The organism is Phycisphaeraceae bacterium (genome assembly GCA_015709595.1).
Taxonomy (GTDB): Bacteria; Planctomycetota; Phycisphaerae; order Phycisphaerales; family SM1A02; genus CAADGA01.
Window position 1 is genome coordinate 3,629,136 of record CP054178.1, and the last position, 57,671, is coordinate 3,686,806.

Here is a 57,671-nt window from a genome sequence, read left to right on the forward strand (position 1 = left end):
CGTCGAATGATGCGGCGGGTTGCGATGGACATGTCTGGCTCCTTCCGACTGAGAGGCGCGCGGCCTCGAACTTCTCGAACGGGCGACACGGGCCGCCCGGGGTTACTGACCGATGGAACTGCTCAACTGCATCATGGGCATGAACAGCGCCATGAAGATGAACACGACCACGCCCGCCAGCAGCATGAGCAGAATCGGCTCCATGAGGCGCAGCATGGTGGAAAGAATGCGGTCGATGCGTTTCTCGATGGTGTCCGCGATGGTCGTGAGCACATCCGGCAGGTTGTTGGCGGCCTCCCCCACCGCGATCATCTCGATCACGTCGTCGCCCAGCATGCCCGACTGGCCCAGCGGCGCAGTCAGCGATTCGCCCTGGCGCACGGACTCGGTCGCCTCGTCGATCGCCTCCGCCAGCACCAGATGCCCGGCGGCGTCGCGGCTGATCTTCATCGCCGCCAGCATGGGAATGCCGTTGCCCAGCATGGTGCCGAGGATGCGGGTGAAGCGCGCCACCGAAAGGGCGCTGATGAACGCGCCCAGCCCCGGCGTCCGCAGTTGCCACTGCGCCAGGCGCCGGCCCATGCCCGGACGCCTGAGCGTCCACGCCGCACCGAACGCCGCCGCGGTCAATCCGACCAGCACCCAGGCCCAGTGATCCGTCAGCGCCGCCGAGGCGCCAAGCAGCAGCTGCGTGCTCAGCGGCAACTCGATGCGCTCAAACATCGGTCGGAACTTGGGGACGAAGAACACCAGCGCGCCCACCACCACCAGAACCGCCATCGACAGCAGGATGACCGGGTAGATCAGATTGCCCGTCACCTTGGCTTTCATGTCGGCCTGATGCTCGAGGAAGTCGCCCAGACGGGCCAGCACCTGCTCGAGGAAGCCGCCCATCTCGCCCGCCCGCACCATGGCGATATGCACCGCGGGGAAGACGTCGGCCCGCGCCTCCATCGCATCCGCCAGTCGCGCACCGTCCGCCACCGCGTCCGCGATTTCATTCATGACCTTGGAGAGATGCGGCGTGGCCTTACTGCGACCCAGCAGCCGCAGCGCCCGCAGCAGCGGCACCCCGGCGCGCAACAGATCAGCCAACTGTCGATAGACCCCCGCCAGCCGGCGCGTCGAGACGCCTCGTCGCAGGGATCGTCGTTCGCGCACTTCACGCACCGCGATCGGCGCCAGCGCGCGGGCCGACAACTCGGCCAGCACCACCTGTTCACTGGCGCCGACCAGCCGGCCCGTGATTCGCTGCCCGGCGGCATCACGTGCTGTGTAGGTGAATAGACCCATGCAACCGGTCGCTCTCTCCTGAAACCGGACGATGACGCTCCGTGTCACGCTCAAGTCCAGTCTTATCAATCCCTTACGAACATCAGGCGCGCGGTCACCGCACTCGCCTCAAGGTCTTGGACACCAAGCAGAGGACTTCATTCCCACATTTCCTCCCACGTGCTTTCCGCATGGGCGGCGTCCAACCCGTCCGACTTGCCCTTGCATCGGCCTTCCAAGAGTGAATCCTCGATGGAACCTCTGGGAACCGGGAACTTTGGTCGGTTGCAGGCAGGGTTGCTCGCCCCTCGCATCAGCTTCGAACCGTGGACCTGCCCATTCACTCCAGCCACGGTCAACCGGGAAAACTGGGAAAACAAGGATGCCGCGGCCCTTCCCCCCTTGCCAGCGATGGCGTCCCCGCTCACAATGCCGCCCACGTGAACAGGGAGTGTTCACCACCGCACCCGGCAGGGTGCGACGTCACGGAGGCACGAACATGCAGGGCAAGGATGCCACGTTCGTTCGGCGTTTCGCCGGCACGCTGACCCGGTTTGAGCGACTCGTCTTGGCGCTCCACTACGTGGATGAGTTATCCATCCACGAGGTTGGCGCTGTGCTCAACGCGCCCACCCACGAGGTGGAGGAGACCTTGCGCATCTTGCGGGAGCGAACCGCTCAGGCCGCCGCCCAATGGCAGGCCGTCCCGAGCGTCTGACCCGGTTCTTCGTTTCAACGCATCACGCGCCAGTCATCCGGCCGGTATCCTGCCGCCATGTCGATGCGCCTCGCCATGTGGTCCGGACCGCGCAACATTTCCACCGCCATGATGCGCGCCTGGGGGAACCGACCGGACACCGTGGTCTGCGACGAACCGCTGTACGCCCATTACCTGAAGATCACCGGGCTCCCCCACCCCGGCGCGGTGGAAGTCATCGCCCACCACGAGACGGACTGGCGAAAGGTGGTCGCGTGGCTCACCGGCCCGGTCCCCGACGGCCGCGCCATCTTCTATCAGAAGCACATGACGCACCACCTGCTGCCGACCATCGACCGGGAATGGCTGGATGAGTTGACGCACACATTTCTCATCCGCGACCCGCGCGAGATGCTCACGTCGTACATCCGCACCATCCCCGACCCGCGGCTGGAAGACACCGGCCTGCCTCAGCAGGTTGAAATCTTCGATCGCGTGAAGCAGCGAATGGGGCGCACACCCCCGGTCATCGACGCACGGGACGTGCTGGAGAATCCCCGCCGCACGCTCGGGCTGCTGTGCGACGCCCTCGGAGTGCCGTTCGCTGACGCCATGCTCCACTGGCCGCCCGGGCCGCGCGATACCGATGGCGTCTGGGCGAAGCACTGGTATCACAACGTGGAACGATCCACCGGCTTCGAGCCGTATCGGCCGAAGTCGGAGGATGTGCCGGATGCGTTGCATCCCCTGCTGGAGCAGTGCATGGCGTTGTATCAACGACTCCATCGAGACCGGCTGACCTGAGCATACCGACTGCGGCGCCCCCGCGCCCACTATCATCGGTGCGTCGCAATGGCTCGCCGCGCCGATTCGATCCACACCCATGCTGCAGACCTTCAACGACAAGAACCGCGACATCGTCTACAACGTGAACGGGCGGCTGATCCCCCGCGACCAGCCGGGGATCAGCCCATTCGACTCCGCCGTGCAGGGCGGCGACGCGGTGTGGGAAGGGCTGCGACTCTACAACGGACGCATCTTCAAACTGGTCGAGCACCTGGACCGACTTCGCTCCAGCGCCAAGGCCCTGGCGTTCGCGTCGATTCCGAGCCATGAGGCGATCATCAACGAGATCCGCCGCACGCTTGAGGCCAACCGCATGACCGACGGCGTCCACATCCGCCTGACGCTCACGCGCGGCATCAAGATCACCAGCGGCATGGACCCGCGGCTCAACCAGTCCGGCCCCACGCTCATCGTGCTGGCGGAGCACAAACCGCCCGTCTACAGCAAGGGCGGGCTGACGCTGGTGACGGCCTCCATCCGCCGCTTCGCGCCGGACATGCTGGACCCCAAGATCCACCACTGCAATCTCATTCAGTCGATCCTCGCCAAGATCGAAGCCAACACCGCCGGGGCGGATGATGCGCTCATGCTCGACCGCGACGGCTTCATCGCCGAGACCAACGCGACCCATGTGTTCATCGTCCAACGTGGCACGGTGCTCACCTCGCACGAGGACGCCTGCCCGGAGGGCATCACGCGGGCCACGGTGATCGAACTCTGTCGGACGCATGCCATCCCACTCATCGAGAAGCGGCTCTCGCTCACCGAGGTCTACCGCGCCGATGAGTGCTTCTGCACCGGCACCATGGGCGAACTGGCGGGTGTGGTGAAGGTGGACGGACGCACGGTCGGCGATGGCAAGGTCGGCCCGGTGACGCGGCGGCTGAGCGAACTGTACGCGGGATTGACGGCGCGCGAAGGCATGCCTGTCGTGTAAGCCGCAACACGTCTCGAAGGAACCCCCATGTCCCCCCTTCTCCAACTGTTCCTCGCCGTCGCCCTCGGGCTGCTCGCGCTGGCTGGTGTGCTGCATTTCATCGGATGGCTGGGCGCCTCCGGCGGACTGTTTCGGCGCGTGAGCGACGTCCTCTGCCGCGCTCCGCTGGTGGATGTGGTGCTGTTCGCCTTCACCGCCGTGCCGTGGATCGTTGGCGCCATCACCCACGGCTGGCTGGGCGTCGCGATGAGCGTTGGCGCGCAGGTCGGCGCCCTGTGGGCGTGGATCATTCTGCACGAGATCACGCACCCCGCGGCCCGCAAAGGCCCGCGCATCTACCGCACGCTGGATGGCATCGTGGGCCGCTTTCGCAACCACTTCGGCATGTGGTGGACGGCGTGGGTGGTGCCCGTCTTCTGGGGCGTGCGATTCGGCCAGTACTTCGTCTACCCCGTCATCACGTGGACCACGCGCCTGCCGAAGTACCGCCAGGGCGACTGGGTCAACATGTCGAGGCAGAAGTTCAGCGGGCTGGTCGGCTACGACCTCATCTGGTGCCTCTACTGCGACTGGATGACCGGCGTCTGGTCGCTCGGCTCGGAGATGCTGCGCAACGTCGAGTCGTTCTGGTGCCCGATCCGCTTTTACAGCGAGAAGAAGTGCGAGAACTGCAAGGTGGACTTTCCCGACGTGGCGGGCGGCTGGGTGGCGGCGGATGGAACCATGCAGGATGTGACAAAGGTGCTTCAGGAGCAGTACGGCACGATCGGCCCCGTGAAGCCGTGGTTTGGCCACCCGGCGCGGCTGACGATCGATGGGGCCGACCCCGCACCACGACGATGAGGGCATGTGTCGAACCGACCCGTCGAATGAAGAGATGCAACCACAGAGACACGGAGCCACAGAGTGCGGAAGTGCCAGAAGTCAACAAGCCAGTGCGCGATTCGAGACCCCTTGGAACCACGCATGAACACCGAGGAACACAGATCCGAGCGATGCGCTTTTCACCGACTCGACTTCATCGTCATCAGTGCTCATCCGTGTTCATCCGTGGTTCCGACCTGATTGGCTCTGTGACTCTGCGGTTGCCTTCTCATTCACCGCCGGGCCAGTCGCCGTGGGCAGCTTGTCCGCCGCGCCCGGCTCGGAGAGGTCGTTTCCGATGAACGCGGCGAGCGTGTGCCGCCCGCACTCCGGGCAGCGGATCTCGCCGTGCACGATGGGCAGGCCCTTGAGCGGGTAGCCGCACTGGTAGCACACGTCGATGGGCCTCGCGGGGTCGATCGGCTCCAGCCGCGCCCGCTCCACGCCATCGACGCGCACCGTGACGCGGTACTTGCCCAGCCCCAGTTTGGAGACATCGATCCACTGCACTTCGACGTGCCGCGCCCGTCCCTGCTCATCGGTGACATCGAAGAAGTGCGACCCGCGCGTCCACCCCGCCAACGGACGGTAGGAGATGACCCGTCCGTTGAGCAGCACGGTCTCACCGCCCAGCGGCCCGCGCCGGGCTTCGATCAAATGGCCGTGAACCTGGGTGCGGTAGACGAGCATGAAGATCGTGCGTGTTCACCCCTCCTCCTGCTCCCTCAGTTTCGCCAGCACAGAGAAATCCTCCAGCGTGGTCGTATCCTGCGTCAGTTTCTCCTCGCCGGCGGCGATGGAGCGCAGCAGACGCCGCATGATCTTGCCGCTGCGGGTCTTGGGCAGGGCGTCGGTGAAGCGGATCATGTCCGGCTTGGCGATGGCCCCGATCTCCTTCGCCACGTGGTCGCAGAGCCGCTTCTTGAGATCCTCGCTGGGCTTGAAGTTGGGGTCGAGCGTGCAGAAGGCCGCGATGCCCGTGCCCTTGATCTCGTGCGGCATGCCCACCACCGCCGCCTCGACGACCGCGTCGTGGCTGACCAGGGCGCTTTCGACCTCCATCGTCCCCAGCCGGTGGCCGGAGACGTTGATGACATCATCGACGCGGCCCATGATCCAGAAGTAGCCGCGAGGGTCGCGGCGGGCGCCGTCGCCGGTGAAATAGTAAGGAACCGCAGGCGTCACGCCCGCGCCACCGACCTGCGGGGCGCGACGCTCCGCATCGCGCGGGTCCGGCCCCTTGACGCGCGTGAAATACGTATCGATGAACCGCTGCCGGTCGCCGTAGATGCCCCGCAGCATGCCGGGCCACGGGCGGCGGATGACCAGCAGCCCGCCGGTGTTGGGCGGCTGCTCCTCGCCGCGCTCGTTGACGACCGCCGCATCCACGCCGAAGAAGGGCAGCGTGCAGCTGCCGGGGGTGGTCGGCGTGCAGCCGGGCAGCGGCGTGATCATGTGTCCGCCCGTCTCGGTCTGCCACCAGGTATCGACGATGGGACAGCGCGAGCCGCCGATGGTTTCGCGGTACCACATCCACGCCTCGGGGTTGATCGGCTCACCCACGCTCCCCAGCACCTGCAGCGAGGAGAGATCGTGCTTCTTCGGATGCTCATCGCCCCACTTCATGAACGCGCGGATCGCCGTGGGCGCGGTGTAGAACTGCGTGACCTTGTGCCGCTCGACGATGCTCCAGAAGCGATCCGGCTGGGGGAAGTTGGGCGCGCCCTCGTACATCAGCGTCGGCACACGGTTGGGAAGGACGCCGTACAGGATGTACGAGTGTCCCGTGACCCAGCCGATGTCGGCGGTGCACCAGTAGACCTGCTCGTGATCGGGCCGCAGATTGAAGACGTACCTGGCGGTGAGGTACGTATGCACCATGTACCCGCCGGTGGTGTGCAGAATGCCCTTGGGCTTGCCGGTTGAGCCGCTGGTGTAGAGAAGGAAGAGCATGGCCTCCGAGTCCATCGGCTCGCAGGGACATTCCGTGGGCGCGGCCAGCGTGAGATCGTGCCACCAGTGATCGCGCCCGCCGTGCCAGGCGAGTTCGTTGCCGCACCGGCGCAGCACGACGACGGCGCCGACCGCGTCCTTTCCGCCCGCCAGCTGCGCGCAGGCGGCGTCGACGTTCTCCTTGAGCGGGACGACATGGCCGCGCCGCCACGCGCCGTCGCAGGTGATGATGATCCTGCTGCCGGCGTCATGCACGCGGTCCACGATGGCCTGCGCGCTGAATCCGCCGAAGATCACGCTGTGGGCCGCTCCGATGCGGGCGCAGGCGAGCATGGCGATCGCCAGCTCGGGCACCATGCCCATGTAGATCGTGACCACGTCGCCCTTCTTCACGCCCAGCGACTTGAGCGCATTGGCGAAGCGGCAGACCTCGTCCTTAAGGTCGTTGTACGTGAGCCGCCGAATCTCCGGCACGCCGTCGGGCATCGGCTCCCCTTCCCAGATGATCGCCACCTGATCGCCCAGCCCCGCCTTGATCTGCCTGTCGATGCAGTTGTGGCAGATGTTGGTCGTTCCGCCCACGAACCACTTCGCGTCCGGCGGATTCCACTCCAGCACCTTGCCGGGCGTCCAGGGATCGAACCAGTCCAGTTCGCGCGCCGCCTCGCCCCAGAAGCCCTCGGGATCATCCAGCGAGCGGCGGTGCATCGCTCGATACTCGTCCATCGAGTTGACGTACAACCCGCCCAGACGCTGCGCCAGGTCCGCGGGCGGCGGAAACAGCCGCTCCTCGTGCAGGACGGACTCGATGCTGGCGGATTCGGATCGCGCGATCGTGCTCATGGCGGATTCCCTCGTCTGGCGACGTTCGTGCATGATACCGTTCGGCGACCGGTCGCGCCGGGGCCGAACGGCTCGCAGCATCAGCGTCCGCGCCGTGCCCGCTAACGCGGTGGCCGCTCCGTGCGCCCGAAGGTGATGGGGGTGATCTTCCTCGCCGCCGAGGCGCTCCCGTGCGGGTCTTTCCAGGAAATGCCCATCATGTCGAGCGCCAGCCGCGCATCCTCGGTCATGCGCTCGCCCGTCCAGGGCGGCTCCCAGGTCAGCGTCACGATCGCGTCGCGCACGTCCTCCACCCCCTCCACTGCCTCGCGCACCTTCCCGGGCATCGACTCAGCCACCGGGCAGTTGGGCGTGGTGAGGGTCATGGTGACGCGCACGTCGCCGGTGGGGTCGATGTCGAGCGCGTAGATCAGCCCCAGATCGTAGAGATTGACGGGAATCTCGGGGTCGTAGACGGTGCGCAGCGACTCGATGATGCGGCGGCGGAGATCATCCACGTCGAAGGCGGGCGGGTTCGCGTCGCTCATGCGGTCACTCCGTTGAGACGGGCGTGCGTTCGATGCCGGCCGGCGCCGCGGCGTCGCCTGAATCGAGCGCGGCGAGCAGCGTGTGCCACGGCAGGGTGGCGCACTTCACGCGCATGGGAAACTTGCGGACGCCGGCGAGGGCAAGGAGCGGGCTGTCGGCGAGCGCCTCCTCACCGCCCCCTCCGCCTACCAGCATCCGCCGGAAGTCCTCGGCCGTGCGGCGGGTCTCGCACGTGCTCAGTCCCTTGACGTGCTCAGTCATCATCGAGGCGGAGGCGAGGCAGATGGCGCACGCCGCGCCGGTAAAGGCGATGTCGTCGATGGTTGCTCCACCATTCTTTCCGCGCAGGATCAGTTCCACGTGAACACGGTCGCCGCAGAGGGGGTTGGAGCCCTCGGCATGGTGAGAGGCGCCGGGCAGCGCGTAGAAGTTGCGCGGCGAGCGGCCGTGATCGAGGATGACTTCCTGGTAAAGGTCGTCGAGATCGGACATCACGCGAACACCTCGATCACCTTCCGCAGCCCCGCCGCCAACGCGTCAATCTCCTGCCGCGTGGTGTAGACGCCGAAGGAGGCCCGTGCGGTGGCGGGCACGCCGAAGCGCTGCATGAGCGGCTGCGTGCAGTGGTGGCCGGTGCGGATGGCGATGCCCTCGTTGTCGAGAATGGTGCCGATGTCGTGCGGATGAACGCCTTCGAGCGTGAAGGACACGACGCCCGCCCGGTGGGGCGGCCTGACGGCGCCGATGAAGCGCAGACCGGGAACGTCGGCGAGCGCGGAGGCGGCGTGCGTCACCAGATCGTGCTCGTGGACGGCGATGGCGTCGAGCGTGAGGGAATCGAGATAGTCCGCCGCAGCGGCCAGACCGATGGCGCCGGCGATGTTGGGCGTGCCCGCCTCGTACTTGTCGGGCAGGTCGGCGTAAGTGGTCCTCTCGAAAGTGACGGAGCGAATCATGGAGCCGCCGCCGTGCCACGGGGGCATGGCTTCGAGCAGGGCGCGCCGACCGTAGAGAAGACCGATGCCGGTGGGGCCGTACATCTTGTGCCCGGCGACGGCGTAGAAGTCGGCGTCGAGGTCGCGCACATCCACGCGCAGGTGCGGTGCGCCTTGCGCTCCATCGACCACGACGACCGCGTGCGGTGCGTTCCTGCGGGCGGCGGCGATGAGGGCCTTGAGCGGGTGAACCGTGCCCAGCGTGTTCGAGACGTGCTGGATGGCGATGAGCTTCACGCGCTCTTCGAGCAGGTGCTGGTATGCGGCGACGTCGAGTTCGCCCGCGTCCGTGACGGGAATCACGCGGATCTCAGCCCCGGTCCACTCGCGCACCATCTGCCACGGCACGATGTTGGAGTGGTGCTCGCTCTGGCCGATGAGGATGATGTCGCCGGGCTTCAGACGCGGCCGGGCCCAGCACTGGGCCACGAGGTTGATGGCTTCGGTGGCGCCGCGGGTGAAGATGATCTCGCGGACCTCGGCGGCGTTGATGAAGCGCTGCAGCCGCGCGCGGGCTTGCTCGAAGGCGTCGGTGGCCTCGATGCTGAGGGTGTGGACGCCGCGGTGGACGTTGGCGTTGCAGGTGGTCCAGAAGCGGTCGACGGCGTCGATGACGGCGCGCGGCCGCTGGGCCGTGGCCGCGGTGTCGAGGTACACGAGCGGCTTGCCGTGAATCCGGCGTGCGAGGATGGGAAAGTCGCGCCGGACGGCTTCCACGTCGTACGCGCGAGGCCTCGCGTCGGACTGATGGGGTGCGATGGTCATCGGACGACCAATCGTAGGAGCGAGCGGCCCGCGGTGCGATTCAATTCGCGCGATCCATGCGCAGCCGCATGCGGCGGATTGACCGCTCCCTCACAGTCGCGGCTCACTCATCATTCGCTGACGGCTGATGTCTTCCTGGCGCCTCATCCCACCGCCACCTCACGCTTGATCCGAGCGAGCACCGCAGCCAGCCCAACCGCCCGGTTCATGCGCAGCAGGTCGGCCAGCCCGAGCCGATCGACCAGATCATTGGGCGTCGCAGCCACCTCGGCGGGCGTCGCGCCATCGAGCCCCTGCACGAGAATGGAGACGAACCCCTTCACGGTCGGGGCCTCGTCCGCCACGTCGGCGTGAAGGTGAACCCGGCCATTCCCACGCTCGATGAAGAGGAACACCGGCGTCATGCACTCGTGGACGCGGTTGAGTCCCGCATCCCGCGCGGCCCGGTGCTCGGGCGGAAGCGGCGGCAGTTTCTTCGAGAAATCCAGCAGCAGTTCCAGGCGCGTGTCGCGATCGACGCTCTGGAACGTGTCGATGATGTCATCCAGCGCGGCGGGCATGAAGCATCGTACGCGATGATGACCAGATGGTGCGTACAACCGCTCCCTCACGGCGGCGGTTCACTTCGGCACGTGCGTCTTTTCGATCGGCAGCCCGACGCTGTTGCCCCATTCGGTCCAGGAGCCGTCGTAATTGCGGACCTTCTGGAAGCCGAGCAGGTACGTGAGCACGAACCACGTGTGGCTGGAGCGCTCGCCGATGCGGCAGTAGGCGACCACATCATCGGTGGGCTTGAGTTCGATCTCGCGCAGGTAGATGGCTTCGAGGTCCTCGCGCTTCTTGAAGGTTCCGTCCTCGGCCACGGCGCGGGCCCAGGGGACGTTCTTCGCACCTGGAATGTGGCCGCCGCGCAGCACGCCTTCCTGCGGGTACTCCGCCATGTGGGTGCGCTCGCCGGAGAACTCCTGCGGGCTGCGCACATCCACCATGGGCTTCCTGGCCTTCATGTGGGCCAGCACCTCGTCGCGGAAGGCGCGGATGGAGTAGTCCGGTTTGGCCGGCGGCGTGTAGGACGCCCTGGGGTACGAGGGCGTCGTGGTGGACATGGGGCGCCTTTCGGCCTCCCACTTCTTGCGCCCGCCGTCCATCACCATGCACTTGGGGTGCCCCATCAGTTTGAACACCCAGAAGGCGTAGCACGCCCACCAGTTGTTCTTGTCGCCGTAGAACACGACGGTGGTATCGTTGGAGATGCCGTGCCTGGCGCACAGCGCGGCGAAGCGAGCGGGATCGATGTAGTCGCGCACCACGGGGTCGTTGAGGTCATTGATCCAGTCGATCTTGATGGCCTCGGGAACGTGGCCCGTGGCGTAGAGCAGCACATCCTCATCGCTTTCGACGATGCGGATGTTCTTCGTGTCTGAACGGTGCTTCTCTACCCAGTCGGTGGAGACCAGGACTTCGGGATGCGCGTAGGCGGCGGACATGGCGTTCTCCTTTCGGGCCCTGAACTGTCACGCAGGGGTTGGCGGTCATTCCCCCGGCAATTGCGCGAAGGGTCGAGAGCGTGCCGACCAGACTTCAGCCCACCGTCTCATGCAGGTTGCCGCTGTCCGGCAGCCGGTCGATGACCAGGTGCGTGACAGCGCGGCGGAGGGCGTCGTGCTCGATGCGGCCAAGCATTTCGCCCGCGAAGGCGTAGACCAGCAGCGCGTTGGCGTCGACGCGGCTGACGCCCCGCGAAAGCAGGTAGAACAGGGCGTCCTCATCGAGCCGGCCGATGGTCGCGCCGTGCGTGCATTTCACGTCGTCGGCGTAGATCTCCAGTTGCGGGCGCGTCTGGGCCTGGGCGGCGTCGGAGAGCAGCAGGTTCTGGCTGCTCTGCACGGCGTCGGTCTTCTGCGCGCCGGGAGAGACGATGATCCGCCCGGTGAACACCCCGTGCGACTGGTCCGCCAGAATGCCGCGGTAGTACTGGCGGCTGTCGCAGTGCGGCTTGCGGTGCTCGACGCGCATGTGGTTGTCCAGGTGCTGCGCGCCGCGTCCGACGTACAGCCCATTGAGCAGGCCGTGGCCGTTCTCTCCATCGAGAATGGGGTTGACGTTGTTGCGCACGATCGCCCCGCCCAGAAGCATGGAGTGCGAGGCGAAGCGGCTGTTACGCCCCTGCACGGCGGTGAGCGTGGAGATGTCGAACGCCGCGCCGTTCTCCCGCGCCAGGTAGCAGTGCGAGATGTCAGCATCCGGGCCGACGTTGACCTCGGTGACGGCGTTGGTCAGGTGCGGTCCGTCGCCGAGCGAAACCTGATCCTCGATCACGAGTCCGCGACTGGACTCCTCGGCGACGATGAGCAGGCGCGGGTGTGTGACGAAGCCGGCTCCTTCCGCCACGGAGGAGACGTTGAGCAGCGTGATCGGCTCGCTGGCGATCACGTCGCGGGCGAAATGGATGACCGTAGCGTCGTCGAACAGCGCCGTGTTGAGCGCCGAAAAGGCGTCCTGCTCGAAGGCGTTGTGCCGCGCGAGATGCTTCGTGACCAGTTCAGGCGCGCGCTGCAGGGCTTCGGCGAGCGTCATCACGCTCACGCCCGGTTCGAGCCGCTCGACGGTCGAAAGGTCGCGTCGAAGGCGCCCATTGATGAAGACGAGTCGCACGCCGCACACGTCGGGCAGCGCGAAGCGGCGGATGTCCTGTTCGGTGACGGACTTCGCCTCGGGGGCGCGCAACGACAGACCGGCCTTCAGGAGCGGTTTGAGGGAGGTGTACTTCCAGTTCTCATCGCGCGTCGTGGGGATGCCCAGCCGGTTGAACGCCTCCATCGCCTGCCGGCGGATGGACGTGAGCATCGCGGGTCCGGCGGGGAGCAGCGAAGCGTCAAGCCCCGCATCGTCCAGCACGGCGGAGGTTCTGGTCGGGGCGTTCATGGTGGCGGCGGTCGTCATGGAAGGCACCAGGCAGTTCGTGAGAATCGGACCATGTGAGCGGCGGGTGTCGCGGACTCGGCCCACCCCATGCCCGAAGGAATGCGACGGCAGAGTCAGGCGGCGGCTGGCTCCTTCTCCAGCCACGTGTATCCCTTCTCCTCCAGTTCGTAGGCGAGTTCCTTGCCGCCCGAGTGGACGATGCGGCCCTCCACCAGCACGTGGACGAAGTCGGGCACGATGAAGTTGAGCAACCGCTGGTAGTGCGTGATGACGAGGAAGCCGCGATCCTTGCTCCGCATGGCGTTGACGCCGTCGGCCACCACGCGCAGGGCGTCGATATCCAGGCCGGAGTCGGTCTCGTCCAGCACGCACAGAGCGGGCTCGAGCACGGCCATCTGGAAGATCTCCGCCCGCTTCTTCTCGCCGCCCGAGAAGCCCTCGTTGACGTTGCGCTTGAGCAGGTCGTCGTCGATGTGAATGAGCTTCATCTTCTCACGGAAGAGCTTGAGCATCTGCATGGCGTCCAGTTCAGGCAGTCCGCGGTGCTTGCGCGTGGCGTTGACCGCCGCTTTGAGGAACTGGGTGGTCTTGACGCCCGGAATTTCCACGGGGTACTGGAAGGCCATGAAGACGCCTTCGCGGGCGCGCTCGTCCGGCTCCATCTCAAGCAGATCCCTGCCGCGGAAGAGGATGGTCCCCTCCGTCACTTCGTACGCCTCGTGCCCGGCGATGACGCGGGCGAGCGTGGACTTGCCCGAGCCGTTCGGGCCCATGATGGAGTGAACTTCGCCGGGATTGATGGTCAGGTCCAGCCCGCGCAGGATTGGCTGGCCTTCGACGGAGACATGCAGGTTAGTGATCTCAAGCAGCGACATTCGTGTTTCCTGTCCGTTCTGAGAAGACAAACCACAGAGGCACAGAGGGCACAGAGAATGAAGAGGTCAGAGATCAGAGGTCAGAAGCATCAGAACCGGAAACCAGAATCTTGAACCACGGATGCATACGGATGAACACAGATTCGATCCCGGCACTTCTCTGTCCTGGTCAGTCAGTGTCATCCGTGTTGATCCGAGTTCATCGGTGGTTTCATCGTGTTTTCCCTCCGTGTCCTCTGTGTCTCTGTGGTGAACTGAATCGAGTTCACCCGACCGATCCTTCGAGCGAAATCGACAGCAGCTTGTCCGCCTCCACCGCGAACTCCATGGGCAGTTCCTTGAGCACTTCCTTGCAGAAGCCGTTGACGATGAGCGACACGGCGTCCTCCTCCGAGATGCCGCGCTGGGTGCAGTAGAAGATCTGGTCCTCGCCGATCTTGCTGGTGGTGGCCTCGTGCTCCACGCTGGCGGTGGGGTTGCGCACGTCGATGTACGGGAAGGTGTGCGCTCCGCACTGGTCGCCCATGAGCATCGAATCGCACTGGGTGTAGTTGCGGGCGTTGGCCGCGCCCTTGTTGATCTGCACCAGGCCCCGGTAGGTGTTCTGTCCGCGCCCCGCGCTGATGCCCTTGGAGATGATGGTCGAGCGCGTGTTGCGCCCGAGGTGGATCATCTTGGTGCCGGTGTCGGCCTGCTGGCGGTGGTTGGTCAGCGCCACGGAGTAGAACTCGCCCACCGAATCGTCCCCCTGCAGGATGCACGAAGGGTACTTCCACGTGATGGCCGAGCCGGTCTCCACCTGCGTCCAGGAGATGCGGCTGCGAGCCCCCAGGCACTTGCCCCGCTTGGTGACGAAGTTGTAGATGCCGCCCTGACCGTGTTCGTCGCCGGGGTACCAGTTCTGAATGGTGGAGTACTTGATGGTGGCGTCATCGAGGGCCACGAGTTCCACCACCGCCGCGTGCAGCTGGTTCTCGTCGCGCATAGGGGCGGTGCAGCCCTCCAGGTAACTGACGCTCGCGCGTTCATCGGCGATGATCAGCGTGCGCTCGAACTGCCCCGTCTTTGACGCGTTGATGCGGAAATACGTGGACAACTCCATCGGACAGGTCACGCCCTTCGGGACGTAGACGAACGAACCGTCGCTGAAGACCGCGCTGTTGAGGGCGGCGAAGAAGTTGTCTCCCGGCGGCACCACCGAGCCGAGGTACTTGCGAACCAGGTCCGGGTGCTCACGAACCGCCTCGGACATGGGACAGAAGATCACGCCCGCCTTCGCCAGGGTCTCCTTGAACGTCGTGGCCACCGACACGCTGTCGAATACCGCATCCACCGCCACGCCCGCCAGGGCCAGCTGCTCCTCCAGCGGAATGCCCAGTTTGCGGTATGTCTCCAGCAACTTGGGGTCCACCTCGTCGAGTGAGGCGGGCCCCTTCTTCACCTTCGGCGCGGAGTAGTACGACACCGCCTGGTAGTCGATGGGGGGATAGTGAATGAACGCCCAGCGCGGCTCCGACATCGCCTTCCAGCGACGGAACGCATCCAGGCGCCACTGAAGCATCCACTCCGGCTCACCCTTGACGGCGGACAGCCGGCGGACCACGTCCTCATCCAGTCCCGGTTCGAAGGTGTCGGCCTCGATATCCGTGACAAACCCGGCCGTATAGCCCTTCTTCGTGAACTCGTGAATGGTGGACTCGGTGGTGGTCATCTTCACGTCCCAGAACGTGCGGGGCGATTGAAACTCAGTTGCATCTTTGAATCATTCTAGGAACATGGGAACCATCAGACCAATCCCATGACCCGCAACCCCCGCGAACTCGTGGCGCATCACCCACGGTTCCATGCGCCGTTTTCCTGTTGGCCTCACGCTGCGTCCGGCGGACTGTCCGCTATCCGGAGTGAGAGTTTGCCTCTCCGGCGCAGCCCATCGTCTCGGTTTCCCGGGTGACGCCTGGGGTGAATCCTGCCCACCGGGCGTTCGATCCATCCACCTGCCCCCAGTTACGGACGGGCGAAGGAGCGGGCGGATGGCGATGATTGGACGATTGGCGGTCTGTGTCGGGTTCGCGGCCGGCGTGGTCGCCAGCCACGGGATGGGCGTGGAATACACGGAGCCGGTTCCGGTCGGCTTCCCCCCCGCGGCGGAACGAATCGCGTTTGACCGACTGAGTCACGAAACAACGGCTATCGAGTCAGACCGCGTTTCGCGGACGCCCTGCGTCACACAGAAAGATGAGGCGGAACACCCCTGCCCCCGCCCCTGCCCCGCCACACCCGATTGATGCTCCCAACAGGTGAACCATGAAAAAGCCCGCTCGAACCACCCGGTGCTTGGGGGTGCGAGCGGGCCAGGTCCGGCTGTCCGAGAGCGGGCTTATTTGTCCTGTTCGGTGATGCCCATGCCGCTGCGGTCCGGATAGGCCGGACGGGCGGGCTTCACGTACTTCCTGGTCTTGAGTTCTTCGAGCATGTGGGCGATCGCGGCGTCCAGTTGCGGGTCGGCCCCGTTGAGCATGCGTGACGGGTCATCGATGACCTCGATGTCCGGATCGACGCCGTGACCTTCGACGCCCCAGGTGCCGTCCGTCTCGTAGAAGGCGAACGTGGGCGCGGTGACGCCGCCTCCATCCACCAGCCCGGGCGTGCCGGAGATGCCGACCAGTCCGCCCCACGTGCGGCGGCCGATGAGCTTGCCCAGCCCCGCCTGGCGGAAGTAGTAGGGAAAGGCGTCGCCGCCCGAGCCGGACGGGCCGTTGATGAGCATGCACTTGGGGCCCTGATGCGAGTCCGGCGGCCACATCCAGTCGCCCTGATCGCGCCGCGCCCAGTAGTTGGTCACTGGCCGGTTGAGCATTTCGATGAACCGCGTGGGGATCTGTCCGCCGCCGTTCCAGCGCTCATCGATGATGAGGGCTTCCTTGGCCCGCTGGCCGAGGAACTGGCGCACCAGGTTGGTCTGGCCGTTGATGCCGGTGTCGGGCACGTGGATGTAGCCGACGCGGCCGCCTGTCTTCTCCTCCACGTAGGCGCGGTTCTGCTCCACCCAGGCGCGGTAGCGCAAGCCGGCCTCGCTGGAGGTGGTCGTCACCAGCACGTCGCGGGCCGATTCGTCCTTCGTCGGCTTCTCGCTGATCGTGAGCAGCACGGTGCGATTGGCCTTGCCGACGAACGGCGCCCACGGATCCCTCGATATGTCCATGGGCACGCCGTCCACGGCGAGCAGGTAGTCGCCCACCTTCACGTTGACGCCGTGCTGGCTGAGCGGACCGCGGGCATCGCTGTCCCACGGACCGCCCTGATGAATGCGGGTGATGCGGTACGCGCCGTTCTCCAGCGCGAAGTCGCAGCCGAGCATGCCCACGTTCTCGCTGGGCTGACTCTCCACATCGCCGCCGGAGTAGTAGGCGTGCCCGACGTTGAGTTCCGAGATCATCTCGCTGATCACGTAGGCCACGTCCTCGCGGTTCACGCAGTCGGCCAGCATGGCCTCGTACTGCCTGCGGATCGCCGGCCAGTCCACGCCGTGCATCGTGGGGTCATAGAAGTAGATGCGCTCGAGCCGCCAGGCGTCGGCGAGGATCTGCGCCCACTCGGCCCGGGGATCAATCTCCGCCTTGAGGGCTGAGAGGTTGACCGGCTTGCCCGCCGCCCCGGCGGCGGCGTTGTGGACGGTCAAATTGCCGCCGCGCCCGACGAGAATCTTCTTGCCGTCGGCGGAAAGGTCGAACCCGAAACCGGGGGCGACGGTCTTCTCGCTCTTGTCGTCGGCGTGGATATCGATGATCTTGATCTCCGCGCCGCCGCCACCCGGACCGCCACCGCCCGAGCCCGTGCGCACGTAGAGCAGTTGGTTCTTGTCGTTGACCGCCAGGTTTGAGAACCCGCCCGGCGCCACCTGAATCTGGATGGCCCGCTGCTCGAACCCTTCAAGGTCGATCTTCAGTTCCCTGGAATCATCCTTCTTCGCCTCGGTCCTGGGCTCCTCGCCCGAGTCCTGCGCTCCGCCGCCTGCCGGCGCGGTGCGCGAGCCGGTCATGGTGGCGGAGAAGCCCTCAGCGGAGAGGGATGCCTCAATGGAGCCGTTCTTGATGGTTCCGGCGATTGTGGCGGTCTGTCCCTGATCGGTTGTCACCGTCCCGGAGAACGAACCAGTGGCCTTGTCGAGCTTGCCCGATAGCGTGGCCGTGCCCATCGGAGAGGTCATCGACCCCGACATCGACCCGTCCGCCGCCACCGTGAGCGAGAGCGTGACGGAAACCGGCGCTCCGCCCATCTGCGGGCTGGTCAGCGTGCAACTCCACGAGCCGGAGACGCCGTCATCCGCCGCGATCGCCGCAGGCGCCGCTCCGTTGGACGGCTTGGCGTCGCCGCCTTCCCTGGCCTCGGGCTTTGCGTTGTCGGCCTTGAACGACTCCTCATCATTCTTCGGCGCCCACGGGTTCTTCACGTCGGCGCGCAACGGCACGGCCAGCAGCACCCGCGAGTTGTGGTAGATCCACGTGGTGTCGAGGTCGCTGTACGTTGCGGCGAAGTTGCGCGAACTGGTGAAATACAGCCACTCGCCCTTGCGGTCGAAGGTGGGAAAGGAATCGATGAACATCCCGCTCGTCACCTGGTGCAGTTCACCGGTCGGCACATGGTAGAGATGCACCGCGCTGGTGCGGCCCTCCGTGGACAGCGCGAAGGCGATCCACCGGCTGTCGTGGCTCCATGATGTGCGGTTGCTGGAGAAGTCGAAGGCGAAGGGGTCGGTGGCGATGATCTTCCGTTCACCCGTCTCGACGGTGACAAGGTGCAGGTTGCCCGCCTTGTCGCCGATCAGCACGTGCTTCGAGTCCGGCGACCAGTGCATCGACGTGTAGAACGTCGTGGAGCCGGTGGTCAGCTGCTTCGTTTCTCCCTGTCCATCGGACTGGGTGACGTACAACTCGTACTCATCCGACTTGTCTGAAAAGTACGCGATCCAGCGTCCATCCGGGCTCCAGGCGGGGGAGCGTTCGAACACGCCGCTCGTCCCGGAGAGATTTCGCGTGATGCCGTTCTCGGCGGGGACCGAGAACACCTCGCCCCGCGCCCCCACCGCCACGCGCTTGCCGGTGGGTGAGATGCCCGCCGACTGCACCTGGCCGCTCACATCCACGAGTCTCGGGCGCAGTGTGGGACGATCGCCGGGGATGATCACGTTGACCTGTCGTGACTGCTCATCCCCCAGGTCGAGCAGCCGCAACTGCGAACCGTACTGGTAGACGATCTCGCCACGGTTGTTGCGGCCCGGTCCGATGGAAGGAAACTTCACGTCGAAGTCGGCGTGGCGCGTGACCTGCTTGCGCTGCCCGCTGTCGATGTCGTACACCCAGATGTTCTGGCGATGCTCCGGTCCGTTGTCGCTCAGGTAGTAGACCTTCCGCCCGTGCCACATGGGGATGGTGTCGGTGCCCTCCCAGTCGGTGATCTGCCTGGCCGTGTTGTTCTGCAGGTTGAAGAGCCAGATGTCCGACGCCCAGCCGCCGCGGTAGCGCTTCCAGGTGCGGAAGTCGGTGTTGAAGGGCGTGTACGCAAGGAAGACGCCATCCGGGCTGATCGCCCCCGCCGAGCCGTACGGAATGGGCAGCCGCGTCGGCATGCCGCCCGAGGCGGATACGGTGAAGATCTCCGCGTTGCGCTGATTGCCCGCCAGCCCGTTGCTGGCGAAGAGAATCCTGCCATCGGGCGTCCAGTCTGGCCAGGCCTCGCCAGCCGGGTGATAGGTCACCCGTGTCGGCACGCCGCCCGTGACGGGAATGGTGTACAGGTCGCGCCCCCCGTCGTAGTTGCCCACAAAGACGATGGTCTTTCCATCCGGTGAGAACTTGGGGAACATCTCCGGCCCCGGCGGGCTGGCGAGCGGCGTCGCCATGCCGCCATCGCGCGACACGACCCACAGGTCGTTGGCGTAGACGAAGACGATGTGATCCCCGCTCACATCCGGGTGCCGCAGCATGCCCGCATGGGGCTGAACCTGCCCCAGCGTGGCCGGAGCGGCGAACAGGCCAAGCACCCACGCGGCGGCAACGCAGCCGGTGGAACGACGTCGGACAGCCATCTTCATTCGAGGTCTCTCCAGGGAACAGGGATCACCCCGTTCGGACAGCGTCCGGGCGGGGAGACAGGTTATACCGGCTCGCCCTACGCGGTTTTCAGGGGATGTGGATGATCGCCGAACCGCCCGCGATTACAGAATCCCCGCGAACTCATCAAACCCGCACGCCAGGTTCATGTTCTGGATCGCCTGCGTCGCCGCTCCCTTGAGCAGGTTGTCGATGGTCGCCACCACCACCGCGTCGCGGCCGCTTTCGCTCACCGTCAGCCCGCCGATCTCCACGTGGTGATGCCCGGCGATGTCGCGCACCAGGGGGATGTCGGTGACGAACCGCACCAGCGGCTCGCCGTCGTACGCCGCGTGGTAGCGGGCGGCGAGCGACTCAAACGTCTGCGGCGACACAAGGCGCATCGACACCGTCAGCGTGATGCCGCGGAAGAACGGCGCCACGTGCGGGTGGAAGATCACCGGGCGGCCGAGGTGTCTCGTGACTTCCTTCTCGTGCGTGTGGCCGCTCAGCGAGTAGGGCATCAGGTTGTCGCGCAGCCGCTCCGGGTCGTTGCGCGGCGAGGGTGTGGTGCCCGCACCGGAATACCCCGACACGCCGAATACGTGGGGCGGGCCGTCCAGCAGGTCGATCACGGGCCGCAGGGCCATTTGCATGCCCGTGGCGTAGCAGCCGGGGTTGGCGATGCGTTTCGCGCCGCGGATGCGATCACGAAAGTGCTCGGGCAGCCCGTACACCCAGCGGCCTGTCTCATCGAACCGCCAGTCGGCGGAGAGATCGACGATGACGGGGTCCGGTGGCACAGGCGTCAGTGGCACAGGCGTCTCGCCCGTGATCCTTTGCGCGGCGTCAATTGCCTCCACATACGGCCCCGATTTGCCATTGGGCAGCGCCAGCACGACCACATCAAAACCGCCCGCCGCGATCTGCTGGGGCGAGGCGTCGCCGAACACCAGGTCGCCGACGAAGCCGGGCACGTGGTCCGCCACGCGCCGGCCCAGCAGTTCGCGCGACGTCGCGGCAGCCAAAGAAAAGTGCGGGTGCCCGGCGATGAGGCGAATGAGTTCCGCGCCGGTGTGGCCGCGCGCGCCCACGAGGGCGACGGTGCGGGTGGCGGCGGCGGTCGTCGAACGGGTGAGCATGGCGGTTGATCGTATGTCGCCGGGTAGGATCATCCTCCGCATGCTCCGACTCGCCCCCATCACCCTCGAATCCCACCAAGTCCGCCTCGAACCCCTCTCGCACGGCCACGCGGACGGTCTGCGCGCCGCCGCGTTCGACGGGCGGCTGTGGGAACTGCGATTCACCTGGGTGCCCGAGCCGGAAAACGTGGAGCAGTACATCGACGCCGCGCTCGAAGGCCAGCGGCTCGCCCTGTCCGGCCACACAACCGGCGGCATGCTGCCGTGGGCCGTGCGCGAACTCACCACCGGCGACATCATCGGCTCCACGCGCTACCACGACATCATCCCCGCGGCGCGGCGGGTGGAGATCGGCTACACCTGGTACGCCAGGCGCTGGCAGCGCACGCATGTCAACACCTCGTGCAAACTGCTGCTCCTCACCCACGCGTTCGACACCCTCGGCTGCGGTGTGGTCGGGCTGCGGACCGACATCCTCAACACCACCAGCCAGCGGGCCATCGAGCGGCTGGGCGCGAAGAAGGACGGCGTCATCCGCCACCACGCCGCCCGCAAGGACGGCACCATCCGCGACACCGTGATGTACAGTGTGCTGGCGTCGGAATGGCCGCAGGTGTGTGAGCGGTTGGAGGCGAGAATCGCTCGGCCAGCGGTGTAAAGCGGGCTGATTCCGCGAGCCGAACCGCGCGCTGGCGTGCCGGGAGTGTTCCGGGGGTGTTCCGGGGGTGTTCCGGGTTCCGAGAGCCGACAACGCTACCGCACCACAAACCGCACGTGATCGACCCAGGTGTCGAACGTGAAGGCGAACACCGGCACCACCACGATGTGGCGGATCTGCAGGCGCACGCGGCCGTCGCTGGTCCGCACGTACTTCGCCGCGTCCAGCCCGTTCACGTTGGTGATGACATCCGTCTGACCCACGGCGTAGCTGCCCACCTGCTCGAACAGGCTGGTGTTCCAGTTCTGCAGCATCACCCGCCCGATCCCCGTCTGGTGGCTGATGCGGGTCTCGATGCGCACATCCACCGTGGTGGGGTTCACCGCACTGGTCTGCCCTTCCACGCGCAGGAACATGCTGTGCAGATCGGTGAAGGTCTGCCCGAAGCCGCTCTTCACCCGCATGGCCGCATCATCCGAGGCGTGCAGATCCTCGAACGAGCCGGAGATCAGCGTGCCCCGCGACACCACCGCGTTGATGACCGTGGTGTTGGCGCAGGCGAAGGTCTCCACGGTCACGGCGTCGATGGCCGCCTCCGTCACCGAGTCGTTGGGGTTGTCGGTGGCGCTGAAGCGGATTCGCATCTGGCTGGTGGGCGAAAGGAAGTCCTGCACCCGGAAGCGGTGCGCCTGCCAGCCGTCGAAGTGGCCCACGCTGTCGATGAGCGTCCAGGTCTGGCCGTCATCGTTGGACAGGTGCGTGTCCAGCCGGTCGATGTCGCGGTCATCGTTGGTGAACCAGCGGGCGTAGGAGATGAAGTGGTCGCCCTCGCCCGAGAGGTCGAAGCGCGGCGAGATGAGCCGCGTGGGCCCGCCATCCACGTCGCTGTTGCCGGCCCGGTTGCCGGTGAGGTAGCAGGCGCCGGAGCCGTCGAAGTCGGAGACCGGGTCGCCGCGGCTGCCGTCGCCGGCGGGCACGCCGCGCTCCCAGGCGCCGTCGGTCAGGTTCTCGTTGACCACGGTCCAGCCCTGGTCGGTCTGGAAGTCGTCGCTGAAGACCAGCCCCACCACGGCCCAGGCGTCGGCGGAGAAGAAGGAGCCGGGGGCGTTGAGGGGCGCGAAGTCGAAATCGCCCGCCACGGTGCGCCCGCGGAAGTAGTACTCCACCCTCTGGCCGCAGGGGACGGGCGGCAGAACGGCCTCGAAGCGGTCGCCGCCCAGGTGGGTCATCTGCGTGGACTGGAACTCGCCGCTCCCGATGCGCGAGAAGACGCGCACCCGCGCCGGGTCAAGAACGGCCCCGTTGACGGCCTTGACCTCCACCTCGATGGGCGTGGGCGTGTCGGAGGCGATGATGTCGGGAAGCCCGTTGGGATACGTAAACTCGATTCGGCGCGCCAGCCGCTCGGCAAGCACATCAATGGCGGGCACGATCTCCTCGCCGTTGGGGATGATCTGGTCGGGTGGGAGCACGAAGCCAAACTGCCCGGTGTCACGCAGCTCGAAGGTGAAGCCGATGATGCCGCGCTCGCCGTAGGCGTAGTCGGGCGCGATGCCGGACGCGATGTACAGCGTGCTGGCGGCGGGACCGTGGACGTACGTCCGTCCATGCACGGCCCGGATGGCCTCCTGCATCTGCGCCCCGAGTTGCTGGAACAGGGCGTGATCGGGCGGCAGCTCGGTCTTGTACCCCCACGGCGCCAGCAGGAGCTGGCTGTAGGAGTGGATGTCGAGGTGGGTCTTGAGATGGGGGTTGGCCAGGATGAAATCACGCATCGCGGTGGATTCCGGCTCGGAGAAGGGCGCCGGGCCGCGGTAGGTGTCGCTGCCGGGGTTGCCGGAGGAACCATCATTCCCGCCCCAGCCGAAGCTCCAGTTGCGGTTCAGGTCCACGCCGAACGTCCCGCCCCCGTTGTCGCGACGGTTCTTGCGCCACATGCGGTTGGTGGTCCAGGTGTAGACGTAGCCGTCCGGGTTGACGATGGGCACGATGACGAACTCGACCCGATCGACGAGTCGTTGCACGACGGCGTCGGTCTGATAGGTGCGGATGAGCCGGTCGGCGAGGTACATGGGCACCATCACCGCGATCCACTCGCGGGCGTGCTGGCAGCCCTGGATCAGGAAGCCGGGCTTGTTCTGCCCGGCGCCCGCGATGCGGAGGCCGCGAATGGGCCGACCCTCAAGCGAGGTGCCGACCTGAAAGGTCTGCGCGATACCCGGTTCGAGAGCCGCCAGTTCATCGAGGTAGGCGTTCACCTCGTCGTAGGTCTTGTAGGCGGTGAACCAGCCGCCATCGGGGTTGAGAGGGTTGGCCCCCCCGCCCCCTCTGTTCCCCCCGAGGCCGCCTCGCTCCAGGTCGATGAGAACCTGTACGTCATCAATGAGAATCTGGTAGGGGATGCCGCTGCGCTGGAGGTCATCCATCCGCTCGGGCGGGATACGGAAGTCCACCGTGCCCAGCCCGATGGCTTCGCTCCACACGTCCGGGCTGATCTCGAGCATGCGGTCGAGTTGGCGGCGACTGGTGAGCGTGGTGCGGACGACCTTGTGCCCGTCGAAACGCTGCGGCTCATCCTGGGCGAATGCCGGCGCCGGAGCGCCTGCTGACACAACCAGCAGCACGAAAGCGGCAAGACAGCCGATCAGACGGTTCATGGAGTGCTCCACGCAATGGGATGGCGCGCAGGTGACGCGGCTTGCCCAGTGTACCTCAAGTCCACGGAATCGTGCGTGGTGAATTGGAAGAGGCCGAATCACGACCCGCCCTGTGAAGACGGGCAAGATGGCCGGATGTTCTGTAACCAATCCCGCAAAGCGCGCAAAGAAGGGGGCGCACCGGGTGCGGATTCCGAGTATGGTGTCGTGGAGGGACGCGGGGTTGTGGGTGGGGCGTTGGGACAGGGGCGTGCGGGGGTCGGGGGCGGGGGAGCGGTTCATTCCTGGCCCACCAGATGAGAGAGAGACCGGAGGCGTTTCATGCATCGACGACGATCCCTGACCGTCGCGGCGACCCTGCTGGCGATGGTTCCCGCGTTCACCTTCTCCGCCCAGATGATCGGCTCGGACTCCCGTCTGACCGACCTGATGAACGAGGCCCCGGGGGTGCGGTTCTATCACCACGAGGACGGCAAGCTCGGCCTGGTGTACGGGGTGCCTCTCGCAACCGGACGGAACCCGCTGGAAAGCGCTGATCGCTTCGTGGCGCGGCATGGCGCCCTGCCTGGCTTTGACATCGGTGATCTCGTCATGGCGCCGAAGGCGGATGGGATCGACCCCATTCAACCGGTCATGTTCGAGCATGATCGCGGCACGTTCAAGTTCACCGCGATCAACTACGGCCAGTTTCGACGGGGGATTCCCGTCTTCCGCAGCGGGCTGGTCGTACTGGTTCGCAACGAGGCCGACTACCCGGTCGTCATGGGCAACTATGGTCTGCGCGATCTGCGCGGATTCGACCCAGGCAATCAGGTCGGCGGCATGGCCGGTGACGAAGGCAACGGCCAGGTCAACGCGCAGCGCGTGACGCAGCGGATGCTCCGCAACGCCAGGCGCGTGCTGGGCTTCGAGGGTCAGGTCGTGGGCGCGCCTCAGACGGTCATCTGGGCGGGACTGGACGGCATGGTGGTGGAGCCCGCGGTCGCGGTGGTGTTCTCACTGGAGTTCGACAGCGGCGACCCCGCGACCTACCGCAAGCGGCTCTTTGTGGCCCACGCGGGAACGGGCGAGATCCTCTACTCCGAGAGCGAGGTCCACGAAGTGACCGATATCGTGGGCAGCGTGCAGGGCAACGCCACGCAGGGCAACGGGGCGGACATCTGCGGGCCGGAAGTGCCCATGGGCATGCCCTACGCCCGGGTGGTGCTGAACGGCCAGAACTACTTCGCCGACGTGAACGGCGACTTCGTCATTCCTCACTCGGGTACAACCGAAGTCACGCTGACGACGGAAGTGCGAGGACGGTGGTTCCGGGTCTTCAACCCCAACAACGCTCCGCCCGAGCAGTTGAGCATGAACGTCGTGCCTCCGGGACCGGCGAACTTCCTGTTCAACGCCGCCAACGCCACCGAGCAGTTGCGCTCCGAGGTCAACACCTACCTGCACTCCAACATCGTGCGCGACTGGGTGGTCTTCTACAACCCGCAGTACCCGACGATCCCCACTCAGCAGGAGTTCCGGATCAACGTCAACATCACCCAGAACTGCAACGCGTTCTACAACGGCAGCTCCATCAACTTCTACACCTCCGGCGGCAGCTGCGCCAACACCGGCTTCTCCAGCGTCGTCTACCACGAGTACGGTCACCACATCGTCAATCGCTCCGGCAGCGGACAGGGGGCGTACGGCGAGGGACAGTCCGACGTGGTGGCCGCCCTGCTGACGCGCGATCCCCGGCTGGGCATCGGTTTTCAGAACAACTGCAACAGCGGCATCCGGAACGCCGCCAACAACTGCCAGTACCAGACCAGCGGATGCTCATCCTGCGGCAGCGCGATCCACTCCTGCGGCCAGCTGATCTCCGGTTGCGTGTGGAGCACACGCGCCTATCTCCAGCAGACCAATCCCCAGACCTATCACGACATCATCAGCAACCTGGCGCTCAACTCGACGTTGCTGCGCACCCCCGGCGACACCACCATCCGCCCTGACATCACCATTCACTACCTCACGCTGGACGACGACGACAGCAACCTCAACAACGGCACCCCCCACTACGACGAGATCAACCAGGGCTTCAGCGATCACAACATGCCGGGGCCGCCCCTGCCTCACCTGGTGTTTGAGTACCCGGACGGCCGCCCGGCGCTGATCGACCCCTCGCAGGGGGCCACCATCCGCGTGCGCGTTCTGCCGCTCCGCAGCCAGCCGCAGCCGGGCACGGGCCTGCTGCATGTGGACACGGGCGGCGGCTTCCAGACCGTGCCCATGCAGGAGATCGGCAACCACGAGTATGAGGCGATCATCCCCGGGGGAACCTGCGGGCAGCGCATCCGCTACTACTTCACCGCGGAAACCACCACCAGCCAGGTGGTGTCCGACCCGCTCGACGCGCCGGCCACCTTCTTCGTCGCACGGGTCGGCTCGGCGCTGGAAGTCGTCTTCTCCGACAACTTCCAGACCAACCAGGGCTGGACGGTGACCAATGAAAACCTGACCGACGGCGCGTGGGAGCGCGGGGTGCCGGTGGGCGACGGTTCACGAGGAGATCCACGCTTCGACTTCGACGGCTCCGGCGCCTGCTACCTCACCGCCAACCGCACGGGCAACAGCGACGTGGACGGCGGACCAACGCGGCTCATCTCGCCCATCATCGACATGTCCCAGCACTGCAGCTACCGCGTGTCCTACGCCCGCTGGTTCTACAGCCAGAACGGCGTGACCGACCGGTTCACCGTGCAGGTGTCCAATGACGGCGGCTCCACCTGGACCACCATGGAGGACGTTCCCCACCAGGGCACTTCCTGGATTCATCGCGAGTTCTGGATGCACGAGATCCTTCCGCTCACCAACCAGATGCGCTTCCGCTTCAACGCGGTGGACAACCCCAACGACTCGGTGACCGAGGCGGCGGTGGACGCCTTCCTGGTCGAGGCGGTCATCATCAACGAGCCGGTGGCGGAACTGACCGGCTTCCAGGTGCTCGTCGGGTCGCTCACCTCCGGCACGCTGGCCGACCTGGTGAACTCCGATGACCAGCGCGTGCGCACCCGATCCGGCTTCGGCTCCACCTTCACCGACCTGCACAACATGACCATGCGGGTGGACGCCAACAGCGGCGTGCCCTCGCCCAGTTCCATCGACCTGACCATCGAGTCGCGCATCAGCCACACCTCCGGCACGGCCCAGGTGCGGTTGTGGAACTGGAACGCCAGCCAGTACAACATGGTCGGCTCGTACGCCATCGGTCAGACCGAGACGCCGGTGACGATCGAGAGCATTCCCGCCGGAAACTTCATCAATGGCTCGGGCGACATCCGGCTCACCATCAAGCACATCGTGGTGGTGCCGGTGTTCGCCTTCCAGTTCGATTCGTTCTTCGACCAGGTGAAACTGGTGGTCGACTGACCACGCTTCACCGGTGACGAACTACTCCGGCACTGGAGAGAGGCCGGAAACACACAAGCCCACGGACGATTGTCCGTGGGCTTGTCTTTCGGCCAGTGCCCAGGAGAGGACTCGAACCTCCAAGGGATTTTACTCCCACCAGCACCTCAAGCTGGCGCGTCTGCCAATTTCGCCACCTGGGCGTGCGGCGAAGTATACGCCCGGACGATGGGGTGTCGAGCGGGCCAGAACATCGCGCAAGCGGTGAGCCGTCCCGACTACGATGCCCCGCATGCACTGGTGCATCGAACGTGTCGAAACGACGTCGAAAGTGCCCGGGACGAATCCGTGGACGCTGATCGTGACCCTTGAAAGCGGTGCTTCGGCCGCGTTGGCATGGCATGGCAACCCGGTGACCACCCCCCCGCCGCCCGCTCCGCCCGGCTTGCCTCACGCACCCGTGGTCCGCTGGTCGGGCACGCTCGCACCGACGCTCTTCGAAGGCGACCCGCGCAACTGGATGGCGCCGGGACGCAAGGCGCTGCACGACGTTCTGACGCGGCTTGCGTCGGTCGATCACGCCAGCGGCATCCTGCTGCGCCCGCACGCCCGCCACCTGCTCAGCGACATCCCATCCTGCGCAACGCTGCTGCGCGAGCACGCCGATGCGGTCGGGCTGGCGTTTGCGCCGATGTCACTGCTCGAAACGCCGATGCTGACGGATCTGGCCGACCACCTGTCGCGATCGTTCGAGGTGCTCGGCCCGTCGGCGAGCATGGTCTTCCTGCACGACGTGTCGCCGCCGACCGACCCGGACGAGCCGCTCGTCCCGCGGCCGCTGGGAACCGGCGTCATGCCGCGCGGACTGCTGCGCGGACTGATCCGTGACCACGTGCGCCCAGGCACGCCCATCGTGCTGCCGGACGGGGACGTGGAGAAACAGCTGGCGTGGCTAGGCGAAGGGTGACGGGCCGGGGACGGGCTGGCGCGGAAGCACCAGATCGCGGAGGGGTCGGGGTGAAGCGACTGGCGCCGGGGCTGCATGTCGTGCGGCGGGCCGGGTCTGCAAGCCCCGGTGGAGCGCTGAAGAGGCCTGACCGAGAGTTGATGACTCCGTTCCGCAACACAGCACCGACTACCGAGAACCGACGGATGCCGACCACTTCCGCCTTCCGCCCGTCTACACTTCCCCGCTCTCCTTGACGGAACTGCCGCATGACCACCAAGACGCCAACGCTCGACCATCCCGCCCTGCCGCGAGTGAAGCAGGCGTTCCCTCAGGCGAAACTCCGGGCGACGGAGTTTCGCGGCCAGACCACGCTCATTGTCGAACCGAGGGACGCCCACGCCATCCTGCGCTTCCTGCGCGATGACCCGGCGTGCGACTTCAACATGCTCACGGACGTGACCGCGGTGGACTACCTCGGCTACCCGGCGAAGACCATTGGCCGCTTCGCGGTTGTGTGGCTCTTGAACAGCCACAGGCACGATCAGCGGCTGACTGTCAAGACGTTTCTCGACCCGTCCATCGACACCACGGGCATCGAGCCGGACCCCGCGCTCATCGTCGACTCCGTCTGCGACCTGTGGCCCGGCGCGGAGTGGCGCGAGCGAGAAGCGTACGACATGTTCGGCATCCGCTTCCGCAACCACCCGGACCTGCGCCGGATTCTGATGTGGAAGGACTTCCCCGCCCACCCTCTGCGTAAGGACTACCCGCTGCGCGGCCGGGGCGAGCGAGAGTCATACAACATCATCGGGCGCGATGCCTCGTGAGAGGCGCCCGTCCCCTCAGTGGCCACCTGCCTCCCACGCCCCGCAGCGTCTGGTCCGTCGAGTCCACCTCGCCGTCCCGGTCGATGTCCATCTCGGCGCGGTACTTCGCGTTCGTGATCGGCACGCTGCCGCCCCCGGAAACGATCAGGTCATCCAGCGCCTCCGCATCGTCCTGGTCGAAGTCACCATCCCCATCGAAGTCGTGCTTGGGGTGGTGCCGCGGCTCGCCCCAGGCGTCATACGACACCCGCTCGATCACCGCGCCCGACAGATCCAGGATCGCCACGGTGCTGAACTGCGGGTCGGTCAGGTGGTACCAGGTCGAGTCGAACGAGTCGTTGTAGTCCCCGTCGACGTTGCCATCCTCGCGGTGGAGGATGATGTCATCGATGTACCCCCGGACCGCCCCCCCCCACACGTGCTGGACGTGGCGGTCCACGGTCCCCCCGGAAGGCGACCAGTCATCATCAATCCGCTCCTCCAGCACCTGCCACGCCGTACTATGTTCCATGTTCGTGAGCCACGGCTGCTTTGCAGCGGGCGGCCACGGAAGATCACGACGCTGGAGAGCCGGAGAACTGCCATATGCCAGCCACACCGTCCACCATGCTCGCGCTGGGTACGCCCATGCCCGCGTTCTCACTACCCGACCCCACCGGCAGGATGCATTCGCACACGCAAGTTCGAGGCCCAAGGGGCACGGTGGTGATGTTCATCTGCAATCACTGCCCGTTCGTCAAGCACCTGCGCGACGCCATCGCCTCGGTCGCCCGCGAGTATGGGCCAAAGGGCGTCGGATTCGTCGGCATCAACAGCAACGATGCCTCGACGCACCCGGACGACAGCCCGGCGAAGATGCTTGAAGAGGCGCGGGCCGCGGGATACATCTTCCCGTACCTTGTCGACGCCTCGCAGCAGGTCGCGGCCGCGTTTCACGCCGCCTGCACCCCGGACTTCTTCGTGTTCGATGGGTCGGATCGGCTGGTCTACCGCGGGCAGTTCGATGACAGCCGGCCGAAGAACGGGCTGCCCGTCACGGGCGCGGACCTGCGCGCTGCGCTGGAAGCGCTGATCGCGGGGCGACCCGTGAGCAGGGATCAGAAGCCCAGCATCGGCTGCAACATCAAGTGGAAGCCGGGCAACGAGCCGGCGTACGCGCGTCCCACGTGACCGGCGTGTGCCCTGGCCGCGTGGTGTTCACGAGTCCATTCATCGTTCGGTCAGTGGTGGATGACCTCCCGCTGCTCGGCGAACTCGCCCTCGCCGCGCAGCTCGCGCCGGAAGGCGTTCCACGCCTCCTCGAACTGTTCCTGCGAGCGGATGGCTCGGAACACGTCCGGGTAGTCCGGATCGCCGACTACGTTGAGTTCCTGCGTGAGGCGGTTGCCATCGACAGTGAGGACGACGCGGTATCGTCCGGGCGGGAGCGCTGCACCGGCCCCACCGCCACCGCCGCCACCACCGCCTCGCCCGGCGCCGCCGCCCGCTCCGCCGGGGCCGCCCTGCGGCTGCTGGGGGGCGCGGCGGAAATCCCAGAGGACTCGGTAGAGCCCCGGCTCCGTCGCCGCTGACAGTTCACGCAGTACGCGACCATCGAGCTCCTCGATGGTGAGCGAGATCGACTGCGGCCGCTTGGTGAGCGAGTAATAGATGGGGACGCCCGTGGGCGGGTTCTCGCCGATGAAGCGCCGCGTTCCGCTGGCGCCGCGGGCCGGCTCGCTGCGCCACATGATCGCGGTGGTGGGACGATACAGGTGGGCGGCCGCGGCGCGGGCCTCCTGGGTCATCTGGCGGATGGGGGTCACGTCGGCGATCCACAGACTGCGCCCGTGCGTACCGGCCACGATCTCGCCCGAGGTCGGATGCTGGGCGAACTCATGCACCGCCACGGTGGGCAGGTTGTTGTTGATCCTGGTCCAGGTGGCGCCGCGATCGACCGAGGCGAACGCCGAGAACTCGGTGCCAAGGTACAGGACATCAGGATTCTGGATGTCCTCGCGGATGACGCGCGTCGATCCGCGCGGCAGACCCTGGCGGATCGGCTTCCACGTGCGCCCGTAGTCCTCGCTCACGAAGACCCACGCCTCATCGTTGTCCGAGCGATGGCCGTCGAACGTGACATAGACGCGGCCGTCCACGTATCGCGAGGGCTCGATGGCGCTGACGCACATGCGCTTGGGGAGCAGTTTGTCGATGGAGGCCGGGCCGTCGGGCGGCGCGGGCTGTGCGGCGGGCGCGGGACGGGGAGCCGGCGCGGCTGGAGCCGCGGCCGCGGGGGGCGTTGAAGGCGCCGCGGGCGCGGTTCGCGCGGCTTCCACGGGAATGGTGAACTGTCCCCCGCCCGCGGTCAGTGTGCCGGTGAACTTGCCATCGGCGATCTTGCCTTCGATCGTGCCCTCGCCGCGCCCGGTGGAGAAGGCGATCTTGAGATCCCCGGTTTCGGCGTTGAATGAGCCGGACTCGATGGCGTTGTCGCCGAATCGCGAGGTGTACGTGCCGGTCACCTTGCCGCCCTCGCCCAGCGCGAGCTTCATGGTGAACGCGCCGGCGTCGGGCGGCATGTCATCGGAGACGAAGCGGCCCGTCCACTCGCCTGACACCACGTCGTCGAACGCCAGCGACAGCGGTTCGCTGGAAATCGGCTGGAGCAGCAGGGCCGGCTCGCCCGACTTCCTGGCCTTGAAGCCGGCGGTGAACGCGCCATCGCCGATGGACACGTCGCCGGTCATCGCGCCATCCTTGATCGTGCCGGTGAGCACGATGTCGGCGTCGCCGGTGGCGATGACGGCGCGCACCATGCCTCGCGCCGCATCGAAGGAACCCTCGCGGATCGTGCCGTCACCCTGGGACGAAGAAACGGTGCCCGTGACGCGGTTGCCGCTCTCCAGTTTCAGTTTCATGGTGAAGGCGCCGGCGCCGGGGGGAATCTGATCGCTCACCAGTTCCGCATCCCACGTGCCGCTCACCGGATCAGCCGGGGGCGCGGGGGGCGGGGTGGGAGGCGTTGGCGGCGCGGCGGGAGGCGGCGTCGTCGCAGGCGGTGCGGTCGCCGCACCGCTTCCGGTGCGTCCGCCGCCACCACGCGACGCAGTGGAGGCGGCCGGCGCCTCCGCTCCGCCTTCCTTGCGGCCTTCGAAGCGGATCTGCAGCAGACCGCTGGCGACATCCATGCTGCCGCTGATGACGCCGTTGCGAATGGCGCCGGTGAGCTTCACGGCGCCGCGATCGAGATTGAACGTCATGGTCAGGGCGCCGCTGGAGCGGTCGAATGTTCCCTCGGTGGAATCACCCTTCATGGTGGGCGACTCGAAGCGGCCCTTGACGGAGTTGTCCGCCGCGAGCGTCAGGGTGAGCGTGAACTCACTGGCCTCGGCGGGGATGCCTGCGCCGACCAGGCGCGACTTCCACGTGCCCGTGACCGGATCGCCGGAGGCCGGCGCGGCCGGCTGGTCGCCTCCACCGGCCAGGGCGGCGAGTTCCGAGTCGTCGATCACGCCGTCCTTGTTGGCGTCCACGCGGTCGAAGAGGGCCCGCATCTGCTGCGGCACTTCGTCCCGTTGCAGCTTGCCGTCGTTGTTGGCGTCCATGCGCCCGATCATCTGGCGCAGCATGGCGGCCTCTCGGCTTCCCGGCGTGCCGGCGGCGCCCCCGCCGGTTCCCGTGGCGGGCGGGGCAGCGCCGGTCCCGGCTGGGGCCGCTGGCGTCGCGGCTTGGCCGGACGTGGCCTTGGTCTCGCCCGAGAACAGGTCGGTCCAGGTGACGCCCCCGTCACGCGTCATCCACAGCGCGCCGCAGTCGGTGCCCACGTAGAGCACGTCAGGATCGCGCGGCGATTCCCCGAACGCCGTGGCGCTGCCCTGCTGCGTGCGCGTGATCTCCGGCGAGATCACCCGCAGGTTGTCGCCCCGGTCGAGCGACTTGAAGACATAGTTGCCCGCCACGTAGTAGATTCGGCTGTTGTGGCTGGACAGCATGTACGGCGTGTTCCAGTTGAAGCGATACGTCTGTCCCCGCTGCGCCCGCGGACGAATGAAGCCGCGCTCACCCGTGCCGAGGTGGATGCGCCCCATGCCGCCGTTCTGGCTTTCAAAGTAGATCTGCTTGGGATCATTGGGATCGACGCGGCAGACGAAGCCGTCGCCGCCGCCGATGGAAATCCAGTCGGTGTTGACGGGGCCGGTGCTGGTGCGGGTTCGGTTGGGTCCGCCCCACGAGCCGTTGTCCTGAAGCCCGCCATAGACGTTGTAGAAGGGCGTGGGATCGACCGCGACGTGGTAGAACTGGCCGATGGCGACATGGTTGTGGTGATCCCAGTTCTCCATGCGGTCGTGGGTGACGTACACCCCGCCGTCGTTGCCCAGGATCATGTGGCGGCCGTCCTTCGGGTTGATCCACAGGGCGTGATGGTCAACATGGACGCCGCCGCGGGCGCCGTCGCCGGTGAAGGTCTTGCCCCCGTCACGGGAGCGGTAGAGCGAGGTGCCGAGCACGTAGACATAGTTGTCGTCGCTGGGGTCTACGCGCAGTTCGCTGTAGTACATGGGGCGCGGGTTGAGCGAGTTGATGCGTTTCCAGGTCTCTCCGCCGTCCTCGGAGCGATAGATGCCCCCCATCTCGTGCCCATCGCGACCCTGATCGTCCTGCACGTTTTCGCGCTGCCCGCCCAGCCCGCCGGAGAAGGCCTGCTCGGTGAGCGCCCCCTCGCGCTTCGTGAAGGTCACTTCCGCCTTGCCGAACTGGCGGTCACGAACGTACTCGAAGGTGACGGTGTCGCCGGCGCGCTGCTGCCGGATGGCGCGGGTCAGGTCGGCGTACGAGCCGATCCGCTCATCGTTCATGGCGATGATGATGTCGCCGGTCTTCAGTCCCGCCTTGTCCGAAGGGCCGTTGGCGGTGATGGAGGTAAGCCGGGCGCCGACTTCGGCGTTCTCGCCTGACATGCCCATGAAGGCGGTGTCGGGCGGGAGCTGGGTGATGCGCTCGCTTTCGACCACGGCATAGAGCACGTCGGGGTTCTTGCGATACACGTCGACGCCGACGCGTCCGATCTGCACGGTGGGCAATCCCTGCGTGAGCCGCTTCCAGGTCTTGCCGCCGTCGGTGGTCTTCCAGATGCCGCCCCCCGGCCCCCACTTCTTCGAGGGGTCGTTGGTGTCGTAGAGGTCGCGTTCGCGCTCGTAGGTGGCGGCCCAGAGCGTCTGCGGATCGGTGGGATGCATGTCCACGTCCACCACGCCGGTCTTGTCGTCCACGTAGAGGATGCGTTCCCACGACTTGCCGCCATCCGTGGTCTTGTAGAGCCCGCGCTCCTCGTTGGGTCCGTAGAGACGGCCCAGCGCGCCCACGTAGACGATGTTCGGGTCGGTCGGATGGATGATGACCTTGCCGATCTGGAAGGAGTCCCTCAGCCCCATGTTGGTCCAGGTCTTGCCGCCATCGGTGGACTTGTAGACGCCGTCGCCGTACGACACGCTGTTGCGGGGCCGCTTCTCGCCGGTGCCGACCCAGACGATGCTGGGGTCGGACGCGGCCACCGCCACGTCGCCGATCGACACCGTGGTCTCACGATCGAACTGATGCTCATAAGTCGTGCCGGCGTTGGTGGTCTTGAGCAGACCGCCCGAGGCCGTTCCGACCCAGTAGGTCATGGGATCCGCCTCGTAGACGGCCAACGCGCCGATGCGACCGGACATGTTGGCCGGACCGATCGAGCGCCAGCGAATCGCGCTCGCCCAGGCGGGCGGCAGCGCCGGTTCGGCGATCGCCGCCGCGATCTGGTTATCGGCGGCCAGCACCAAGCCGGGAGCATGAACCACCTGCAGGACGAACAGGGCGCCAAGAACGGCGCACGCAAGGTTCCGATGAAGACGCATGATCGGACGGGCTCCCGGTGGGCGATTCCGGTGACAAGTCGGCGCGAAGTCGGGGCTTGGCCGTGCCGATCCCACCAATCGCGGCACGGGCAGTGGAATACCACGACTCTTTTGCCGACGTTGCATCCATCGTTACGCGCCCGGCATAGAAATGCAGGCGGCTCGGCGAGCGCCCGGGACGGAAACGAGTCGGCGCTTGACAACGTATCACATCGCCCCTGTCTCGGGGGCATTTTTCCGCGTAGACCGGGGTGAGAAGGTGATCTGATGACGCTGCGACGAATCGCTCTTGCCCATTTCCACCGCACGATTGCCCTGTTTGCCTCCGCCGCCGTGCTTGCCACGGGCCTGGGCGCTGGCGCTCAGTCGCTGCCCGACAACGTGCTCAAGGATTTCGCCTTCCGCGAGATCGGTCCCACGGTGTTCGGCGGGCGCATCACCGATCTGTCGCTGGTGGAGGGTCGCCCCCACACCATCTTCGTCGCCGCGGCCTCGGGCGGGCTCTTCCGCACCACGAACAACGGCACCACGTGGGAATGCATCTTCCAGCACGAGGGCACCATCTCGATCGGCGACATCGCCGTCGATCAGAAGAACCCCGACACCATCTGGGTCGGCACGGGCGAGGCCAACAATCAGCGCTCCTCCTACTGGGGCGATGGGGTCTACAAGACCACCGACGGCGGCAAGACGTGGACCAACGTGGGCCTGCGCGACAGCCACCACATCGCGCGCATCGCCATTGACCCCTCCAACTCCGACGTGGTGTACGTCGCCGCCATGGGGCGCCTCTATTCCGACAACGAAGAACGCGGATTGTTCAAGACCGCCGACGGCGGCAAGACCTGGCAGCGGGTGCTGTGGGTGAGCGAACGCGTCGGCGCCACTGAAGTCGCCATTGATCCGCGGAATCCGAGCACGGTGTACGCGGCGACCTACGAGCGCATCCGCCGCCCCTGGCACCTGATCGAGTCCGGCCCCGGCAGCGCCATCTGGAAGTCCACCGACGCCGGCGCCACCTGGACGCGGCTGGCCGGTGGCCTGCCTTCGGGCGACATCGGGCGAATCGGCCTGGCGATCTACCCGAAGAATCCGGACATCGTTTACGCCACGGTGGCTGACTTCAATCCGGCGCCGCAGGAACAGTCCGCCGCGCGCCCCATGCTGGGCTTCTGGGGCGACTTCACCGATTCCGGCTTCCGCGTGACGACCGTCACCGAAAACAGCAACGCGGCCCGCGCGGGACTGCAGGTAGGCGACGTGATCTCCCGTCTCGCGGGCGAGGAGATGACCAGCGTCTGGAACCTGATCCGCGCGCTGGGCAACAAGACGCCCGCCGATGAAATCGAGATCGTCTACACCCGAGACGGCGAGGAACGGACGATCCGCATGCGGCTCGGCGCCGAGCCGCCCCGCGCCCAGCAGGGGCAACCGCGCATCGTGGGCGGATCCATCTACCGCAGCAACGACGGCGGCGCCACCTGGACCAAGCAGAACACCCGCCCGATCGGGGGCGACCCCCCCTACTACTACGGGCAGATCCGAGTCGCCCCGACGGATGAGAACCGCATCTACGTGCTGGGCGTGCCCATGTACGCCTCGGATGACGGCGGCAAGACCTGGAACATGAACGCCGCCGCCTCCGTGCACGTGGATCATCACGCGCTGGAGATCGGCCCCGGCGATCTGGATCGTCTCGTGCTGGGCAACGACGGCGGACTGGCCATCAGTTACGACCGCGGCGCCACCTGGGACCACTACAACAACATTCCACTCGCCCAGTTCTACACCGTGGCGGTGGACATGCAGATTCCATATCACATCTATGGCGGAACCCAGGACAACGGCACCTGGGGCGGGCCGTCGGTCTCCAAGTCCTTCCGCGGCATCGGCGCCTCCGAGTGGTACCGCGTGGGCGGCGGCGACGGCTTCTACGCCCAGATCGACCCCTTCGACTCCAATATCGTCTTCGGCGAGTCGCAGTTCGGCGTGATCTTCCGCCTCGACAAGCGGACCTGGCAGTCCCGCTCCATCCGTCCGCCTCAGACCGACCGCAACAACCCGGACCGCTACAACTGGTCCTCGCCGATCCTGATGTCCACGCACAACCCCGGCATCATCTACTTCGGCGGGAACAAGCTGTTCAAGTCGTGGAACCGCGGCGACACCTGGCCGCAGGTCAGCCCCGATCTCACCACCGCCGACGCGGAGAAGATCAAGGGCAACGTGCCGCACTGCACCATCACCACCATCGCCGAATCACCCATTGATCCCAACCTTCTGCTGGTGGGCACCGACGACGGGCTGGTGCAGATGAGCCAGGACGGGGGGATCACCTGGACCAATCTGGCCGGACGCTTCCCCGGCGCGCCCAGCAACTGGTGGGTCAGCCGCGTCGAACTGTCGAGGCACGACGTGAACGTGGCGTACGTCTCCTTCACGGGATACCGCGAGGATGACTTCCGCCCCTTCATCTACGCCACGCGCAACAAGGGCCAGAACTGGGAACTCATCTCCGGCGGGCTGCCCCATGAGCCCGTCAACGTGATCCGCGAAGATCCTCGCAACCCCAACGTCCTCTGGGTTGGCACGGACCTCGGCTGTCACGTCTCCATTGATCGCGGCGCCACATGGACGCGGCTGAAGAACGGCCTGCCGACGATCGCCGTGCATGATCTCGTCATCCACCCGCGCGACCGTGACCTGGCGCTGGGCACGCACGGGCGCGGCTTCTTCATCGTGGACATCGGCCCGATCCAGGAACTCTCGGCCGAGGTGCTGGGCAAGCCCGCCCACCTGTTCACCATCGAGGACGCCTATCAGTGGAACTTCTACAGCAATGAGGGATGGTCGGGCAACCGGCTGTTCAACGGCCCCAACGGGCCGTACGGTGCGGCGGTGTCGTACCACCTGAAGTCCGCCGTGGAACGGGGCGCCATCACACTCACGATCCGCGACGCCAGCGGACGGGTGATTCGTTCGCTCGAGGCGCCCACCGGTCAGGGCCTGCACCGAGTGTACTGGAACTTCCAAGGTGATCCCGCGCCGGGCGCCGCCCAGGGCGGAGGCCAGCCGGGCGGGCGACGCGGCGGGCGGGCCCAGACCGTGCCGCCCGGCACGTACACCGCGGTGCTGAAGGTGGGCGATCAGGAGTTCACCCAGTCGTTCGAAGTGAAACGTGATCCGATGCTCGATCGGGTGCCCGGCCCCGTGGAGCCGGAGCCGGCCGAAGCGGAGATCGACTGACGGATCGCCGCTCCTCACGGTTCGGAACAGACTGCCAAAGTGGCGGTTCGACTGTCATTCCGGGATGACCGGGCACGTGCCGTTCGCGAAAACCGCCTTTCCCAGGCCAGTCGCATCGGCACGCCGTTTGTGAACGAAGAGGTCGTTCGTTCCGTACAAGGATGACGCCATGACCGCCTTCGTGAACAACGTCAAGACCGCCTTTCTGCTCGCCGCCCTGATGGGTCTGTGCGTGGCCGTCGGTTCGTACTGGGGCACGCAGGGAATGATGGTCGCGCTGGTGTTCGGCGTGATCATGAACTTCGGGGCATGGTTCTTCTCGGATTCGATCGCCATCGCCGCCATGCGGGGCGTGCAGGTCAACGAGCAGACCGCACCGGACCTGTACTCCATGGTCGAGCGTCTGGCCAAGCGGGCGTCTCTGCCCATGCCCCGCGTCTACGTGTGTCCGCAGGAGGCCCCCAACGCCTTCGCCACGGGTCGCAACCCGCGACACTCCGCTGTCGCGGTGACTCAGGGCGCGCTGCGACTGCTCAACCGGGAGGAGCTTGAGGGCGTGATGGCCCATGAGCTGGCCCACATCAAGAACCGCGACACGCTGACCGCGACGATCGCCGCGACCGTCGCCGGCGTCTTCAGCATGCTGGCGCACTGGGCCATGCTTTTCGGCATGGCCGGGGGCAATCGCCAGGGTGGGCATCCGCTGGCTTCGCTGGCCATTATCCTGCTCGGCGCCATCGGCGCCGCCCTCATCAAGGCCATGATCAGCCGCTCGCGCGAGTACGTCGCCGACGCGGACGGCGCGGCCATCGCGGGGACGCCGGCGGGGCTCGCGTCCGCCCTTCAGAAGCTCGAGACCTATTCGAAGCGCATCCCGCTGGACAACCCCAACCCCGCCATGAACAACCTGTTCATCGTGGAGCCGTTCGTGGGCCAGACGCTGACGCAGCTCTTTGCGACGCATCCACCGACCGAGAGACGCATCGCCGCCCTGATGCGCGAGGCGCCGGGGCGGCAGTTCGCGGGATGAGGACGCCACGACCGCTTGCGTCGCCGTGGATTCACACGACGTGAAGTTCGTGCCATCCTCGAACCACACGAATCTCGCCTGGAACCCTGATCGGCGGGAATCACGCCTCCGTCGAACCGATCGGCGGCGGCCCCTCCCACGCGGGCAGATCGCCGCTGGCTTCCACGGGAAAGCGTCCGCGTGATCGCTGGCGGATCTCCTGCCTCAGCGCCAGCCGTCTGGCCTCGATGGTGCGGCGGAGGGCCTCGATGTTCCGCTCCGCGCCGGCGCCGACGAACGCCTCGTGGGGAATCACCGGATGCGCCCGCACGATGATCCGGCCGCTCAGGCGGGGCAGCGGGCGACCCGCGGGCCATACGTCGTAGGCCCCCTCGATCGTCACCGGCAGCACCGGCGCCCGGGTGCGCTTGAGGATCACTTGAAATCCGCGCTGGAAGGGGCGCACGCGACCGTCGCGCGTTCTCCCGCCCTCCGGATAGATGATGACCGCGTGCCCGGCGTTGACTTCGTCGATCGCCACCCGGATCGTGGCCAGGTCACCCTTGTGTTGATCGACCGGCAGCGCCCCGAAGAGCGAAATGAGCCGGCCGAACGGCCCGAACCGGAACAGTGAACTCTTAGCCATGGCGCGAAACGTGCGCGTCCACGCCAGCATGCCAAGCAGGATCGGGTCGAGGTAGGACTGGTGGTTGGCCACCACAATGAGCGGACCGCGGGGGGGAATGTGCTCGCGCCCCTCGAGTTGAAGGCGGTAGAGCACGCCCATGGTCAGGCAGAAGAACCGCCGCCCGAAGAACAGGGCGACCTGGTTGCTCAACGGGGCGCGGTCGCCTCGTGAAGCCCATGCCTGTCGGGTCACGTGACGTCCCCCGAAGCGCCGGCGCTTCCCACCCTTGCCGCCACCCGCGTGCGCACCTCGTGCTCCAGTCGATCGACCACTTCATCAAGCGTGAGCCGGCTCGTGTCGATGACCAGCGCGCCGTGCGGTTTGATGAGCGGACCGTCCGCCCTTGAGCCATCCAGTCGGTCGCGTCCCTGGATGTCCGCCAGCACATCGTCGAAGTTGACCACCTTGCCGGCCAAGGCCATCTGTTCGACACGTCGCGTCGCCCGGACGTGCGGGTCGGCGTCGAGGTAGAAGCGAACCGCCGCGTCCGGAAAGACCACCGATCCCTGGTCCCGTCCCTCCGTGACCAGCCGCGGATGCCGACGGGCGATGATCCGCTGGCGCTCCACCAGCTCGCGGCGCAGCGCCGGCTGACTCGCCACAATCGAGACGCATCCGCTTACGTCCAGGTCACGGATGCGCTTCGTGACGTCGCGTGCTCCGAGCAGCACGCGCGGCGGGTCGGCGCTCCAGTCAAAGTGCAGATCCGCCTGGCGAACCGCCTCGGCGAGGGCCGGACCATCCGTGGGGTCGATTCCGCGCTCGATCGCCAGCAGCGCGGCGGCGCGATACATCGCCCCGGTGTCGAGGAACTCCAGCCCCAGGCGCGACGCCAGGCGGTGCGCCACCGTCGATTTGCCCGTGCCGGCGGGACCGTCGATCGTGATGATGACGTCGCCTGGCACGGGACCGTCCTCACTCGTCGGCGGCGACGGGCTCGTGAGCGTCAATGGCCGCCTGGAGGATATCGCGGGCTTTCTCGATGACAGGGATGGGGTCGTCATGGCCCACGTAGTCGATGGCGAGGGTGTTGGTGAAGCCGACGGAGCGGATGGCCTGCACGCACTCCGCCAGATCGTAGCCCGGCTGCCGGCCTCCGCGACCGAAGTCGGCCACCGTGGCATGAATCGCTCCGGCGTACGGGGCGATCTTGCGCAGATACGTGATGGCGTCCTTGCTCTTCGCCGCCGCCCCGAAACTCGGGAGCGAGCCGATTCGGAACCCCCCGACGCGCTTGATCAGGTCCGTCAGTCGCTCGGGATCGGCGGTCAAACCCTCGTGCGGCGAAAGAAGCAGGTTGAGCTCCACCCGCTCCACCACCGGCATGACTTCACGCAGACGGGCCGCCGTGATCTCGAATGCGTCATCATTCTCTGGCGACTCGACGCTGATGGCCAGCGAGTTGCACCCCAGACGGGTCGCGGCCGAGGTCAGTCGCCTCAGCCGATCCTGCGCCGCCTCCGGCTTCCTGACGAAGTTCTGCGGCGTGTCCTCGATCAGCACCAGGCAGGGGCACGCGGCCTTGTCGGCACGGTCACGCAGGGCGTCGAGGTCGTCCATTCCCCAGCCGGCCAGCAGGGATGCATTGACATTGAGCCCCCGCAGCCCCAGCTGCTGAATGGCGAACTGCGGCGCCTCCAGCAGTTGCCTGCGACGGTCGGCGCCCTTGCGCCAGGTCCGGGCCAGACTGCCGACAGCCAGCGTGAGGATCATGGGGGCCTCTCGATGAGCAGGGGTCGCCGAGTCTATCGACCGGCTCTGAATCGGCAAGCACAACGAAGACGAAAAGAAAACGCCGACCCGCAAGAGGCCGACGTTTTCCGGAGGGGAGAAAGATCTTGTGCAACAGCCCGGCCGGTGCCTGTCATGCACGGCTCACCATTTTATCGTACCTCGGGATTCGCGCGTGTCCAAGCCGGAGTTGACACATTTTGCCCATTTTCTCAACAAGTTCCCAAGATTCCGCGCCGGTGGATGGTTTGGTTCATGTCGGCAATGCAGGGGGAGTTTGAACTGTCCCGCCGCTCCACTATGATGCCCCGCCTTTCGACCCCCAGGAGCCCAATCCATGCCCAGCCCGAGCGATTGCCGCTTCTCCGAAACCCACGAATGGCATCGGGTTTCGGGGAATACGGTGACTATCGGCATCACCCGGTTCGCCGCCGATGAACTGACCGACCTGACCTACGTCGAACTGAAGCCGGTTGGGACAAAGGTGGCCGCCGGAGGAGCCATCGGCGAGGTCGAATCGGTCAAGACCTCCAGCGAGGTCTATTCCGCCGTCCCGGGCGAGATCGTCGAGGTCAACCCGGAAGTCGTGAAGGATCCCTCACTGGTCAACACCGACTCGTTTGGAAAGGGCTGGCTGGTGAAGATTCGGGCCGCCGACCTTTCCCCACTGGACGGCCTGATGGACCAGCCGACCTATGACAGCCAGCACCCCGTCGCCTGACGGCGCGGGGAACTCCCATCTTGTCCGGGTGTCAGGCGTCAGGAAGGCCTATCGCATGGGCGATCGGGTCGTGGAGGCCCTGCGCGGAGTTGATCTCGCCATCGTCGAGCCGGGTTTCTACGCCATCATGGGGGCTTCCGGGAGCGGCAAGAGCACGCTCCTTCACCTGCTGGCAGGGCTGGACCGCCCTGACGCCGGATCGCTCCAGGTGGCGGGATGGACGCTGGAGTCGCTCTCGGAGCGACAGTTGACCGAATATCGACGCCATCGCATCGGCATCATCTTTCAGCAGTTCAACCTGATTCCCACGCTCTCGGCCATCGACAACGTGATTCTGCCCGGACTCCTGGGGGGTCGGTCCCGCGGCGAACTGGTCGATCAGGGGCAGTCGCTGCTCCACTCCCTCGGACTGAAAGACCGCTCGAACCATCGCCCCGACGCTCTGTCCGGGGGCGAGCAGCAGCGCGTGGCCATCGCGCGGGCGCTGCTCTATTCGCCTCCCGTGCTGTTCGCCGATGAGCCGACGGGGAATCTTGATTCGGGCAGCAGCGAACAACTCTGGCGGGTGCTGCGTCAACTGGCGGAGGAGCGGGGCGTCACCGTGGTGATGGTGACGCACGAGCCGACCGCCGCCATTCACTGCCGCCGCGTCCACGTGCTGCGCGACGGTCGATTCCAGGGATCCTTCGATGTCAACGGCGCTGATGCGGCCGAGCTGGCGACTCGGTATCAACAACTTGGCGGGGCGCCGCGGTAGGACCGCCCTGCTGGTCGCCGCCGTCACCTTCGCCTCGGCGCTCATCGTCGCGGTGGCGACGGCGATGTATTCCGTTCAGACCACGGTCGAGGGCCGCATCCTCGCCACGCTGGGCGCGGCGGACGCACGCGTCGTTCATCTGTTCAACGGCCGCTTCGACGCCGCCCTCCTCGAAACCGTCCGCGCCTGGCCCCAGGTCGAATCCGCCATCGGGCGCTACAGCGCGGCGATCACGCTGGTGCGGACCGACGGCCGCGTGGACCCCGACACCGAGCTGCCCCTGCGCCTCACGCCGCTGGCCCACGGCATCGACTCGGACATCGAGTTCGCCATGCGGCCTATCGACCTGGCGCGGGGCACGACGCCCCGGCGCCCCGACGAGATGCTCATCGACTCCTACGTCGCCCGACGCATGGACTGGGACGTGGGCGACGAAGCGGAAGTCCAGCGATTCGGCGAACCGCTGCGGCTTCGCATCGTGGGCGTGTACAACCGCCCCACGCTGGGCGCGTTTCAGCGGCCGCAGGTATACGTGACGCGCTCCACCCTGGAGGAGGTCACCGAACGCGATGGACTGCTCACCGACATCGCCATCGACCTTCGATCCGGTACGGATGTCGAGGCCTTCTGTCGCCAGCACGCCCCCGAGGTTCCCGAGCAGCTGGCGCTGGAGCCGGCGGAAATGGTCCGCACGGGCTTCGATCGAAGGGTCTACGCCAGCCGCGTGATGTTCATCCTGGGCGCGCTCTTCGCATTTCTGAGCTGCTCGTTCATCATCGTCATCGGCATGACGACCGGCGTCACCGAACGTCAGCGCGAACTGGCCATCATCCGCTGCATCGGGGCCACGCGCGGCCAGGTCTTTCTGTCGCAGATGTGGGTCGGTCTGCTGGTGGGCGCGGCGGGGGGCGCCGTGGGCATCCCCCTGGGCGTCGGGCTGGCGGCCATCCTGATCCACTTCTTCCGCGAACTGATTCCCGCCGGACTGCAGTTGAGTTGGCTGGGCATCGGACTGGCGGCGGGCGGGTCGATCGGTGCGGGCCTGCTGGGCGCGGTGTGGCCGGCCTTTGAGGCCAGCCGCGTGGCGCCGCTCAAGGCCTTCGCGGTGCGTGCGGCGCCGCCTCGCGCACGCACCGGCTGGCTCATGGCCGGAGCGGCGGCGTGCCTGCTGGTGATGCAGCCGGTTCTGTTCCTTCCCCAGAGCGAGCAGACGCGATTCTGGCTCTACGTCACCACCGCGCTCCCGCTCATGCAGATCGGGTACTTCATCCTCGCGGTGCCGGCGTTCATCGTGGTCGCGCGGACGTTCGGCCCCCTGTTGAGCCGCCTGCTGCAACTGCCGGGCAACCTGCTCACCCAGTCCGCGCTGGCGATTCCGGTGCGATTGGGTCTGACGGCCGGCGCGCTCATGATCGGGGTGGCCATTCTCGTCTCGACGTGGACCAGCACCACGTCCGTGCTTCAGGACTGGCTGGGCAAGATGACCTTCGCCGACGGCTTTGCCTTCAAGCGCGACGGTCTCACGGCGAAGGAGCGACAGACCATCGCCTCGCTGCCCTTCGTGGAGGCCACCTGCCCCATCGCCTACGTGCCGCTGCGCGTGATGAACCACCACCTGTTCGGCGTGCAGGGCATCGCGCCGCCCAACGTCATCTGCATCGGCTTCGAGCCGGACGAGTTCTTCCGCGTCAACCGCGTGGACTGGGTGGCGGGCACGCCCGAGCAGGCGATCCCCCGGCTGCGCCGCGGCGAAGGCGTGCTCGTGGCCGAGGAGTTCCTCACCACCAAAGGGCTGACCGTCGGCGACACGCTCGAGCTGGGCGCGGGACGCGTGGTGCATGCCTACGAGATCGTCGGCGTGGTGTCGGCGGCGGGGTTGGACGTGGCCACGCAGATGTTCGGCATCCGCAACGTCTACAACGAACACGCCATGAGCTGCGTCTTCGCAGACTTCTCGGTGATGAGCGAGCGCTTCGACAATCCCGACATCTTCCTCATGCAGATGAACATCGCGGATTCGGTGACCGATGACGAGGCGAAGTTCGCCATGCACGAACGCCTTCCGGGGGTGCTCTTCGTCTCGGGCCGGTCCATCAAGAAGGCGATCGACGAGGTGGGTGCGGCGATCCTCGCCGTGCAGACCACGGTCGCCTTCGCCGCCCTGGTGCTGGCGTGCTTCGCCGTGGGCAGCGTGCTGGTGGCCAACGTGAACAGCCGCCGCTACGAGTACGGCGTGCTTCGGGCCGTCGGCGCCTCGAAGGCGCATCTGGCGAAACTGGTCCTGGGAGAGGCGATGCTGCTTGCCGGCGCCGCCGCCATCGTCGGCACATTCTTCGGCCTGCACACGGCGGCGGTGGACGTCCGCTTCTACCGCGACCTGGGCGGCATCGTGCTGCAGTACCGAGTCCCGTGGACGCCCATGCTGGTCGGCTGGTGCGTGCTGCTGGCGCTGACGCTGCTGGCCGCCATCCCCGCCTGCATCGGCCTGGTCCGGCGCACCCCCCGGCAACTGCTGGCGACGGGTCGCGGCGGGGCCTGAATCCCTCATGCGGATTTCAGCTGAAAGTCGGTCGGTTCGTGGGTGGCGCGACGCTCCGCGCCGTGCGCCTCGATGGCGAGTCACGGAGCGACTCGCTCCCATCCCATGACGCCCGGCGAACGCATGGGATTCGTATCACCCGTGCCGCGCCCCCATCAACCAGTCATTCGCCAGGGAGACCAGCATCCCCGCGTGAAGCAGGGTCTGGAACACGGCAACAGGCCACGGCAGGAGCCGCAGCCATACCACCGGCATCAGCACCGCCCAGACGACCAGATACCGGTCGTACACCGGCCCGGCGGTGATGATGTACAACGGCAGGCCGCAGGCCAATGTCCAAAAGGCCAGACGCGATGCGGCTTTGTCGTCGTGCCCGGCGTGAGGCGGCGCCGTTGACTCAGGCGAGCCGCCTCGGGCGCGCCGCCCCAGGACGATCATGGAGGCGATCGACGCCGCCCCGGCGCCGGCCAGCAGAGCCAGCGCCCACGCGCGGACCCACCCCTCGGGCGTGATGGAGCGCAGCGCCGTCGTCACCACGCCGGCGTATTCGGCCTGCTGCTTCACTTCGCCGCTGGGCAGCGTGTAGACCACCTTGGCGGACAGATCGGGCGGGAACGCCAGCCCAAGAGCGACTCCCGCCGCACCGGCCGCGAGGGGAAGCCGCCAGCGCCGCCGCGCCGTCGGCGCCAGCGCCGCCGCAACCAGGAACGCCCCCGTCCACGGCAGCACGGCCGCGAGCAGGTACGTCAATCCATCCACGCGGAGGCCGAAGCCGAAGAGCCCCTGGTAGTCCGACGTGACCATCCCACCCCAGCGAAGATACAGGGGCAGGCGGCTCAGCCCGGCGAGCATGCACGCCGCCAGCCACGGCCAGCTGGCGAATCGCCGTCGTTCGATGGCCGTCAGCGCCGCGGCCCCGGCCAGCGCCAAGGCGTGCGGGCGATGGTGGAGCAGCATTGAAAGGGTGACAGTGAAAACGGTCAGCGCCAACCAGTCGAGGCGCGGCGACGGATGGGATGCATGGACTGCTCCTTCGGCTCCGGCTTCGGCTTGCTTCGACAACCCGCGCATCGCCGCCCACATCATCCACAGCGCCAGCAGGTTGAACGATGGTTCGCTCATCAGCAGTTGCGCCACGAAGGCGTTGTACGGCGCCAGCCCGTAGAACAGTCCGACAAGCGGCCAGACGGGCGGCGTCACCCCCGCCCGCCGCGCGATCAGGAGAAGCGGCCACGCACCGAGGATGAACCACCCCAGCGACACCACGCGCATGGCATGGATCGAGTCACCCAGCACCTCCCCCGGCAGCGCGTACATCCAAAAGAACACCGGCCCCTTGACTTCCTGGTAGTCAACGGCGGTACGCATGCTCCAGCCATCGTGGAGAATTGCGTCGATCGGCGCCTTCATCAGGTACTCGTCGCGCACGTTGGGCAGCGAACGGACTCGCGTGCCGAAGTGCAATCCCAGCGCGATGACGATCACGACGCCCATCGCCAGGGTGAACCACCCCGCGGCGCGGTGCGGCGCGCTGAAAGGTTCCGTCGAGTGGTGCGTCACGGGGATGACTCCGTGGGCGACGCCGGAGAACGCGGCGGTGAGGCGCGGGTTTCATCCCGCGCACTCCGGCCTGGTTTCAGCCAGCGCCAGAGATACCCCAGCGTCGATCCGCCCACGCGCGAGCGCAGGTCGAGGTAGTTTCGCACCGCCCACCACGGCAGCCGCAGCATCGACCACGCGATGCGAAGCGGCGCGAAGGGGGTCGGGCGCGGAGTGAATCCATGCGTCCGCATCGCCCGCCCGGCGATCAGCCGCATCCAGAAGAGATCCTCCGGTTGAAGGTGGGGTCGCACCCCGCCGGGAAAACTGGTGTTGTCGGGCGGCACGCGCTCGGCAATCGGCTCCACCGGCAGCCCCAGAAAACGCTGAACGCGCTCCAGCGTGCCCGCCGCGTCCACGCGAAGCAGATCGAAGGGCGTCACCAGCGAGCGATCCGGATGCCGGGTCGCCACGTCCGCCGCGGTGCGGATCGAGGCGCGCCAGATCAGCGCCGCCGCCAGCGGGTGATACCGACGGGCGAAGGCGATCCGCACGCGCTCCGCCTTGCGGTCGCCCTGGTGCTTGTACGAGAGCATGAACGAATAGGGCTCGCGCACCATGACCACGAATCGCGCCTCGGGCAGGTGCGCCAGAATGCGGTCGATCCAGTTGAGGTGGTGCGGCGTCTTCTCGATCGCCAGCGGCTTGCCTTCCGCCTCGGCGATGGCCCGTGCCAGCCGCCGGAAGCACGCTCCGGGCGTCATCGGCGGCGCGTCGTCCGGGAACAGCCGCTCGACCAGCGGACCGATGTCCCGGAGCGTCAGTCGCTTCAGCGATCCCGGCCCGCCCCCGGCGGTCGAGTGAATGCACGAACCGTCCGCCAGCAGATGCCGCCGCAGCTCGCGGTACTGCGCGGCATGGTACAGCCCATCCGGCGCAGGGGGTACGTAGCGCCGTCCGAAGAACATCGACTCGCCGAACGCCGCCGCCTGCGAGTGCTCGTTGAGGCACTTGCACATCCACTGCGTGCCCGCTCGGGACATGCCTGTGATAAAACCGGCGAGGCACGATGGTCCGGAGAAAGATTCGAAGTGCCGGGTGCCGGGTGCCCGGTGCTCCGTGACAACTGGCGGATGCAGCTCGGCAACAGTGTCGCCGTTTCCCTGCACACGATCAGGATGACTCGGCCCGATCGTCATGGCTCACAGCGTCTCCGCATCGACGCGCGACAGCACCACATCCACCCGCGCGGTCAGATGAGAGAGATCGGCCCGAAGCCGCCTCGGGGGCGAGACATCCTCCGACCACAGCAGGCGCCAGGGCCAGTAATTGTTCGGCACGGCGTAGACGTGAAACCCCGCCGCCAGAAAGGGCCGCAGCACGTCCGCCGACGTGACGCCCGACTCACGCCACCAGTGAGGCGAGAGTTCCACGACAATTTCGACCTCGGGCGACAGTCGATCGAGCAGTTGCGCGAATCCCGCCAGGACGCGATTCTCGCCCCCTTCCACGTCGATCTTGATCAATCGGGCGGCGGACAGCTCCGCATCCGACAGCAGGTCGCCCGGCGGGGCGGCCCGCACCCCCCCTACCCGCCTCATGCCGCGGTGCGGCTCGGTGGAGGTCAGCCCCACGTTGTGCGATGGACCGGCATAGAGATCCAGCATGCCTGGATGATCGGAGACCGCCGCGTGGACCACGCGAACCCGCGGCGCCAGGTTGTTGCGCTCCAGGTTGGCACGCAGGTCGTCGATCATCGCGGGCGAGGCGTCGATGGCGATGACCCGTCCCCGCTCCCCCACCCGTGCCGCCGCGGGCAGCGTGAACGCCCCCACGTTGGCCCCGATGTCGATGAAGGTGTCACCCGGCGCCAGTCGGCGTCGGACAAACGTCAGCAGGTCCGGCTCCCACACGCCGAACAGGTGCAGGTACATCTGGATCAGATCAGGCAGGCGGCTCGTGAACGTCAACCCCAGTCGCGTCGTGGTCGGAACTTCAAGCGGTTCGACCGCCAGCGCCCTCACGCGCAGCAGCGCGTACAGCGCGCCGAACGGCGGCAGCATGAGCGCCACGCGCCACGCTCGCGCGCACGCGCCCACGCGCGGCGACTCCGTCCGCAGCAGCGTCAGCCACCAGCGGACGGGACGAAGCACCACGGCTCGCAGCAGGGAACCCTTCATCGCCCGGTCCGCGGATACGTGCGCGCCACGTACATCAGGTCCATTCCGACGCGGAAGAAATCGGTCATGCGAATCTTCGACCCCTTCACGTCGCGCCACACCATGAGCGGCATTTCAAAGATCAGGTCACGGACGTGCGGAACGCCGCGACCATCCCACACCTGGGCCATGCGTGCGATGATCTCCACGTCAAAAACCCAGCGCGTGCCGAACGGCTTCTCGAAGACGGACCTGAGCCGGTCGGACGCTCGGAACAGCTTGGCCCCGCACTGCGTGTCGTAGATGGGGATGCCCAGCGCCAGCACCGCGAGCGTGGCGAAGACGCGCCCGACGTAGTGCCGCAGCAGCCCTCGACGAACGTGGCGCCCGAGCAGGTTGACGCGCGATCCGAAGACGGCCTCCAGATCGGGTCGGGAGTCGAGAAACGCGCGAAACTGAATGGCGTCCTCCAGCGGCGTCGCCAGGTCAGCATCCCAGAACCCGACATGGGTCGGATGACGGTCGAACGCCGCCAGGAACCCCCGGCGAACGGCTTCCGCCTTCCCCATGTTGCGTGGCAGGGTGAGGGCCGCAATCCGACCCGGTCTCTGCGCCGCCAGCCGCTCCAGAATCGTTCCGGTTTCGTCCGTGCTGCCATCGTCCACGCAGAGCAGGTCAATGCCCTCCGCACCGTCCACGAAGTTCAGAAACGCACGCTCATCCAGCCGCGCGGCCTCGTTGTAGCACGGAATGACCAGAATGGTGGGTGACATGAGGCGCAGCGGCAATCATGAGCGTCAGGCATTGAGCATCAGGCGTCAGCCGGTGGGTCCGTGGTCATTGGGTGGGGGTGGTCGGTTATCGGTACGATTCGCACGCAGCACCTGACCCCCGCGTGCAGAGGTTTATCGGCATCCCGGCGAGGCGCCCAAAGCAGAACTCCGCCGCCGGATGATCGGTCCATTGCTACTCCCGGGTCACGCTGGTTGTTCGCACACGGGCGGCTGCCTGGCGCGACCCGAGACGTCAGACCAGGTCGGCGAGGATGGAATCGGCGACGAGCATCCCCTGACGGGTAAGACGGATGCGATCCTGATGCAACTCCATCATCCGCGCCTTCATGGCCTGCTCAATGACCCCCCATCGACCCTCCGCATCATCGGCCAGCCATGTCCGCAGGTCGGCATGAAGCAGCCCTTCGCGAAGCCGCAATCCGAGCATGAGCCGCTCGCCCAGACGTCGATCGGCGTCCATCCCTTCCACATCCGTCACGGGCGACCAGGGGGTCACCGCCAGATAGTCGCTCAGCCGCGGTACGTTCTTCCAGCGAACCCCGTCCAGATGACCCGAGGCGCTGGGCCCGAACGCCCACCAGTTGCCGTTCCTCCAGTAGTGCAGGTTGTGACGGCTTGCCATGCCCGGACGTGACCAGTTGCTGATCTCGTACTGCTCGAACCCTGCCTCGGCCAGACGGTCCAGCGCGGACTCGTACATCGCCGCCTCGACCTCCTCATCCACCGGTTCAATGCGTCCGGCCCGCAGACGGACGGTCATGGCCGTGTTCGGCTCATAGGTCAGGCCGTAGCAGCTGAGGTGCATGGGTTCAAGCGCGACGGCCTGTTCAAGGTCCGCCAGCCAGTCGTCCACCGTCTGACCGGGAATGGCGAAGATCAGGTCGAGATTGAGATTGGTGATGCCCGCGTCGCGGAAGATCATCATGGCCCGCTCGACGTTCGCAGGATCGTGCCATCGCTCCAGCGTCTTGAGGTGACGCGGGTGAAACGACTGTGCCCCGATGCTGACGCGGTTGACGCCTCCCTGCGCCAGAATCGCGGCCAGTTCCGGCGTCACCGTTTCGGGGTTGGCCTCCACGGTGAACTCCGCCTCAGCCGCCGGACGCAGGCAGCGGCGCAGCTCCGGCAGCAGGCGTCGCCACAGATCCGGACGCAGCAGCGTGGGGGTTCCGCCGCCGACGAAGATCGTTTCAAGGACATCGCCGTCCGTGCCTCGGAAATTCGCATAGGCCCGCAGTTCGGCGATCAGCCGATCCACGAACGGCTCCTGTCGGTCCTTCGCGTCAACGAAACTGTAGAAGTCGCAGTAGTGGCACTTGTGAAAACAGAAGGGAACATGCAGGTACGCGGCGTGGATGCGGCTCAATGGTGACAGCCCGACGGCCGCCGCCGTCTGAATGTCATCGATTCCGGCCTGGGCCTGACCGGATCGCGCCGATTCCCGCTGGGGAAGCGGGAACGAAGCCGCCGTCGATTGCTGGTTCACGCGGGAATCGTACGCGGACCGCGCCGCACCGCGCTCCATCGCCGGATCGTCAGCCGACCTTGTCGGAGGAATCTTCGACCTTGGCGGGGGCGGCGGACGCCTTGTCGTCCGTTGCGGGAACGCGCACATTGCAGCCGCACTGGCGGCATCGGACAACCCGGCCGCGGGCGGCATCCGGCACCGCCAGCACGCAGCGACAGGCCAGATTCGGGCACATGATGTGGAGCGTCTTCTGCATGTTCCAGCATCGCTCGCGCATGGACAGACCGCGCGTATCATCGACGGTTCCGGGAACCGACTTGAGCGCGTGGAATCGCCGGAATGGCCGTCAGAACCGTGACAGACGGCCCAGCCGGACCGATCGGAATGCTTCCGGGTCGGCTCGGATTCACCGCGCCCGGTGCCTCTTCCGCGTCGAAAGGATCGACATGGCTTCCGCTTCGTCCCACGTCGCCCGATCGCCTCATCGCTCGCAAGTCACCTCTGACCATCGGCACACGGCCGTGGTCGGCCTGCAGTGGGGCGACGAGGGAAAGGGCAAGATCGTCGATCTGCTCACCGCCGACCACGACGTGATCGTGCGATACAACGGCGGCGCCAACGCGGGGCACACCGTGGTCGTGGGCGACCAGAAGTACGCCATGCACCTCCTGCCCTCGGGGGCGCTCAACGCCGACAAGATCAGCGTCATCGGCAACGGGGTGGTGGTGGACCCGGAGAAGCTGCTGGAGGAGATCGACCGGCTCCGCGCCCGCGGCATCGAGGTGGGGCGCAACCTGTGCGTGTCGGATCGCGCTCATGTGGTCATGCCCTACCACAAGCAGCACGACGCCGCGCTCGAGCAGGTGCTCACCGGCGCGGTCAAGGGCGGGGCTGACGACCTCTCCATCGGCACCACGCGACGGGGCATCGGACCGGCCTACGCCGACAAGGTTCATCGCTCGACCAGCATCCGCATGGGCGATCTGCTCGACCGCGCCCTGCTGCAGCGAAAACTCAACCTGATCTGCCGGCTTCGCACCGAGGAGCTCAAGGCCCTGGGCGTCGACGCCCCACCGCTCGACCCCGACGAACTCACCCGCACCTACGCGGCGTTCGGGCAGCGGCTGGCGATGCACATCACGGACACCACCTACCTGCTGCACGACCTGATGGCCCAGAACAAGGCCCTGCTCTTCGAGGGGGCCAACGCCTGCCTGCTGGACATCGACCACGGAACCTACCCCTACGTCACCAGCTCCAACTGCTCCACGCTGGGCATTCCAGCGGGCACCGGCGTGCCATGCCGCCACGTGCAGCGCGTCATCGGCACCATGAAGGCCTACACCACGCGCGTCGGCGCCGGACCATTCCCAACCGAGGAGCTCGGACCCATTGGACAGCGCATCCGCGAACGCGGACGCGAGTACGGCACCACCACAGGCCGGCCCCGGCGCTGCGGATGGCTGGACCTGGTGGGCGTTCGCTACTCCGTCATGCTCTGCGGCGTCACCGAAATCGCCTGCATGTGCCTCGACGTGCTCTCCGGGCTGGATGAGGTGAAACTCTGCGTCGGCTACCGGCTGCCTGACGGCACGACGACGGATCGCTTCTTCCCGGACGCGGAACGCCTCACGCGCGTGCATCCGATCTTTGAAACGCTGCCCGGCTGGCGCGAGGAGATCGTGGACGCCACCGACCGCGGCGCCCTGCCAGCCAACGCCCGACGCTACCTGGAGCGCATCGAGCAGGTGGTGGGCGTCCCCATCGCCATCGTCAGCGTCGGGCCGGAGCGCAAGCAGACGCTGGTGGCCGTCTGACATGATCGAACGAACCGGCGCCGCCGGGATGTCGTAGCAGTCCACTCCACCCATGCTCCGCAAGCCCGACATTCGACGCGTCCCGATCGTATTCGCATGACCACGCCCCCGATCACGTCCGCTCCCGCCTCCACCCTGCCCGATACGCCCACGCTCCGGCGCGGCGCCGCGGAACGGCTGAGCATCCCGCTCGATCGGCTGCCCCGGCACATCGCGGTCATCATGGACGGCAATGGCCGCTGGGCGAATCGGCGCGGGCTGCCGCGCCTCGAGGGCCACAAGGTCGGCGCCGAGGCGGTGCGCCGCACCATCACGGAATGCGGACGACTGGGCATCGAAGTTCTCACGCTCTATTCCTTCTCGCAGGAGAACTGGAAGCGCCCCGCCGACGAAGTGGACGGGCTGATGTCACTGGCACTCCACCACCTGGTGGCGGAGCGTGAGGAGCTCATCCGCAACAACGTGCGCTTCCGCTCGATCGGGCGACGTGACCGGCTCGCCCCCGCGGTGCTGCGCGAGCTTGACGCCACGCGCCAGGCCACGGCCCACTGCACCGGGCTCACGCTGCTGCTGGCGATCAACTACGGCTCGCGGGCCGAGATCGTGGACGCCTGCCGCTTGCTGGCCCAGGAGGTCGCCGCGGGACGATTGCAGCCGCACCAGATCGACGAGCACCTGTTCGCCTCGCGGCTCGATACCGCCGGCCTGCCGGACCCGGACCTGCTCATCCGCACCGCAGGCGAGCGGCGGCTGAGCAACTACCTGCTCTGGCAGCTCAGCTACGCCGAGATTCACGTCACCGACGTGCTCTGGCCGGATTTCGCGGAGCCCGACCTGCATCAGGCCATTCTCGACTACGCCGGGCGTGAGCGACGCTTCGGCGCGGTGGCGGTGAAGGGTTGAGGCGCCGCCGCCAGCCCCACACAGAAAGAAAAAAAGCCGTGCCCCCGCGTCTGGAATGAGCGTGACGGGGCACGGCCTGAGTTGGCGGACTGGATGACGGCGACCCACCATTCGCGGACGCCGCCCGGATGGTTCAGTTGGGAACCTCCTCGAAGAACAGAATCTTCGGTGAATCGCTGGGCCGGTTGACGTTGGAGCGATCGACCAGCATCACATATCGCTTGTCGCTGACGATGAACTCCGGATTCAACCCGTTCCAGACGCCGGTGGACGGATCGCGCCGCACCGTGCGCACGCGGTAATACACCACGAACACATCGCTGCGGGTGGTGATGAGGTTGGAGATGCCGGCGTGAAGCAGGTTGGCCTCCTCCATGTCGCGAGCCACCTCATCCAGCACCAGCACGTTGGTGTTGGGGTCGAAGGACTTGACGAGGTGGGCGTCGGTGCTGACGTCCATGTCCACGACGGCGTCGGGGAAGGCGGGATTGCGAAGCGGATTCATCCCGCCATACTCGATGGAGAAACTCTGGTTCCAGCGTGCGTCGATGACCGCGTTGCCGGTGTTGATGCGTCCCGGCTCGCGCAGCAGCCCGACCTCGCCCACGCTGACGATGCCTCGCTCGCCGCGCGTGTCATTGAGCCGCGGGTTGGGAATGTTGCTGGTGGCGCGCTGGCCCCGACCCGCGTACTTGGGCAGGGGGTCATCCAGCGGACCGGCCGTCACGTAGTTGCCCAGGCGGTCGCGGTAGGCCTCGATGGCCTCCACGAACCGGGTGCGCCCCACGCCGTAATCCACGGTGGGATCGAGGTGCGGCATATTGACGCCGCCGTCGTCCAGGTTCGTGGCGTGCAGGAAGCGGTAGGCGTGCGGCATGGCGCGCATCACCTCGCGCGAGGCGGTGTTGATGTTGATCAGCCCCGCGGTGAGCCGGCCCGTGTACGCGGCGGCGTTGCGGAAGCGCTGCAGTTCGAGATCCTCCGCGTCGCCCGCGGTGGCGTTGCCGTTGATGTCGAACAGGTAGGCGTTGAAGCCCTCGGCGTCGCAGACCAGGGCGTCGAACACGCGCACGCCCGCGGGCAGGGCGGGGAAGCCATGCCGCAGGTCGCCGGCGTTGTTGGGATCCCCCACGCCGACCACGCCGCTGTGGCGGATCTGCTGATCCCAGAACGTCACAAGCGTGGGCTCCAGCCGCAGGCGGTTGACGCGCCGATCCATGCCGGTCAGCTTGCCGTCGATCATGAACTCGGAGAACGTCTTGATGGTGCCCGCGTCGGCGCCGGATGTATCCAGCGTGTTCAGCCCGTTGGTGAAGCGCAGCAGGTGGCCGTAGGTGAAGACGTTGAGAATCTCGCCCACCTGCTCGAAATCGCCGTCCTTCTGCAGCATCTGCATGGCGAAGTCGAGGTCGATGAACTCATCGACGCCGGTGCCTTCATTCAGGTTGACGTTCTTGTCCCACACCACGTTGGGATTGTTGGCGTAGTTGTTGTTCACCGCGATGAGCGCAGCGCCGGTGTTCGGGTCCAGCGGCAGGAATCGCGTGATCTTGCTGCTGTTCCGGATCAGCCAGTCATGGGCTGTGGCGGACGTATCAAAGAAGTAGCCGTCCTGCTCGGTGCGCACCTCGCGCACGGCGAAGACGTATCGCGGGTTCTTCTCGTCATCATCCTTCAGGCCGTTGCCGTTGATGTCGCGGTCCATGTCGCGCGAGGCGCGGGCGTACTGAATCCAGCGGTTCTCGTTGCTCTGAACCACCAGCACGTTCCACTGCACGCCGGGCAGCGGCTCGACCGTGTCAAGATCGGTCGGCCGAAGCGTGGACGTGCCCAGATCGCGGATCGACTCGCCGAACCCGAAGTCGCGGAACGGATCGGCGGCCTCGGCCCGGATGTCCATCCGGTCGATCAGCACCCGCGCGTTGTTATTGCCGACGTTGGTGACGCGACGGAAGATCTCCACGGCGCGTTCCACGTTGCCGGCGTCGTACACGGCGCGGGTCCGCGACCACTGCGTGGGCACTTCCACGAAGGCGCGGGGAAGCAGTGCGTCCTCGATGTCCAGAGCGTCCTTGAACCCCGCCACGTCGCGCCCGATGGACCAGTAGGTGCGGGTTTCCCCCGGCTCGAGGTAGAGGTTGGGGTCAAGCGACAGGGGGAAATCCTGCCCGTAGACGCGGATGATGAAGTCCTCCAGCGGCAGCCGACGCTCGTACGGGTTGCCGATCTGCACCACCACGATCGTGTGCTGGTTGGAGTTGGACCCGATCACGCGGTTCCCCGGCGCAATGGGCCCGTTGAGCCCGCCGGGGTGGGCCGTCGCCGCCGTCCGGCCGCGCCACTCGTAGACGTGAGCGACGAAGGCCTCCACCAGGAAGGGCTGCATCTCCATGCCCAGGAAGCGGTGCGTGGAGTGATAGGTGCCGAAGTCGTTGGCGACGCCGTTGCCAGCCACCAGCGGGACGCGCACGGCGTCGTCCTCGAGGGACACGTAGGCGATGTCGGCGTCGCGCCACTGCAGCATGTTCGCCGCCAGCCCCGCCGCCAGGCGCGCGCTGGCCGCATGCCGGTTGGGGGAGGTTTCCGCGGCGTCGAAGTTCAGCACGTTGTTGAAGTCGTCGTAGTACGCCGCCGGACCCGCTGGCGGGTTGGAAAGCCCGGGGCCTTCCGTCAAGGCCGTGTAGAGCAGCCACGGCAGGCGGCGGGGCATGACGAAGGCGCCCGCAGGCAGCGTGAGCGGGTTGATGAGCGGCTCGCGCAGGTCCAGTTTCAGGCGCTGCTGCGCCAGGAAGTTCGACAGCGCGGGAGGCGGCCCCAGGTTCGGGTTGGTCCAGCGGTACTCCCACCACATCCAGGGCGGCGAGGTCTCGTTGCGCGCCCCGCTGTAGGTCGTCAGGCGATGACGGTTGTCGTGCAGCATCTCATCGAAGAAGATGCCCGAGCCGGGCGCGCCGACTTCGCGCACATCGAGCTGGTCGATGTACTCCGACGACTCTTCCGCCGCCAGCGAGGCCCGGATGATCTGGTTGGTGGTGCCGGTCACTTCATTCGTGAGCGTCTTCTCCAGGCGGGTGCCGACCCAGGGGGTATTCGAGGCGTGATACATGCGCAGCTCGAGTTCATCGGCGACGCTCCACGGCGTGAAGGACGCCGTGAAAAGCCCGGACGGAAGCGCGGGGTCGTAGGGGTTCAGACCGGCGCGGCGCCAGTAGTCCATG

General features: G+C 66.7%; 43 protein-coding genes and 1 tRNA gene (2 of these 44 cut by a window edge). 16 read left to right on the forward strand and 28 right to left on the reverse strand.

Translation table 11 applies throughout. The annotated features are described in order from the left end of the window. A protein-coding gene (gspG, locus tag HRU76_15355; protein ID QOJ18879.1) for a type II secretion system major pseudopilin GspG crosses the window boundary here: on the reverse strand, nt 1–32 show its 5' end (the start). Its footprint begins 466 nt before the window's first position; 32 of the gene's 498 nt are visible here — the first part of the coding sequence; it begins with the start codon at nt 30–32; its stop codon lies beyond the left edge, outside the window. 70 nt (nt 33–102) lie between these two features. Continuing rightward, nucleotides 103–1,293, reverse strand: coding sequence for a type II secretion system F family protein (locus HRU76_15360; GenBank protein QOJ18880.1), 1,191 nt, complete (start codon nt 1,291–1,293; stop codon nt 103–105). 478 nt (nt 1,294–1,771) lie between these two features. On the opposite strand from HRU76_15360, the gene HRU76_15365 reads away from it, so the two are divergent. The 4 genes from HRU76_15365 to HRU76_15380 all read left to right on the forward strand — a co-directional run bounded on the left by HRU76_15365 (nt 1,772) and on the right by HRU76_15380 (nt 4,595). Beyond that, on the forward strand, nt 1,772–1,990 hold the full coding sequence (locus HRU76_15365; GenBank protein ID QOJ18881.1) for a hypothetical protein: 219 nt from the start codon (nt 1,772–1,774) through the stop codon (nt 1,988–1,990). A 57-nt stretch (nt 1,991–2,047) separates the two neighbouring features. After that, nucleotides 2,048–2,773 carry an HAD family hydrolase gene (locus HRU76_15370; protein QOJ18882.1) on the forward strand — a complete coding sequence of 242 codons (726 nt, stop codon included), beginning with the start codon at nt 2,048–2,050 and terminating at the stop codon, nt 2,771–2,773. Between the two features lie 79 nt (nt 2,774–2,852). Further along, nucleotides 2,853–3,752 carry an aminotransferase class IV gene (locus HRU76_15375; GenBank protein ID QOJ18883.1) on the forward strand — a complete coding sequence of 300 codons (900 nt, stop codon included), beginning with the start codon at nt 2,853–2,855 and terminating at the stop codon, nt 3,750–3,752. 27 nt (nt 3,753–3,779) lie between these two features. After that, entirely contained in the window at nt 3,780–4,595 is an 816-nt protein-coding gene (locus HRU76_15380) for a hypothetical protein (protein QOJ18884.1), read from the forward strand. Nucleotides 4,596–4,796: 201 nt separating this feature from the next. Here HRU76_15380 and HRU76_15385 read toward each other — a convergent pair whose 3' ends face one another. The 12 genes from HRU76_15385 to HRU76_15440 all read right to left on the reverse strand — a co-directional run bounded on the left by HRU76_15385 (nt 4,797) and on the right by HRU76_15440 (nt 20,731). After that, complete coding sequence (locus HRU76_15385) at nt 4,797–5,306, reverse strand: hypothetical protein (protein ID QOJ18885.1); 510 nt, start codon at nt 5,304–5,306, stop codon at nt 4,797–4,799. 15 nt (nt 5,307–5,321) lie between these two features. Beyond that, nucleotides 5,322–7,412: an acetate--CoA ligase gene (gene acs / locus HRU76_15390; protein ID QOJ18886.1), complete on the reverse strand. Its 2,091-nt coding sequence runs from the start codon at nt 7,410–7,412 to the stop codon at nt 5,322–5,324. Nucleotides 7,413–7,513: 101 nt separating this feature from the next. Then, the gene (locus tag HRU76_15395) at nt 7,514–7,939 is read right to left on the reverse strand and encodes a DUF59 domain-containing protein (GenBank protein ID QOJ18887.1); all 426 of its coding nucleotides are present in this window, start codon (nt 7,937–7,939) and stop codon (nt 7,514–7,516) included. A gap of 4 nt (nt 7,940–7,943) precedes the next feature. Beyond that, the gene (locus HRU76_15400; protein ID QOJ18888.1) at nt 7,944–8,432 is read right to left on the reverse strand and encodes an SUF system NifU family Fe-S cluster assembly protein; all 489 of its coding nucleotides are present in this window, start codon (nt 8,430–8,432) and stop codon (nt 7,944–7,946) included. Beyond that, nucleotides 8,432–9,700 (reverse strand): cysteine desulfurase, encoded by a 1,269-nt coding sequence (locus HRU76_15405; GenBank protein QOJ18889.1) that lies wholly within the window; start codon nt 9,698–9,700, stop codon nt 8,432–8,434. The genes HRU76_15400 and HRU76_15405 overlap by 1 nt, the downstream gene beginning before the upstream one ends. Nucleotides 9,701–9,843: 143 nt before the next feature. Continuing rightward, nucleotides 9,844–10,260: a SufE family protein gene (locus HRU76_15410; GenBank protein QOJ18890.1), complete on the reverse strand. Its 417-nt coding sequence runs from the start codon at nt 10,258–10,260 to the stop codon at nt 9,844–9,846. A gap of 60 nt (nt 10,261–10,320) precedes the next feature. Continuing rightward, nucleotides 10,321–11,187 (reverse strand): sulfurtransferase, encoded by an 867-nt coding sequence (locus HRU76_15415; GenBank protein QOJ18891.1) that lies wholly within the window; start codon nt 11,185–11,187, stop codon nt 10,321–10,323. Nucleotides 11,188–11,281: 94 nt separating this feature from the next. After that, nucleotides 11,282–12,652: a Fe-S cluster assembly protein SufD gene (sufD, locus tag HRU76_15420; GenBank protein ID QOJ18892.1), complete on the reverse strand. Its 1,371-nt coding sequence runs from the start codon at nt 12,650–12,652 to the stop codon at nt 11,282–11,284. Nucleotides 12,653–12,738: 86 nt separating this feature from the next. Then, entirely contained in the window at nt 12,739–13,500 is a 762-nt protein-coding gene (gene sufC, locus HRU76_15425; GenBank protein QOJ18893.1) for a Fe-S cluster assembly ATPase SufC, read from the reverse strand. A 265-nt stretch (nt 13,501–13,765) separates the two neighbouring features. Continuing rightward, complete coding sequence (gene sufB / locus HRU76_15430; protein QOJ18894.1) at nt 13,766–15,211, reverse strand: Fe-S cluster assembly protein SufB; 1,446 nt, start codon at nt 15,209–15,211, stop codon at nt 13,766–13,768. A 666-nt stretch (nt 15,212–15,877) separates the two neighbouring features. Then, nucleotides 15,878–19,591, reverse strand: coding sequence for a PD40 domain-containing protein (locus tag HRU76_15435; GenBank protein QOJ18895.1), 3,714 nt, complete (start codon nt 19,589–19,591; stop codon nt 15,878–15,880). Nucleotides 19,592–19,714: 123 nt separating this feature from the next. Next, nucleotides 19,715–20,731 carry an N-acetyl-gamma-glutamyl-phosphate reductase gene (locus tag HRU76_15440; GenBank protein QOJ18896.1) on the reverse strand — a complete coding sequence of 339 codons (1,017 nt, stop codon included), beginning with the start codon at nt 20,729–20,731 and terminating at the stop codon, nt 19,715–19,717. A 40-nt stretch (nt 20,732–20,771) separates the two neighbouring features. Here HRU76_15440 and HRU76_15445 point away from each other — a divergent pair, with 40 nt between their 5' ends. Next, a complete protein-coding gene (locus tag HRU76_15445) occupies nt 20,772–21,389 on the forward strand; it encodes a GNAT family N-acetyltransferase (protein ID QOJ18897.1) in 618 nt (205 codons plus the stop codon). 95 nt (nt 21,390–21,484) lie between these two features. Here the strand turns inward: HRU76_15445 and HRU76_15450 are convergent, their stop codons facing one another. After that, nucleotides 21,485–24,046 carry a hypothetical protein gene (locus HRU76_15450; protein QOJ18898.1) on the reverse strand — a complete coding sequence of 854 codons (2,562 nt, stop codon included), beginning with the start codon at nt 24,044–24,046 and terminating at the stop codon, nt 21,485–21,487. 321 nt (nt 24,047–24,367) lie between these two features. On the opposite strand from HRU76_15450, the gene HRU76_15455 reads away from it, so the two are divergent. Further along, on the forward strand, nt 24,368–27,454 hold the full coding sequence (locus HRU76_15455) for a hypothetical protein (protein ID QOJ18899.1): 3,087 nt from the start codon (nt 24,368–24,370) through the stop codon (nt 27,452–27,454). A 96-nt stretch (nt 27,455–27,550) separates the two neighbouring features. Here HRU76_15455 and HRU76_15460 read toward each other — a convergent pair. Further along, nucleotides 27,551–27,636: transfer RNA gene (locus HRU76_15460), tRNA-Leu, on the reverse strand. A gap of 89 nt (nt 27,637–27,725) precedes the next feature. Between HRU76_15460 and HRU76_15465 the strand changes: the two genes are divergently transcribed. After that, nucleotides 27,726–28,400, forward strand: a complete 675-nt coding sequence (locus HRU76_15465) for a hypothetical protein (protein QOJ18900.1) — start codon at nt 27,726–27,728, stop codon at nt 28,398–28,400. A 248-nt stretch (nt 28,401–28,648) separates the two neighbouring features. After that, nucleotides 28,649–29,209, forward strand: coding sequence for an NADH-quinone oxidoreductase subunit C (locus HRU76_15470; protein QOJ18901.1), 561 nt, complete (start codon nt 28,649–28,651; stop codon nt 29,207–29,209). On the opposite strand, the gene HRU76_15475 is transcribed toward HRU76_15470, so the two are convergent. Beyond that, complete coding sequence (locus HRU76_15475; protein ID QOJ18902.1) at nt 29,187–29,720, reverse strand: hypothetical protein; 534 nt, start codon at nt 29,718–29,720, stop codon at nt 29,187–29,189. The genes HRU76_15470 and HRU76_15475 overlap by 23 nt on opposite strands. A gap of 74 nt (nt 29,721–29,794) precedes the next feature. Between HRU76_15475 and HRU76_15480 the strand changes: the two genes are divergently transcribed. After that, entirely contained in the window at nt 29,795–30,379 is a 585-nt protein-coding gene (locus tag HRU76_15480; protein ID QOJ18903.1) for a thioredoxin family protein, read from the forward strand. A 50-nt stretch (nt 30,380–30,429) separates the two neighbouring features. Here the strand turns inward: HRU76_15480 and HRU76_15485 are convergent, their stop codons facing one another. Next, nucleotides 30,430–35,082 carry a PDZ domain-containing protein gene (locus HRU76_15485; protein ID QOJ18904.1) on the reverse strand — a complete coding sequence of 1,551 codons (4,653 nt, stop codon included), beginning with the start codon at nt 35,080–35,082 and terminating at the stop codon, nt 30,430–30,432. 267 nt (nt 35,083–35,349) lie between these two features. On the opposite strand from HRU76_15485, the gene HRU76_15490 reads away from it, so the two are divergent. Further along, complete coding sequence (locus HRU76_15490) at nt 35,350–38,328, forward strand: PDZ domain-containing protein (protein ID QOJ18905.1); 2,979 nt, start codon at nt 35,350–35,352, stop codon at nt 38,326–38,328. Nucleotides 38,329–38,497: 169 nt separating this feature from the next. Then, on the forward strand, nt 38,498–39,358 hold the full coding sequence (locus HRU76_15495) for a zinc metalloprotease HtpX (GenBank protein QOJ18906.1): 861 nt from the start codon (nt 38,498–38,500) through the stop codon (nt 39,356–39,358). A gap of 100 nt (nt 39,359–39,458) precedes the next feature. Here the strand turns inward: HRU76_15495 and HRU76_15500 are convergent, their stop codons facing one another. Genes HRU76_15500 through HRU76_15510 form a run of 3 tightly spaced genes read right to left on the reverse strand, consistent with a single transcriptional unit; the run spans nt 39,459 to nt 41,738 of the window. After that, nucleotides 39,459–40,217, reverse strand: coding sequence for a 1-acyl-sn-glycerol-3-phosphate acyltransferase (locus HRU76_15500; GenBank protein ID QOJ18907.1), 759 nt, complete (start codon nt 40,215–40,217; stop codon nt 39,459–39,461). After that, the gene (locus tag HRU76_15505; protein QOJ18908.1) at nt 40,214–41,029 is read right to left on the reverse strand and encodes a (d)CMP kinase; all 816 of its coding nucleotides are present in this window, start codon (nt 41,027–41,029) and stop codon (nt 40,214–40,216) included. The genes HRU76_15500 and HRU76_15505 overlap by 4 nt, the downstream gene beginning before the upstream one ends. Further along, nucleotides 40,941–41,738: a hypothetical protein gene (locus HRU76_15510; GenBank protein QOJ18909.1), complete on the reverse strand. Its 798-nt coding sequence runs from the start codon at nt 41,736–41,738 to the stop codon at nt 40,941–40,943. The genes HRU76_15505 and HRU76_15510 overlap by 89 nt, the downstream gene beginning before the upstream one ends. 355 nt (nt 41,739–42,093) lie before the next feature. Here HRU76_15510 and gcvH point away from each other — a divergent pair, with 355 nt between their 5' ends. From gcvH to HRU76_15525, 3 genes are read left to right on the forward strand one after another with little or no spacing between them, the layout of a single operon-like run. Next, entirely contained in the window at nt 42,094–42,477 is a 384-nt protein-coding gene (gcvH, locus tag HRU76_15515) for a glycine cleavage system protein GcvH (GenBank protein ID QOJ18910.1), read from the forward strand. Next, entirely contained in the window at nt 42,452–43,234 is a 783-nt protein-coding gene (locus HRU76_15520) for an ABC transporter ATP-binding protein (protein ID QOJ18911.1), read from the forward strand. Before gcvH ends, HRU76_15520 begins: the two co-directional genes overlap by 26 nt. Further along, a complete protein-coding gene (locus HRU76_15525; protein QOJ18912.1) occupies nt 43,167–45,773 on the forward strand; it encodes an ABC transporter permease in 2,607 nt (868 codons plus the stop codon). Before HRU76_15520 ends, HRU76_15525 begins: the two co-directional genes overlap by 68 nt. A 135-nt stretch (nt 45,774–45,908) precedes the next feature. Here the strand turns inward: HRU76_15525 and HRU76_15530 are convergent, their stop codons facing one another. The 6 genes from HRU76_15530 to HRU76_15555 form a co-directional block, all read right to left on the reverse strand. Further along, on the reverse strand, nt 45,909–47,333 hold the full coding sequence (locus HRU76_15530; protein QOJ18913.1) for a hypothetical protein: 1,425 nt from the start codon (nt 47,331–47,333) through the stop codon (nt 45,909–45,911). Beyond that, nucleotides 47,330–48,355 (reverse strand): sulfotransferase, encoded by a 1,026-nt coding sequence (locus tag HRU76_15535; protein QOJ18914.1) that lies wholly within the window; start codon nt 48,353–48,355, stop codon nt 47,330–47,332. The genes HRU76_15530 and HRU76_15535 overlap by 4 nt, the downstream gene beginning before the upstream one ends. 159 nt (nt 48,356–48,514) lie before the next feature. Further along, nucleotides 48,515–49,492: an FkbM family methyltransferase gene (locus tag HRU76_15540; protein QOJ18915.1), complete on the reverse strand. Its 978-nt coding sequence runs from the start codon at nt 49,490–49,492 to the stop codon at nt 48,515–48,517. Next, nucleotides 49,489–50,244, reverse strand: a complete 756-nt coding sequence (locus HRU76_15545) for a glycosyltransferase (GenBank protein QOJ18916.1) — start codon at nt 50,242–50,244, stop codon at nt 49,489–49,491. Before HRU76_15545 ends, HRU76_15540 begins: the two co-directional genes overlap by 4 nt. A 253-nt stretch (nt 50,245–50,497) precedes the next feature. Continuing rightward, nucleotides 50,498–51,751, reverse strand: a complete 1,254-nt coding sequence (hemW, locus tag HRU76_15550) for a radical SAM family heme chaperone HemW (protein ID QOJ18917.1) — start codon at nt 51,749–51,751, stop codon at nt 50,498–50,500. Between the two features lie 49 nt (nt 51,752–51,800). Beyond that, nucleotides 51,801–51,989 (reverse strand): hypothetical protein, encoded by a 189-nt coding sequence (locus tag HRU76_15555; protein ID QOJ18918.1) that lies wholly within the window; start codon nt 51,987–51,989, stop codon nt 51,801–51,803. A gap of 190 nt (nt 51,990–52,179) precedes the next feature. Between HRU76_15555 and HRU76_15560 the strand changes: the two genes are divergently transcribed. Both HRU76_15560 and HRU76_15565 read left to right on the forward strand, forming a co-directional pair. Next, nucleotides 52,180–53,550 (forward strand): adenylosuccinate synthase, encoded by a 1,371-nt coding sequence (locus HRU76_15560; protein QOJ18919.1) that lies wholly within the window; start codon nt 52,180–52,182, stop codon nt 53,548–53,550. A gap of 96 nt (nt 53,551–53,646) precedes the next feature. Then, a complete protein-coding gene (locus tag HRU76_15565) occupies nt 53,647–54,453 on the forward strand; it encodes an isoprenyl transferase (GenBank protein ID QOJ18920.1) in 807 nt (268 codons plus the stop codon). A gap of 133 nt (nt 54,454–54,586) precedes the next feature. Here HRU76_15565 and HRU76_15570 read toward each other — a convergent pair whose 3' ends face one another. Continuing rightward, nucleotides 54,587–57,671 carry the 3' portion of a Tad domain-containing protein gene (locus HRU76_15570; protein QOJ18921.1) on the reverse strand. 1,526 nt of this gene lie beyond the right edge of the window, so 3,085 of the gene's 4,611 nt are visible here — the last part of the coding sequence; its start codon lies beyond the right edge, outside the window; it ends in the stop codon at nt 54,587–54,589.

Coding starts and splice junctions, on each gene's coding strand:
- HRU76_15360 (QOJ18880.1), bottom strand. CDS start 1,293: ATGGGTCTATTCACCTACACAGCACGTGATGCCGCCGGGCAGCGAATC.
- HRU76_15365 (QOJ18881.1), top strand. CDS start 1,772: ATGCAGGGCAAGGATGCCACGTTCGTTCGGCGTTTCGCCGGCACGCTG.
- HRU76_15370 (QOJ18882.1), top strand. CDS start 2,048: ATGTCGATGCGCCTCGCCATGTGGTCCGGACCGCGCAACATTTCCACC.
- HRU76_15375 (QOJ18883.1), top strand. CDS start 2,853: ATGCTGCAGACCTTCAACGACAAGAACCGCGACATCGTCTACAACGTG.
- HRU76_15380 (QOJ18884.1), top strand. CDS start 3,780: ATGTCCCCCCTTCTCCAACTGTTCCTCGCCGTCGCCCTCGGGCTGCTC.
- HRU76_15385 (QOJ18885.1), bottom strand. CDS start 5,306: ATGCTCGTCTACCGCACCCAGGTTCACGGCCATTTGATCGAAGCCCGG.
- acs (QOJ18886.1), bottom strand. CDS start 7,412: ATGAGCACGATCGCGCGATCCGAATCCGCCAGCATCGAGTCCGTCCTG.
- HRU76_15395 (QOJ18887.1), bottom strand. CDS start 7,939: ATGAGCGACGCGAACCCGCCCGCCTTCGACGTGGATGATCTCCGCCGC.
- HRU76_15400 (QOJ18888.1), bottom strand. CDS start 8,432: ATGTCCGATCTCGACGACCTTTACCAGGAAGTCATCCTCGATCACGGC.
- HRU76_15405 (QOJ18889.1), bottom strand. CDS start 9,700: ATGACCATCGCACCCCATCAGTCCGACGCGAGGCCTCGCGCGTACGAC.
- HRU76_15410 (QOJ18890.1), bottom strand. CDS start 10,260: ATGCCCGCCGCGCTGGATGACATCATCGACACGTTCCAGAGCGTCGAT.
- HRU76_15415 (QOJ18891.1), bottom strand. CDS start 11,187: ATGTCCGCCGCCTACGCGCATCCCGAAGTCCTGGTCTCCACCGACTGG.
- sufC (QOJ18893.1), bottom strand. CDS start 13,500: ATGTCGCTGCTTGAGATCACTAACCTGCATGTCTCCGTCGAAGGCCAG.
- sufB (QOJ18894.1), bottom strand. CDS start 15,211: ATGACCACCACCGAGTCCACCATTCACGAGTTCACGAAGAAGGGCTAT.
- HRU76_15435 (QOJ18895.1), bottom strand. CDS start 19,591: ATGAAGATGGCTGTCCGACGTCGTTCCACCGGCTGCGTTGCCGCCGCG.
- HRU76_15440 (QOJ18896.1), bottom strand. CDS start 20,731: ATGCTCACCCGTTCGACGACCGCCGCCGCCACCCGCACCGTCGCCCTC.
- HRU76_15445 (QOJ18897.1), top strand. CDS start 20,772: ATGCTCCGACTCGCCCCCATCACCCTCGAATCCCACCAAGTCCGCCTC.
- HRU76_15450 (QOJ18898.1), bottom strand. CDS start 24,046: ATGAACCGTCTGATCGGCTGTCTTGCCGCTTTCGTGCTGCTGGTTGTG.
- HRU76_15455 (QOJ18899.1), top strand. CDS start 24,368: ATGCATCGACGACGATCCCTGACCGTCGCGGCGACCCTGCTGGCGATG.
- HRU76_15465 (QOJ18900.1), top strand. CDS start 27,726: ATGCACTGGTGCATCGAACGTGTCGAAACGACGTCGAAAGTGCCCGGG.
- HRU76_15470 (QOJ18901.1), top strand. CDS start 28,649: ATGACCACCAAGACGCCAACGCTCGACCATCCCGCCCTGCCGCGAGTG.
- HRU76_15475 (QOJ18902.1), bottom strand. CDS start 29,720: ATGGAACATAGTACGGCGTGGCAGGTGCTGGAGGAGCGGATTGATGAT.
- HRU76_15480 (QOJ18903.1), top strand. CDS start 29,795: ATGCCAGCCACACCGTCCACCATGCTCGCGCTGGGTACGCCCATGCCC.
- HRU76_15485 (QOJ18904.1), bottom strand. CDS start 35,082: ATGCGTCTTCATCGGAACCTTGCGTGCGCCGTTCTTGGCGCCCTGTTC.
- HRU76_15490 (QOJ18905.1), top strand. CDS start 35,350: ATGACGCTGCGACGAATCGCTCTTGCCCATTTCCACCGCACGATTGCC.
- HRU76_15495 (QOJ18906.1), top strand. CDS start 38,498: ATGACCGCCTTCGTGAACAACGTCAAGACCGCCTTTCTGCTCGCCGCC.
- HRU76_15505 (QOJ18908.1), bottom strand. CDS start 41,029: ATGACGACCCCATCCCTGTCATCGAGAAAGCCCGCGATATCCTCCAGG.
- HRU76_15510 (QOJ18909.1), bottom strand. CDS start 41,738: ATGATCCTCACGCTGGCTGTCGGCAGTCTGGCCCGGACCTGGCGCAAG.
- gcvH (QOJ18910.1), top strand. CDS start 42,094: ATGCCCAGCCCGAGCGATTGCCGCTTCTCCGAAACCCACGAATGGCAT.
- HRU76_15520 (QOJ18911.1), top strand. CDS start 42,452: ATGACAGCCAGCACCCCGTCGCCTGACGGCGCGGGGAACTCCCATCTT.
- HRU76_15525 (QOJ18912.1), top strand. CDS start 43,167: ATGTCAACGGCGCTGATGCGGCCGAGCTGGCGACTCGGTATCAACAAC.
- HRU76_15535 (QOJ18914.1), bottom strand. CDS start 48,355: ATGTCCCGAGCGGGCACGCAGTGGATGTGCAAGTGCCTCAACGAGCAC.
- HRU76_15540 (QOJ18915.1), bottom strand. CDS start 49,492: ATGAAGGGTTCCCTGCTGCGAGCCGTGGTGCTTCGTCCCGTCCGCTGG.
- HRU76_15545 (QOJ18916.1), bottom strand. CDS start 50,244: ATGTCACCCACCATTCTGGTCATTCCGTGCTACAACGAGGCCGCGCGG.
- HRU76_15555 (QOJ18918.1), bottom strand. CDS start 51,989: ATGCAGAAGACGCTCCACATCATGTGCCCGAATCTGGCCTGTCGCTGC.
- HRU76_15560 (QOJ18919.1), top strand. CDS start 52,180: ATGGCTTCCGCTTCGTCCCACGTCGCCCGATCGCCTCATCGCTCGCAA.
- HRU76_15565 (QOJ18920.1), top strand. CDS start 53,647: ATGACCACGCCCCCGATCACGTCCGCTCCCGCCTCCACCCTGCCCGAT.